The organism is Pseudoalteromonas ardens (assembly GCF_030125445.1).
In the GTDB taxonomy this organism is placed as follows: domain Bacteria; phylum Pseudomonadota; class Gammaproteobacteria; order Enterobacterales; family Alteromonadaceae; genus Pseudoalteromonas; species Pseudoalteromonas ardens.
The window spans coordinates 281802-339472 of record NZ_JASJUV010000003.1 but is presented as its reverse complement, the minus strand read 5'-3'; the positions used below and the strand labels follow the sequence as shown (position 1 = coordinate 339472).

44 protein-coding genes (2 of these 44 cut by a window edge) are annotated in these 57671 nt (G+C 49.2%); 15 read left to right on the top strand and 29 right to left on the bottom strand.

All coding sequences use genetic code 11. The features are described from left to right. The 5 genes from QNM19_RS12180 to QNM19_RS12160 form a co-directional block, all read right to left on the bottom strand. On the bottom strand, positions 1–1533 hold the 5' portion of the coding sequence (locus QNM19_RS12180; protein WP_284026747.1) for an efflux RND transporter permease subunit. 1575 nt of this gene lie to the left of the window's left edge; 1533 of the gene's 3108 nt are visible here — the first part of the coding sequence; it begins with the start codon at positions 1531–1533; its stop codon lies off the left edge, out of view. A gap of 8 nt (positions 1534–1541) precedes the next feature. After that, positions 1542–2657, bottom strand: a complete 1116-nt coding sequence (locus QNM19_RS12175; protein WP_284026746.1) for an efflux RND transporter periplasmic adaptor subunit — start codon at positions 2655–2657, stop codon at positions 1542–1544. Next, positions 2657–3265, bottom strand: coding sequence for a hypothetical protein (locus QNM19_RS12170; RefSeq protein WP_049865371.1), 609 nt, complete (start codon positions 3263–3265; stop codon positions 2657–2659). The genes QNM19_RS12175 and QNM19_RS12170 overlap by 1 nt, the downstream gene beginning before the upstream one ends. 69 nt (positions 3266–3334) lie before the next feature. After that, positions 3335–3685, bottom strand: a complete 351-nt coding sequence (locus QNM19_RS12165) for a hypothetical protein (RefSeq protein ID WP_049865370.1) — start codon at positions 3683–3685, stop codon at positions 3335–3337. A gap of 389 nt (positions 3686–4074) precedes the next feature. Beyond that, the gene (locus QNM19_RS12160; protein ID WP_197094341.1) at positions 4075–5310 is read right to left on the bottom strand and encodes a helix-turn-helix domain-containing protein; all 1236 of its coding nucleotides are present in this window, start codon (positions 5308–5310) and stop codon (positions 4075–4077) included. 98 nt (positions 5311–5408) lie between these two features. On the opposite strand from QNM19_RS12160, the gene QNM19_RS12155 reads away from it, so the two are divergent. After that, positions 5409–5795: a hypothetical protein gene (locus QNM19_RS12155; RefSeq protein ID WP_284026745.1), complete on the top strand. Its 387-nt coding sequence runs from the start codon at positions 5409–5411 to the stop codon at positions 5793–5795. Positions 5796–5924: 129 nt separating this feature from the next. Next, a complete protein-coding gene (locus QNM19_RS12150; protein WP_049865367.1) occupies positions 5925–6224 on the top strand; it encodes a hypothetical protein in 300 nt (99 codons plus the stop codon). A gap of 187 nt (positions 6225–6411) precedes the next feature. Here QNM19_RS12150 and QNM19_RS12145 read toward each other — a convergent pair whose 3' ends face one another. Continuing rightward, positions 6412–7704, bottom strand: a complete 1293-nt coding sequence (locus tag QNM19_RS12145) for an FG-GAP repeat protein (protein ID WP_049865366.1) — start codon at positions 7702–7704, stop codon at positions 6412–6414. Positions 7705–8132: 428 nt separating this feature from the next. On the opposite strand from QNM19_RS12145, the gene phnW reads away from it, so the two are divergent. Beyond that, on the top strand, positions 8133–9227 hold the full coding sequence (gene phnW / locus QNM19_RS12140; protein WP_284026808.1) for a 2-aminoethylphosphonate--pyruvate transaminase: 1095 nt from the start codon (positions 8133–8135) through the stop codon (positions 9225–9227). A 66-nt stretch (positions 9228–9293) separates the two neighbouring features. On the opposite strand, the gene QNM19_RS12135 is transcribed toward phnW, so the two are convergent. Genes QNM19_RS12135 through QNM19_RS12110 form a run of 6 tightly spaced genes read right to left on the bottom strand, consistent with a single transcriptional unit; the run spans position 9294 to position 16973 of the window. Then, positions 9294–9986 (bottom strand): UTRA domain-containing protein, encoded by a 693-nt coding sequence (locus tag QNM19_RS12135; RefSeq protein WP_049865365.1) that lies wholly within the window; start codon positions 9984–9986, stop codon positions 9294–9296. Positions 9987–9992: 6 nt separating this feature from the next. Beyond that, on the bottom strand, positions 9993–10541 hold the full coding sequence (locus QNM19_RS12130) for an HD domain-containing protein (protein WP_049865364.1): 549 nt from the start codon (positions 10539–10541) through the stop codon (positions 9993–9995). Beyond that, positions 10538–11932: an FAD-dependent oxidoreductase gene (locus tag QNM19_RS12125; protein WP_284026744.1), complete on the bottom strand. Its 1395-nt coding sequence runs from the start codon at positions 11930–11932 to the stop codon at positions 10538–10540. Before QNM19_RS12125 ends, QNM19_RS12130 begins: the two co-directional genes overlap by 4 nt. Then, complete coding sequence (gene phnX / locus QNM19_RS12120; RefSeq protein WP_284026743.1) at positions 11929–12735, bottom strand: phosphonoacetaldehyde hydrolase; 807 nt, start codon at positions 12733–12735, stop codon at positions 11929–11931. Before phnX ends, QNM19_RS12125 begins: the two co-directional genes overlap by 4 nt. Positions 12736–12763: 28 nt before the next feature. Further along, positions 12764–14077, bottom strand: coding sequence for a DUF5690 family protein (locus QNM19_RS12115; RefSeq protein ID WP_284026742.1), 1314 nt, complete (start codon positions 14075–14077; stop codon positions 12764–12766). Positions 14078–14135: 58 nt separating this feature from the next. After that, positions 14136–16973 (bottom strand): TonB-dependent receptor, encoded by a 2838-nt coding sequence (locus tag QNM19_RS12110; RefSeq protein ID WP_049865896.1) that lies wholly within the window; start codon positions 16971–16973, stop codon positions 14136–14138. Positions 16974–17283: 310 nt separating this feature from the next. On the opposite strand from QNM19_RS12110, the gene QNM19_RS12105 reads away from it, so the two are divergent. The 3 genes from QNM19_RS12105 to QNM19_RS12095 all read left to right on the top strand — a co-directional run bounded on the left by QNM19_RS12105 (position 17284) and on the right by QNM19_RS12095 (position 19838). Next, positions 17284–18783: a calcium-binding protein gene (locus QNM19_RS12105; RefSeq protein ID WP_049865895.1), complete on the top strand. Its 1500-nt coding sequence runs from the start codon at positions 17284–17286 to the stop codon at positions 18781–18783. A gap of 139 nt (positions 18784–18922) precedes the next feature. After that, the gene (locus QNM19_RS12100) at positions 18923–19294 is read left to right on the top strand and encodes a hypothetical protein (protein ID WP_049865894.1); all 372 of its coding nucleotides are present in this window, start codon (positions 18923–18925) and stop codon (positions 19292–19294) included. A 154-nt stretch (positions 19295–19448) separates the two neighbouring features. Then, entirely contained in the window at positions 19449–19838 is a 390-nt protein-coding gene (locus QNM19_RS12095) for a MerC domain-containing protein (protein ID WP_049865893.1), read from the top strand. Between the two features lie 25 nt (positions 19839–19863). On the opposite strand, the gene QNM19_RS12090 is transcribed toward QNM19_RS12095, so the two are convergent. The 3 genes from QNM19_RS12090 to QNM19_RS12080 all read right to left on the bottom strand — a co-directional run bounded on the left by QNM19_RS12090 (position 19864) and on the right by QNM19_RS12080 (position 23816). Then, positions 19864–20766 (bottom strand): GTP-binding protein, encoded by a 903-nt coding sequence (locus QNM19_RS12090; RefSeq protein ID WP_049865892.1) that lies wholly within the window; start codon positions 20764–20766, stop codon positions 19864–19866. 101 nt (positions 20767–20867) lie between these two features. Further along, positions 20868–21542, bottom strand: coding sequence for a DUF1826 domain-containing protein (locus tag QNM19_RS12085; RefSeq protein ID WP_049865891.1), 675 nt, complete (start codon positions 21540–21542; stop codon positions 20868–20870). A gap of 120 nt (positions 21543–21662) precedes the next feature. Beyond that, complete coding sequence (locus tag QNM19_RS12080) at positions 21663–23816, bottom strand: M3 family metallopeptidase (protein WP_284026741.1); 2154 nt, start codon at positions 23814–23816, stop codon at positions 21663–21665. A gap of 198 nt (positions 23817–24014) precedes the next feature. On the opposite strand from QNM19_RS12080, the gene QNM19_RS12075 reads away from it, so the two are divergent. Both QNM19_RS12075 and folE2 read left to right on the top strand, forming a co-directional pair. Continuing rightward, the gene (locus QNM19_RS12075) at positions 24015–25346 is read left to right on the top strand and encodes a dihydroorotase (protein ID WP_049863680.1); all 1332 of its coding nucleotides are present in this window, start codon (positions 24015–24017) and stop codon (positions 25344–25346) included. A 16-nt stretch (positions 25347–25362) separates the two neighbouring features. Then, positions 25363–26256, top strand: a complete 894-nt coding sequence (gene folE2 / locus QNM19_RS12070; protein WP_049863679.1) for a GTP cyclohydrolase FolE2 — start codon at positions 25363–25365, stop codon at positions 26254–26256. A gap of 43 nt (positions 26257–26299) precedes the next feature. Here the strand turns inward: folE2 and QNM19_RS12065 are convergent, their stop codons facing one another. The 4 genes from QNM19_RS12065 to QNM19_RS12050 form a co-directional block, all read right to left on the bottom strand. Beyond that, complete coding sequence (locus QNM19_RS12065; RefSeq protein WP_082225368.1) at positions 26300–26788, bottom strand: DUF1579 domain-containing protein; 489 nt, start codon at positions 26786–26788, stop codon at positions 26300–26302. 71 nt (positions 26789–26859) lie between these two features. Then, the gene (locus QNM19_RS12060) at positions 26860–30390 is read right to left on the bottom strand and encodes an amino acid adenylation domain-containing protein (RefSeq protein WP_284026740.1); all 3531 of its coding nucleotides are present in this window, start codon (positions 30388–30390) and stop codon (positions 26860–26862) included. Between the two features lie 284 nt (positions 30391–30674). Further along, on the bottom strand, positions 30675–31208 hold the full coding sequence (locus QNM19_RS12055; RefSeq protein ID WP_049863677.1) for an Lcl C-terminal domain-containing protein: 534 nt from the start codon (positions 31206–31208) through the stop codon (positions 30675–30677). A 3-nt stretch (positions 31209–31211) separates the two neighbouring features. Further along, positions 31212–40649 (bottom strand): Lcl C-terminal domain-containing protein, encoded by a 9438-nt coding sequence (locus QNM19_RS12050; RefSeq protein ID WP_284026739.1) that lies wholly within the window; start codon positions 40647–40649, stop codon positions 31212–31214. A gap of 310 nt (positions 40650–40959) precedes the next feature. Here QNM19_RS12050 and purU point away from each other — a divergent pair, with 310 nt between their 5' ends. After that, positions 40960–41790, top strand: coding sequence for a formyltetrahydrofolate deformylase (gene purU, locus QNM19_RS12045; RefSeq protein ID WP_049866063.1), 831 nt, complete (start codon positions 40960–40962; stop codon positions 41788–41790). 56 nt (positions 41791–41846) lie between these two features. Here the strand turns inward: purU and QNM19_RS12040 are convergent, their stop codons facing one another. Together QNM19_RS12040 and acs are read right to left on the bottom strand one after the other, a co-directional pair. Further along, the gene (locus QNM19_RS12040; RefSeq protein ID WP_049866062.1) at positions 41847–42500 is read right to left on the bottom strand and encodes a response regulator transcription factor; all 654 of its coding nucleotides are present in this window, start codon (positions 42498–42500) and stop codon (positions 41847–41849) included. An 86-nt stretch (positions 42501–42586) separates the two neighbouring features. Next, positions 42587–44524: an acetate--CoA ligase gene (acs, locus tag QNM19_RS12035; RefSeq protein ID WP_058797189.1), complete on the bottom strand. Its 1938-nt coding sequence runs from the start codon at positions 44522–44524 to the stop codon at positions 42587–42589. Positions 44525–44847: 323 nt separating this feature from the next. On the opposite strand from acs, the gene QNM19_RS12030 reads away from it, so the two are divergent. Further along, complete coding sequence (locus QNM19_RS12030; protein WP_284026738.1) at positions 44848–46026, top strand: DcaP family trimeric outer membrane transporter; 1179 nt, start codon at positions 44848–44850, stop codon at positions 46024–46026. Between the two features lie 63 nt (positions 46027–46089). Here the strand turns inward: QNM19_RS12030 and QNM19_RS12025 are convergent, their stop codons facing one another. The 3 genes from QNM19_RS12025 to QNM19_RS12015 all read right to left on the bottom strand — a co-directional run bounded on the left by QNM19_RS12025 (position 46090) and on the right by QNM19_RS12015 (position 48846). After that, a complete protein-coding gene (locus QNM19_RS12025) occupies positions 46090–46782 on the bottom strand; it encodes a DUF3581 family protein (RefSeq protein WP_010383189.1) in 693 nt (230 codons plus the stop codon). A 135-nt stretch (positions 46783–46917) separates the two neighbouring features. Next, positions 46918–47562 (bottom strand): cytochrome b/b6 domain-containing protein, encoded by a 645-nt coding sequence (locus QNM19_RS12020; RefSeq protein WP_010383190.1) that lies wholly within the window; start codon positions 47560–47562, stop codon positions 46918–46920. Positions 47563–47691: 129 nt separating this feature from the next. Then, on the bottom strand, positions 47692–48846 hold the full coding sequence (locus tag QNM19_RS12015; protein ID WP_010383191.1) for an iron-containing alcohol dehydrogenase: 1155 nt from the start codon (positions 48844–48846) through the stop codon (positions 47692–47694). 152 nt (positions 48847–48998) lie between these two features. Here QNM19_RS12015 and QNM19_RS12010 point away from each other — a divergent pair, with 152 nt between their 5' ends. The 3 genes from QNM19_RS12010 to QNM19_RS12000 all read left to right on the top strand — a co-directional run bounded on the left by QNM19_RS12010 (position 48999) and on the right by QNM19_RS12000 (position 50881). Beyond that, positions 48999–49868: a LysR family transcriptional regulator gene (locus QNM19_RS12010; protein ID WP_049864506.1), complete on the top strand. Its 870-nt coding sequence runs from the start codon at positions 48999–49001 to the stop codon at positions 49866–49868. Between the two features lie 85 nt (positions 49869–49953). Next, the gene (locus QNM19_RS12005) at positions 49954–50436 is read left to right on the top strand and encodes a glutathione peroxidase (RefSeq protein ID WP_049864505.1); all 483 of its coding nucleotides are present in this window, start codon (positions 49954–49956) and stop codon (positions 50434–50436) included. 1 nt (position 50437) lies between these two features. Beyond that, positions 50438–50881 carry a MarR family winged helix-turn-helix transcriptional regulator gene (locus tag QNM19_RS12000; protein ID WP_049864504.1) on the top strand — a complete coding sequence of 148 codons (444 nt, stop codon included), beginning with the start codon at positions 50438–50440 and terminating at the stop codon, positions 50879–50881. Positions 50882–50973: 92 nt separating this feature from the next. Here the strand turns inward: QNM19_RS12000 and gltX are convergent, their stop codons facing one another. From gltX to proB, 4 genes are all read right to left on the bottom strand, one after another. Continuing rightward, a complete protein-coding gene (gene gltX / locus QNM19_RS11995) occupies positions 50974–52461 on the bottom strand; it encodes a glutamate--tRNA ligase (protein ID WP_049864503.1) in 1488 nt (495 codons plus the stop codon). Positions 52462–52562: 101 nt separating this feature from the next. Then, complete coding sequence (locus QNM19_RS11990) at positions 52563–52928, bottom strand: glutaredoxin family protein (RefSeq protein ID WP_010383201.1); 366 nt, start codon at positions 52926–52928, stop codon at positions 52563–52565. Positions 52929–52997: 69 nt separating this feature from the next. Continuing rightward, the gene (locus QNM19_RS11985; protein ID WP_156202275.1) at positions 52998–53951 is read right to left on the bottom strand and encodes a GGDEF domain-containing protein; all 954 of its coding nucleotides are present in this window, start codon (positions 53949–53951) and stop codon (positions 52998–53000) included. Positions 53952–54079: 128 nt separating this feature from the next. Further along, the gene (gene proB, locus QNM19_RS11980; RefSeq protein ID WP_049864501.1) at positions 54080–55204 is read right to left on the bottom strand and encodes a glutamate 5-kinase; all 1125 of its coding nucleotides are present in this window, start codon (positions 55202–55204) and stop codon (positions 54080–54082) included. A gap of 152 nt (positions 55205–55356) precedes the next feature. On the opposite strand from proB, the gene QNM19_RS11975 reads away from it, so the two are divergent. After that, positions 55357–55587 (top strand): hypothetical protein, encoded by a 231-nt coding sequence (locus QNM19_RS11975; RefSeq protein WP_049864507.1) that lies wholly within the window; start codon positions 55357–55359, stop codon positions 55585–55587. A gap of 18 nt (positions 55588–55605) precedes the next feature. Here the strand turns inward: QNM19_RS11975 and QNM19_RS11970 are convergent, their stop codons facing one another. Next, the gene (locus QNM19_RS11970; RefSeq protein WP_049864500.1) at positions 55606–56106 is read right to left on the bottom strand and encodes a DUF1543 domain-containing protein; all 501 of its coding nucleotides are present in this window, start codon (positions 56104–56106) and stop codon (positions 55606–55608) included. Between the two features lie 134 nt (positions 56107–56240). Between QNM19_RS11970 and QNM19_RS11965 the strand changes: the two genes are divergently transcribed. Beyond that, positions 56241–57671, top strand: the 5' portion of a protein-coding gene (locus tag QNM19_RS11965; RefSeq protein ID WP_049864499.1) for an amidohydrolase. 213 nt of this gene lie beyond the right edge of the window; only the first 1431 of its 1644 coding nucleotides appear in the window; its start codon is at positions 56241–56243; its stop codon lies beyond the right edge, outside the window.

Here is a 57671-nt window from a genome sequence, read left to right as displayed (position 1 = left end):
GCTATCACCCTGATGGATCACTTTGGCATTAGGCAGCAAGTAATAACATAGCACTGGTGTGACGGTCATCGACACTAATAACGAGCCGAGGATCGCCACGATATAAGCAAGGCCAAGCGGTGAAAACAGCCGCCCCTCAATACCTGGTAACGCAAACAAAGGTAAAAACACCAGAATAACAATGGCGGTTGCGTAGACAATACCCGAACGCACCTCAACACTGGCTTGCCAGACCACCTCAAACACTGACTTTGGCGAGCGCAGTTGTGCATTTTGTTTTAAACGGCGCAGAATGTTCTCTACATCCACCACTGAGTCATCCACGAGTTCACCAATCGCAATAGCAAGCCCCCCCAACGTCATCACGTTAATACTCTGACCGAGCCACTGGAAAATCAACACAGTGACAGCTAAGGAAAGCGGAATGGCAAACAGTGAAATAATGGTTGTTTTAACTGATAGCAGGAACAAAAACAGCACAATTGTAACCATGATTGCGCCATCTCGCAGGGCTTCAGTGACATTATCAATTGACGATTTGATAAAGTCGGCCTGACGGAACAGGACCTGCGGCTGCGCAATACCTCTTGGTAACCCTGTATTTAACTCAGTCAGCGCCGCTTCAATTTGCGTTGTTAACTGAACCGTATCGGCATTAGGTTGTTTTTGCACATTGATCACCACCGCGGGCTTGCCATTAAAGCCACCATCACCGCGCTTTTCAGCAGCCGCATAACTCACCGATGCAACTTCGGATAGCAACACCGGACGACCCTCGTGCCAGCCTACCGCCAGGTTTTTAAGATGGTTAACGTCTAAGGTACGCCCCTGATGGCGGATCAGGTACTCTTGATTGTTCAAATCAACAAAGCCACCACCAAAGTTAGCGGCAAAATCACTGACAGAGGCCTGAAGCGATTCCAAATTCACTTTATGTTGACGCATACGCACCGTGTCGGGCGAAACGCGCAGCTGGCGTACTTCGCCGCCAATCGGGATCACCTGCGAAACACCGGGAATGGCCAGTAAACGTGGTCGTAAAACAAAATCGGCATATTCTCTGGCAGCCATTGCATCGGTGTCGCCCTGCTCATCAACGGGTAAGGCAATTAACATGACTTCACCCATAATGGACGATACCGGCCCCATCACCGAAGTAATGCCCGCAGGCAATTGCTCTGAGGCTAAATCCAGCCGCTCTGAGACCAGCTGGCGATTGCGGTAAATATCCGTATCCCACTCAAATTCAATGTAAACAATGGATAAACCAATGCCTGATGTTGAGCGGATCCGCGTGACACCGGTCACACCATTGAGCAAATTCTCAAGTGGAAACGTCACCAGTTGTTCGACTTCTTCAGGGGCCATGCCCCCAGCTTCAGTCAGTACGGTGACCACTGGCTTATTCAGGTTTGGAAACACATCAACCGGCAGTTTTTGCCCTTGCAAAACACCGTAAGCCATCATGACAAAGGCCAGCAAGAGCACAACCAAACGGTTTTTAAGGCTGCTTTTAACTAATAAATTAAACATCTTACTGCCTATCTCACCTGGTTGAGGAGTGATGCACCATCAACCACAACGCGGTTATCTGCGCCCAGCCCCTGGGTCACCAACACCAACCCGGGCTCAAGGTTCTGATAACGAATAAGCTGTGGCAAAAAGCGCTCAGCCGAGAGCTTAATCCAGACTTGTGGCAAATTATTTGGACTGAGAACAACTGCGCTGGCCGGGATGACAATGCCTTTGAGCTTTTCATCAATCGGCGAATGTATGCTAATACTCTGATTAATAAACAAGTTAGTATTATCCTGGCCCTGTGATAGCTCAAAGTTGAGGTGCACTAAGCCGTTGACAAGCTCCGGTGAAAAACCAAGGTAATTGAGAGAGATGCCCGGCTGCTCGACAACTTTCGCGGATGTTAGCTGCTGAGTTAGCGCAAAATCACGGGTACTGGCTTCAATTAAAAACTGCTCAGGTGCAATGATCTCAAATAATGCTTCGCCTGCTTCAACCCACTGCCCTCTGGATACCGTGTGATTAATGAGCACACCAGAGATAGGTGCAATCAGTACCTCCGGTTTTTCTAGGCCTTTTTGCAGTGCTTGCGCTTGCTGTTGCAAGCTTAACAGCTCCGTTTCCAGCTGCTCTAACGCTTGTTTCGAGGCTAAATCTCCCAGCTTTTTTAAGCGCTCCACATCGCGATTGGTTTGATCAATGCGATTGCGAATGGCGATTAATTCGCTGGTCTGGCTTGCCAATTCGTATGCCGTGTCCTGGTAACGGATAAGCCCCAGCACATCCCCGGCTTGCACCTTTACACCGGTTGGGTGGATACCCGTTTCAGGCGCATCTAACCGACCGTCACTGCTGGATTGGATCTTGGCATACCCGTCAGGGTGAGGTTTAACAATGGCATCCAAACGAACATGCTGTTTCACTTCAGACTCACGCACAAACTGAGTGCGTACATTGAGTAATGCCTGGTGCTTCATCGGCATAATGACGGAGCCGTCAGCTTGTTTGCCTAATGCGCCTTCCACCCTAGTTGGTTTTTGATCAAGATGCTCGCCATTGGGTCCATGGGCCCCTGGAGAGGCCAACAAACTGAACGAATATAAGCTTAATGAAAACAATACTGCATTCTTAAACGTCATTATTTACGCTCCTTTGAGATACGACCCAAAAACAATCCGGCAATGAACACACCAATACACAATCCAATCATCAGCCACGGAAAATCATGATGATGCTCATCGTGCTCAGAATTTGCGTGAGCGCCGGCATCTTCAGCTACCTGATGGTTTTCTAAATTCGCCACCAGCAAATCACCACTGTGTTCTGTCAAAATGGTCAAAACAATTTCATGTAACCCAGGTTGTTTTAACTGAAAAAGCATCGCAGGCTGTGTAAGTACATAAGCTTGTAATTGCTCAGAAAATTCGGCACTTGCACTTAAGTTGCCAAGCTCCAGGTCCAATGATGCATGCGCAACAGGGGTATTGGTTTTAAAGTCATGGAGGTAAATAACGAGTTCATTTTCAAGCAGCTCACCAGCTAACTCAAACGTTTCGGTAAAACTCTCAAATTTAGGGTTTGTGGAGCTCGCAACTTTCGCTCGCGTATCCAGGTGTTCACCATTCGGGCCGTGCGCCCCGGGTGATGCCATCGCATTGGAAAGGACAAATAACGATGCGATCAGCGCAACGCAAATAACGCTCGCATTCAGCTGCACTGTACGCAGCATATTCAATGTAAAAGACATAGTTAATCCAAAAAAAACAAAACACTTGCCAGCTAAAGCAAGTCGCTGACAACGAAAAGTTAAGTTGGATTAAGCTCTGGGGGGAGGTGTGGTATGTTTTATAAAAGGCGGCGACCAATCAGCACTAATTGATGCAATCGGGCCTGTTGGTTTTACTTCAGATTTTGAGTAGGGAGACACCTCAACGATACCTGTGGTACAACAATCAAGGTCTTGATTGATGTGCTTCACGGCTTCTTTTGAAAACGAGAGGTTGAACTCACCCTCATCATCATGATCGTGGCTGTGTGGCTGACCAATTTCGTGCAGTAAAGCATGCACATCGCCCTGAGACTTATGCTCTCCTTCATACGCTACGCTTCCGAATACCTGGGTACTCAGAATGCAAAGCATGATCAGAATAAGCGTCAATTTATGCATCAGGCGACTAAAGATTAACAGTTTGACGAAATCCTACCACCGAAATAAATCGAGCTCAATTTTTAATTTTTTAAAAAATGCAAGCGCCTACTATTCAAAACTTTCTTTTACATTGCAGTTAGCGCAGCTATTTTTTGAGTGAACTAACCTTTTTGACAATTTTCACTTTTGAGCAGCTAGTAGCAGGACCGTACAGTTCTGGAAAACCATTTTCCAGACTAGATGGCGTATAGGATTCCAGATTTGGATGTACAGAGTAGATTATTACTGGGGCTAATACTCATCGTTATCAGTAAAGTAAAAGCGCTTTGAAACGATGGGAAAGAATTAGCCCCACACGACAACCATGTCTGAATAGCGCGCAATGGTGCTTTATGCACATTTTCCTCTTAGCGAGATTCAGCCTTACTTGTTTTAACCATATCACGGTACTGACTCGGCGTTTTTCCGGTATACTTTTTAAACACCTGATTAAAGCTAGATTTTGAATTAAATCCGCAATCGTAGGCAATATTAATTAACCTGTCACTTTTAGGTCTTTTTCCCAGTTCCTCAATAACCGCATCCACCCTTAATTGGTTTACCAGCTCATAGAACCCACCTGAAGAATGTAGAGCCAACACATCAGAAAGCTGATGCCTGCTTATATTCAGTTTTTCTGCCAGTTGAATTTGGCTGAAATCAGGTTGTAAATGAAGTTTGCTCGTTCGGAGCTCTTGCTCGACCAACACCAAGAGTCCTTTTTGTTGCGTTGTTACTTCAGGTTTAATTTGCTCTGCAAAGTCTTTATCAGTATTGCCCCCCTTTACGAGAACACGAGTAAAGCCAGCAGGCCTCCCATAGCAAATCAACAAATAACTGATAGAAAATATGCCCACCACAGTAGACAGATAACTCAACGCAATCAGCTTATCTGATTTATCAAGTTCCATAATGACTGCTGTCACTGAGACAATAAAAACACTCGCCATCATCAGGTAGCAAATCACAGTGACGGTAAGCAACCAACATAGCTGGCGAAAAATACTGCTACCGCGTTGTTGCCACCAAAACATAAAAATTTGCCAGCTACCGTAGGCCAGATAAAGACAAAAATGCCCTGCGGTTAACATAGATATCATGGAAAACCGCTCAGAAAAGGGTCTGGTTGATACCGTTTGTAAGTTGACAGCTTGCTCAGCCAGAAAATCACTTTGCTCATACAATGAGATTAAACTGAAATACCCGACCCACATAAGAAAGGGTAACAGGTGAATCACATCTTTTTTATCAAACTGATGCGCTGAATTTGTCATTGTCATAACAAACGCCATAAAAATGGGGCCCAACAACAAATAACTGTTTAAGCGCTCCCACATCGTTATGAGCAGCATATCAGGTTCAAAAAGACCACTGTCTACATAGAAGCCAACACACATGTTGGTTGAAATTAGCAGTATAAAAGCAGCAAGCAATCTGCCCGGGCCAGAAAACCTCAAGAGATACAAGGATTGAATACAGGCTTGAATACAGCCCAAGGCAACGATATTACTAAAACTGAACATCAAGACTCCCTTGTATTCAACAACACGTCCAATCTGGCCTCTTTGCACCTTGCAAAGAAAAATAAAAAACAGATAAATCAAAAAGATAAAAATAAACGGTCCATACTGGCCAGTATCACCGAAAAGCGCCTGGCTCGAGCTTAACATACTAAACCACACCAACAAATCAGAGGTTAAGTATGCAGTCAAAGATAGAGTTATTATTAAATTACATTGTCATTGTAATCGCAGTGGCTTATGGCGCTATGGTATTTATAAGCCTTAATTTTAAACTTACTCCAGAGCAGATGAGTAACCCGGGAATGGTTATCGCATTTCTAATCTCCTGCACGTTCAACATTGCAAAGTTAAAAGAAAAAACAACAAGCTTTAGAATTCACCTTACAGCTCTGTTCGCGAACATACTCACGTTTAGTTACGCAGCAGCGTTTGCGGTGCAAGACCCATGGATAGCAAAAGTCGTCACGACTATTTTAATGGGGTTAATACTGGCGTTTTCGTTATCTGGCACAATTCAGTTGAAAAAAGGCGCGGCCAGTCAAAAGACATATAGTACCCCGCATTGAAGGGACGCAAACACAGACAAGCAGAGGCGGATATTCACCTCTGCTTGTTAAAATCCACATAGCTTTTAAATAGCTCACTTATCAAAACCACCCGTAATAGAAACCCACTTATTCATTAAAAGGAAAGTCATGAATAAAACTTCAACAAGCGTTTCCATTGCAACAATACAAAACGGCGTCGCCCGCTCTGATGGTAAACTCTCAGCAACAAAAGACGCCTTGATTTTCGAACCGTTGAATAAAAAGTTCGGTTTAGGGCCTTACCATATTGAGCGAAGTGCCATATCAAAAATAGAGAGGTGTTATGGTACAGGCGCAGGAATATTGCCTGTAACGACTGAGGCAATCAGAGTTACGCTGATAAACGATCATAGCTATGAGTTTATCATTGCCAATGCGAAAGAGTGGTTGGCCCATTTAAACCCATAATTCACTCTCTGGAAGCACATGGGTACCATAAATCAATCACACAGCCAAAAACACCAGTGTTAGTTTTAACTTTGGACCCATTGCCTTATCGAGGCATCATTGTTGAACCCAGCACTTGGCCAGACGTCAGATGACGGCTTACGTTCAGAACATAACCCACTCTAACGTCTGTTTGTATTGAGTTTAATTACCGCGAAGACTTCACCTGCCTTTTCTCCGCAACCGTAACCTGATTTTTAATATGAAACGCATTGTACTGGTTCAGATCCTGAACGTAGACGGCACCGGACTCTTTACCATTGGCGTCATGATGTGGGGTGGCTATCACCGCTTTACCGTCGGAGAGGCCGACGTTCCAGCCAAGTTGATCGCCTGGCTGCGCATTGTTAGCAACCACTTTGGATGAATAGTGCCAGCCATCGGCGCGCTTTTTGTAGACATATAATGCGCCGGTGTCTTTGCCTTGTGCGTCATGGTTCATCGCGCTGATAATCGCCGTATCACCACTGAGTGCCACGCCGCGGCCAAAGCGATCATCGGCTGCGCCATCAGGAGAAGTGAGTTTTTGCGCCTCGGTCCAGCGTGTGCCTTTGCGCTCAAAAATATAGGCAGAGCCGGCATCCACGCCCAGACCCTCTACGTCATCGCGTCGTGCCGAGATGAGTGCCGTATCTCCTGAAATTGCGACCCTGACGCCAAAGATATCGGTATCACCGCCATCGGACGCCATCAACTTAGCCTGCTGATGCCATTGCTCCCCGTCTTGCACGTAAATGTATACGGCTCCGGCGTTTTCTGCCGTTTTGTCATGCAAATCAGCGCCAACGACTATGGTATTGCCATCAACCGCGACGTCGATGCCAAACAGATCGCCCGCCGCGCCATCACTGGCCATGATTTTGCTCTGATAGCGCCAGGTATCACCAGAACGAATATAAATATACGCAGCACCGGCATCATTCGCCTTTGCATCATTACGTGGGGCACCAATCACCAGCACTTTGTCGGTAAATGCCACACTCTGGCCAAAGGCATCACCCGGTTTGGCATCTGGCGCGGTAAAAATCTCAGTTTGTGTCCATGTGTCTGCTTTTCGCGCAAAGGCCACCACCGCACCGGCGTCTTTGCCTTTGTCATCTCGTCTCATACCGCCGAGCATGGCGATGTCATTCTTTAAGACCACCTTACCACCCAGGGTGTCATCAGCAGACAGAGGCTTTGCAACCAGCTTAGCTTGTTGCTGCCAGCCCTTCTCCCCTAATACGTAGACATAGCCCACGCCGCCGTCATTAATCCCATTGATATCCGCTTTGTGCGCGCCCACCACAACCGTGTTACCGTCAATCGCTGCACCATAGCCAAAATAGTCTTCCGCCTTGCCATCATTGGCAAGTAATCTGTCTGGCGCCGCAAAGCTATGACCAGCCAGTGCTGTTAGCATGGCACACAGGGTATATTTCATAGTTGATTGTATTTTCACCCGTTCCTTCCTTTTTCTTCCAATACATCAGGCCCAAACTTGTCGCATTTTTGATGATATTTCAACAATCTATTTTACTGATCAAGATATTCTCAATGAGTCTGAGCTGACAAAAGCGCATACCTGCTTCTGACTGGAGTGACACCGTTAACGGTCTGGTAAGCCCTAAGTGACTAACAGCACGTTACTTTTACCTTTTTTAGGGATTTAGTAATAAAGCAACATAGCTGCTTAATTTGGTTTATACCTGTGCGCTGAAATAAATGTAACCAATTATAAATACAGATAATTATCCTGCTTTAAGCGACCTCGCACACAGCGTGTGCTTGCGCCTTTTAAAATGACATTTCTGTGAAAGGTGACGATGCCATATTGTTTAACTACCTCAGGCTCCATACAATCTGGTCTAGACCAAAAGAGGTATACCCATTATGACTCACTACTTACTCTTAACACCAGGCCCGTTAACCACCTCAGATACCGTGAAACAAGCAATGCTGAAAGACTGGTGCACCTGGGACGATGACTATAACCTGGACGTAGTCCAAACAATCCGCCGTACATTAATTAAGCTGGCAACCCCCTCAACCGGTTACACCAGCGTACTGATGCAAGGCAGCGGCACCGCCTCTGTTGAATCTGTGCTTGGCAGCGCCCTGTTGCCCGAAGACAAAATACTGGTGATCAACAATGGCGCATATGGCAAACGCATGGCAGAGATCTGTCAGATACTTGGCCTGGCGCATGAAGTGCTGAGCTTTAAAGAAACCCAGCTGCCAGATTTAGAACAGATTGCTGTAAAGCTGGCTACTGGCGGGTTTAGTCACCTGGCAATGGTGCACTGCGAAACCACCACAGGTATGCTCAACCCCCTGGCGCCCGTAGCACAACTATGTAGCGATTATGAGGTGCGTTTTATCCTTGACGCGATGTCGAGTTTTGGCGGCATCACTATGGATGTGGCAAAGCTGAATATTGAGTTTTTAATCAGCTCCGCCAATAAGTGTATTCAGGGTGTTCCAGGCTTTGGCTTTGTGATCGGCAAGCAAGCAGCCATTGAGCGCTGTAAAGGCAATGCAAAGTCGCTCAGCCTGGATCTGTATGATCAGTGGCATACCATGGAAGTATCGAATGGCAAGTGGCGCTTTACGTCACCAACCCATGTGGTCAGGGCCTTTGCTCAGGCACTCACTGAGCTGGCCGATGAAGGCGGCGTAGCAGCCAGACAGGCGCGCTATATGCAAAATCAGCAGCTGTTATGTCAGGGCATGCAGGAATTAGGATTTGAGCCTTTGTTACCGGTTAATTTGCACTCGCCCATCATCACTTCTTTCTACTCCCCCACGGCACCTAACTATGACTTTAAACGCTTTTATGAAGCACTGAAGGCCAAGGGCTTTGTGATTTACCCCGGCAAAGTATCCGACGCAAACTGCTTTCGAATTGGCAATATCGGCGCCGTGTACCCCGAAGACATAGCACGACTTATCAGCGCGATTGCTGAGGTCAAATACTGGGAATAAACTCCACCAGAGAACACCAACAAGGCCACAATGCGCGGCCTTTTATGGGTCAAACAGCGAGTCAACTTACTGACTGTCCACTTCGATTTCTATCGCACTGTGTACCCAGTATTCTATGTTGTAATCGACCAACTTGTCGGCCTGATTAAAGCGCTGGCGAATTATCTTCAGGCATAACGCGCCACTGTTCACGTTAAGCAGGTCAGCTTTGTCATCGGGAATAGCTGTGACAACCAGGCTGCTGCGTTCATGAGTCACGTTAATCCCGTAATCTCGTTCAAAAATGGTGGTCACCGAGCCTTCTAAGGACTTAGACGCCAGATCATCAAACTGGGCGGCCAGACAGTAAATCTCTTCGACCATCACAGGACGTTCATCCAAAGAGCGCACCCGGCAAATGGCATGGAACGTTGCCGGGCTTTGTACTGCAAATGCCTGATTGACGACATTCGAAGCCAGGGTTGTCTCAAAGGACACCACCTGGGTTAATGGCGTAAACTGCTGCTCCTGTGCAAGCTGGTAAAAGTTCACCTTTTTAACCGGATCCCACTTCAGCCTGGGTGGAGAGATAAACCAGCCTTTGCGGTTCTGACGATAAATCACACCTTCGGCTTCCAGCCTGATAAGCGCTTCTCTTACGGTGATCCGGGTGGAGCGGAACGTATATTGTAGCTCGCGCTCGGAAGGCAGCTTTTTCAGCTCGGGATGATCGGCGATCAACGCAAATAAATATTGCCTGATTTCTTTATAAAGCAGCATAAGTCCCTATTGTCCTGTTAACACCTGAGTGGTCAGCGCCAGCCAGGGTGCAATGTCTGTGTCGATGATGTGGCTGGGTTTGCCTGAGTCGTCATATCGGCGCAGTTCCATCGCCTGAGCAAAACAGCCGAGCGCTTCAAACGCACGCGCTTCGCTGTCAGTCATTGCTCCGCCCTGCTGTTGCAAGGTCTTCCAGCTTGCGTCAGATAAGCACCGGGCTCCAGCTATTCTGGCAGCGTAGCGTTTTGCCTGGACATGATAGCGAATTGGCAAATAAACGCTAGCGGGAAACCCCTTTTGTGCGAGCCAGTGACTGGCAATGTCAGCATGCTCACTGTGCCCCCATTGGTCCAGCCCGTCTAACTGAGCTTTGTCCGCGATAAAGTGGCCAATGTCATGCAAAAATGCTGCGCACACCATGTCAGGCGCTGCCTGATGCTGTTGTGCATGCCAGGCGCTGCTGACTGCATGGCTGATCTGTGTGCATACTTCGCCGTAAGTATTGTCACCAAACTGTCTAAACAAACAGGCAATTTCATCTATGGTGTCTGTCATTTATCAGCCTTACCGGCGGCGGCCGCCAGCTTTGATAACTGCTTATCAAGCCACCAGGGGGAGTGGCCGGCATCTTCACACCGCTCTTTACGCTGCACCGACTGTTTTACCAGTTGCGCCCCTAAATAACGTATTGGCTCAGGCGGGAATGCGCCCAACGGTCCTCGTGCCAGACCACTGCGTGCCCAGGCATTGTCTAACCCCAATACCAGCGACGACAAGATCTCGCCACCCAGATAGCTTTGCACAACACCATTGCCCGAATAACCCAGCCCATAAAATACATTGGGGTTACCGTTCAGTCGGCCAAAAAATGGCAGGCCGGTAGCAGACCTGTCTGACGCCCCTGTCCAGCTCGTTTCAAACGCGCCATCCAGTGCAGGAAACAGATGCCGAAAGCTGGCTTTGAGCATGGCTTCAAAACCACTGGGTTTGTCGAATGCGCTGAGCATTTTATTGCCATAAGCAAACAGATTACCGCCCTTACCCAGCATCAGGCGGCCATCCGCACTGGTTCTGTAATAGTGTACAAAAACACGTGAATCAGCCACCGCTTTACCGTGGGACAGGCCTATGTCGGCCAGGGCTTGCTCCATCGGCCGGGTGATCATCATATCGGAAGACACCAGTACATAGTGGCGATTAAAGCGCGGAAAACATTGCCCCATCCAGCCATTAATGGCGATAACCACTTTCTTTGCTTTCACGCTACCGAGGCGTGTTTCAACCGTCGGATTAGTACTGCCCTGCAACCCCGTCATGGGTGACTGCTCATAAATCTTCACGCCCAGCGACTGGGCCAATTTTTTGAGGCCCAGCACCAGCTTGCCCGGATGCACACTGCCTGCGGCATCAGTGGCAATCGCTGCACGGGTTTGTGTGCTGCCTGAAAGCCTGATGGCATCAGCCTGCGCTAACGCCTGCCAGCGATTGATACCATGCTGTTCAAGCAAAGACACTGGATGTGACAAAGATTGCGCCTGTGCCGCATTGGTGGCAGTGTAAAGCGCGCCTTCAGCGCGCACCTCAGCGTCAATATTGTAGCGATGACAAAATCGCTGAATATCAAACACCGCCTGCTCGGATGCCTGTACCAGACGAATGGCTTCTTCAACACCAAACAGCCTGAGCAAGGTATTCAGCTTAGTCGCAAAGGTCAGCATACAACCGCCGTTGCGCCCGGATGCCCCTTCGCCACAGCGGCCTTTCTCAACCAGGGTGACATCGGTGTTGGGCGACTGTTGCTTTATTTTAATGGCACTCCAGAGCCCGGTATAACCGCCACCGACAATACACACATCACTGTGAATATGGGCAGTTAATGGCTTGGTTGTTTTGTCGTCCGTCAACGCCTGCGCCTGCCTGAACCAAAATGGCTGACAGTGACTCATGGGCGCTGGTGTCTGGCTCGTTTCGCCATGATCTGCTGGATCACGGGAATGGCATCCGCCAAAGAGTCGACCACAAAATGGGCGCCAGCCTGATACAGCTCAGAATAAGCTTTTTCTTTCAGCACACTTTGCTGCTCAGCCGTCAGGTCCCGCCACTCAGCTTCGGTTAAACCGATGGCATTGCCAGTGACCGCCAGACCCACAGTCCACATACCTGCACGTAGCCCTTCTGTAATACCCGGCGCTGAGTCGTCAAATTTGATGCAGTTGGCCACGTCATTGATCCCCAACTTCTGTACATTTTCTAATGCCATCCAGGGACCCGGTCTTGACCCTATGGTGTCGTCACTGGCGACCCAGCAGTCCGGGCTATACCCTTGCTTTGCCGCTTCGGGTACCAGGATCTCCATCACTTCGCGTGGATAGCCTGAGCAGGAACCTATTTTGATCTGCTGCGCCTGTAACCAGTCGATGGTATCAAGTGCACCAGCAATCGGCATTGCATGTTGCGCCACCTTGGCTTTTTGCAACGGCATAAACGTGTTGTAAATAGTATCGACCGTGTCATCGCTCATGGCCTGGCCAAACTGTGCCTGCCAGCGCGCATCAACCGAAGGCAGCTGACCAAGTGTTTTTATGTGATCCCACTTGCCCATGCCCATTGGTACACGGGCTTCTGCCAGAGAAATATCAAAGTCATAAGCCTGCTTGAAGGCCTCAACAAAAATGGTAGTGGGGGCAACAGAGCCATAATCCACGACAGTTCCAGCCCAGTCTAAAATGACAGCTTCAATATGATTCATGTGGTTTCCTTATGATAATGTGCGGCGATTATGCCGGCCGTGAAGGCGAGTTGGTCAGTGGCATGTGGCCCCGGCGTAACAGGCGGATACTGAAATACACCATAGAGCCAACCACCAGCGCGCCACCAAGGATTGCTACCAGGTAACAAAGTTGAATAAAAAACGCGAGCCAGCTGATCTCGGGGGAGGCAAATGTGCGATACAACAAGATGCTGACACTCCCCAGGTAACCCGCTGAATCGGCGAGGTAAATTAAAAAACCCGCATTCGCCGTTGAGCCTACGGCTGAAATCATGCGGTCAAACAAAAAGCAGTTATACGGGATGTAAGCGATATACAGTCCGGCACCCAGCCACACCATCCAGCTTTTGCCGTCAATCCAGTGCTGCTCAAACGCATAGGTGGTGCCTCCCAGCAGCACACAACCCAACAAAATAAAGCCATGATTACTTAAAAACGCACTGGTGTTGTTCTTAATCATCACCATGGCAGCGAGCACAAACAACACGACACCGGCGATGCGAATGCCCGCATAGGCAAAAATCGCAGGCTCTTCGCCGTGGCCGAGTGCCTGCCAGATCTCCGCCGAGAAGTTATCGCGAAAATCTCGCAAACCGGTAAACAGCAAAAAGCTGGTGATAAGCAGTAAAATGCCCGGCGCATAACGGAGGAAAAACGCCAAGCGCTGTTGAGCATTCATAGGCGCACGAGCTTGCCTTGCACTTTGGTCGTCCGGCGAAGGCGGCGGGGTTTGCGCCAGCAAATACACCGATACAAATAAAGGTACAGTGAAAATGGCCCCGGTTGTGGCTGGCATCCAGTATTCTGTTACGTTCAGATCGACTATCAGCCATTGCCCCACTGTGCGCACCAAACCCGATGCCACAATAAAGGTCACGCTTAAAAACGCCCCGAGGATCTCAGAAGTTTTTCGCCCTTCTAAAAAGCTAAAAACAATCCCCCAGATCATGCCAAGCGGCACGCCATTTAAGAACATCATCAGCGGTTTGAGTTGCTCCGGTACCAGTGCGAATAACACCAGCGCTAACTGCGCGGCCATCACCAGTGTCAGTATGGCCAGTGCTCTGCGATTTGCAGTTAACTCGGATACCACCTTGATACCTATGAATTTAGACAACAAATAGCCAAACACCTGAGCCAGCACCAGCGCTATCTTAAAATCAAGCACGCCCATAAACGCCTCAACCTGCTCGAACTTGCCAACAGAAAAGGGTTTACGAAACGCATACATGCAGAAGTAAGTCATAAATGCCGCCGAAGAAGCATACATAACAAACACCCAGGTGTGGCTGCGCTGAATAACGCGATTGATTAATGACATGACACTATTACCTGAAAAAGAAAACTGGGAAGGCTAACCTTCCCAGTTGACAGTGCGATTAAAAGAAATCGTATTTAAAGCCAATCTGCCCACGGATACCGTAGTATTCGATTTGGTTCGGACGCTGTTCCGATCCAGTGAAATACTGTAGCGGCTCATCGGTCAGGTTGTTGAGTTCCAGATAAATCATGGCATTGTCGTTGAGGTAGTAAGACGCGGTGGCATCGACGCTTGTATAATCTCCATAATACGTGTCCAGCGTCGTGTTATCGCCGTGATCTTCGATGTATTCCCCCTTATGGTTCACTGCAATACGCGCCGCGAAGTCACCATTGTCATAGTAAAAAGCAACGTTATACAGCGCATCGGCCTGACGAGAGATCTTCACTTTATCGTCACGACCCGGGATGTCCATTTCTGAATCCATCAGCGTAAAGTTCACGCTCATACCAAAATTGTCGAGTGACTCATTGACAAATGCCAGACTGGAATTGGCATTAAACTCAATCCCATGCAACCAGGCATCATCGCCATTCAGCGGGCTTTTCACCGTCACGGAATTGCCCCGATAAGTGCCCTGATAGCTCTGAGAGAAAACCGGATCGATGATCTGTTTATAAAAGTACCCTGCGGAGATAACGCCAGCATTATCAAAGTAGTGCTCATACATTAAATCAAGGTTATTTGAGTAAGTCGGGTCCAGCTCCGGGTTGCCTGAGCGCAACTGGTTTTCGATTTCCAGGTACGTACTGCCCGGTGATAGCTGGCCAAAACCAGGACGGGCGAACGTACGAGTCAACGCCAGTCGTACATTGGTCATTTCGTCCTGATGATAGGTAACATGTACTGAAGGCAACACGGACCAATAGTCCTTACCGCCATGCTCTGGTTCAACGCGGGTTCCGTCATCATTCTTCACCGCCACATAACCAAATACATCCGTTTTGGTCTGCGTTGCACGCAAGCCACCTAAGATTGTCCAGCGCTCTGATGGCGTGTAAGTCGACATACCGTAGACAGATAAATGGCTTTCTTCCAGGTCAAAGTTACGACTTAAACCACCGCCGTTTTCTACCACCTCAGAATCGTCAAGGTCGTAATTTAACTTGTGATTATTTTCGTTCCACCAGCGCTTCAGATCATTCACCGGGATCACTTTTGAGAAGTGCTTTTGATAGTCAATCTCATAGTTATCGAGGTAGTCACGTCGACCAGGTTGATCCACTAAGCTGACGCCTAACTCATCTGCTACCTGCGCCAGTGTCGGCGTTGGTCCAAACTCGTCTTCGTTCCAGCTGTAAAACTTATCGAAGAAGCTGGCATTACGTTCTTTGTCTCGGTATTTAAAGCCAGCTTTAAACTCAAGCTGGTCTGAATATGTGTGGATGAGGTCAAGCTGGGCGACGATTTTGTCTTTTTCTTTAATATCTACCCCATAGAGCTCAACATCTGCCAGCACGGCTTTATTGGGATCCATCACCCAGTCATCCGGCAAGTGCATGCCAATCTGGTGCGCCGGATCGGTGCCGCCATCTATGGTGTTATAGATCAGGCCGGTTTCTTTGTTCTCGCCATCGCGCATGCCCACATCAGTATCAAACTCGACACCTTGTTTAAACTTCACCACATAATAGGCATTGTCTTTACCATTAGGAATGTCACCATACTCAAACTGATTCTCATAGGTACTCAGCTTCCATTCCAGACGCGTATTGAAATCGATGTCGAACTCACCACCAAACTCAAACCCCGTCATCTCAGTGATCAGTTCATCATGAATATGCTGAAGCTCAACGCGATTTTTGTTGTAGCGCACTCGATGCTTGTAATGGGTTTCCACGTCAGACAAGGTGCCATACATGGCTTTAGCATAGACAACTCCCTTATCCAGCAGGTATTCACCCGACATATTCAGACCGTAGGTTTTGCGCGTTCCTGTGTAGTCACGTAGTTCTAATCTGTGTACACCTGCGATGCCCTCTTCATCTACTTCGCGGCGTGGTTCATAGTTGTCAGTCGCCCAGTCACGTTCCCAGGCGGTGGCATTAATTAAAAAGCCAAACTTATCATTGGCTAAGCGGTCACCGTAGAGCAGGTTAAAGGAATGACTGCCACCCTCAGCTTTCTCAGAATCTCCTACACCCACATTCACAGACAGTAGGCGCTCATCCGGTGCCCGGCGTGTCACAAAATTGATGTTACCGCCAATCGCATCTCCTTCCATATCCGGCGTAATGGCTTTGGACACTTCTACCAGCTCAATCATATCGGTCGGGAAAAAATCAAAGGCCACCGCACGGCTGGTCGTTTCTTCTTCCGCGGTCGGTAAGCGATCACCGTTTATCGAAGTAGAGTTCCATTGAGCCGGCAAGCCACGAACAGCCACAAAGCGGCCTTCCCCCTGATCTCGCTCAATGGATACGCCCGGCATACGCTGCACGGCTTCCGCCGCATTACGATCCGGCAATTTGCCGATACCATCCGCCGACAGTACATTTTTAATATTGTCGGACTCTTTTTGAATGTTGATGGCCTTCATGGCGCCACGGCGCATATGACCCACGGCGACCACTTCTTCCAGTGTATTATCGTTACGATTAAGGCTTAAACTGCCCAAATCCACAATCTCCCCATCCACGACCGTGATATCAAAGTCAGCAGACGGATAGCCCAGATACTCCACACGCAGCGTGTGTGTGCCCGCAGGCAGGCGCGATAAATTGAATTGCCCCTGATAATCGGTCGATGTGGTTGATTTAGTACCCACCACTGAAATTTTAGCGCCTGATAGCGTGCCTGATGCATCCGTAATTAAGCCTGTGATTGAGCCATCTGCCAGCGCAGAAAAACTTGTCATGGCCAATATGCCCGCGGCTATCGGTGTCAGTTTGTTCATGTCATCCCCAAGAAGAGTTATTTAATAATTAGCAATTATTTGGTCTAGACCAGACTTTGAGGAACAGTTTATGGGGCATGTATGACAAAGGTGTGTCGCATTTTTGAAACTGATATTAATGGGGAGGTGGCATTTCGGCGTGGCACAAACGACTGTACGGGTACTTGGTATTGTTCACTGGCTGCATAGTGCTTTTTCATTAAAAAGAAGTAAAAACAAAACAGTACAGACCAGTCACTCCATATTCCATGCAGATTTGTCCGCTACCCTCAGCATAAAAGTACCTAAAATAAGAAATTAAGGAACGTTAATGAACACCAAGTTACATGCGCTCTGCCTGGCGATTGCGCTGGGCGTCTCGGGCCAAGCAATGGCAGCCTGTAACGGGCTTGCGGGCGGCGCTTCGGCATACCTGGACGGCGAGACACTGAAAGTGAAAGGGTCGCGCCATAGCGAACAGTTCACCCTCAGTAAATCAGGCGATACTCTGACCGTGACCCGTAAAGTGGGTAGCAACAGTAGCTGTGAGACCTTCTTTATGAGCCAGATCAGTGCGCTTGAAGCGCGCCTGGGCAATGGAGCAGACTCGTTCAATGCCAGCAGCATTGCAGTATCACAAACCCTGTACGGACAATATGGTAACGACACCCTGATCTCAGGTAACCAGAACGATCGCCTCTACGGTGGCCGGGGCAACGATACCCTAAAGGGCAACAGTGGTAATGACCAGCTGTTCGGTGAAGATGGCAGTGACACGCTGCACGGCGGCTGGGGAAATGATCAGCTCAAAGGCGGCAACCACCATGACAAGTTGTTTGGTGACTACAATGACGACACCTTATGGGGTGATGATGGCGGCGACTTGCTGATGGGTGGTCAGGGTACCGATGTACTTTACGGAGGCAATGACAACGACTATCTGGGCGGTGGCTGTCGTCTGGCCAATGCCAACAACGGCTATATTTATGAGCAGAGTAACTGTAACAGCAATCGCGATGGCAACGATAAACTCTACGGCGGCGCGGGTCATGATGTACTCAGCGGTGACAACGGTCATGACACCCTGTATGGCGAAGATGGCAATGACTACCTGACCGGCAATGGCGGCCGCGAAGATCGCTTACATGGCGGCAATGGCAATGATGCCTTGTTCGAAAATGGCGATGGCAATCCAAACAGCCTGCGCTGGCACAAAGCCTGGGGTAACAATGGTGACGATATCCTCTTTACCAATGGCGAAAACTCCAACCAGGAAGGCGGTAAAGACAATGATGTGATCATCACCTCTTCGAGTGGCTATGAGGCAAAAATTCATGGCGGAAAAAGCGCCGACTTCATCTGGACTGCCGACGCAGCGCCTCAGGGCACCTGCGGTAAAGGTGATGACAAGGGCATGGTATTTCTGAACAGCTGTGAAGGCACCACCTGGGTAAAAGACTATCAGGGGCTGCTGTCTAAGGTGGATAACAGAAGTAACTTCAATAACCCGTATTACGAGGCGGCCAACGCTGTGGTTGAAATGTCCGGTGAATACTCTGGCTATAACAATGGCTGGCGCAGCCTGGGTGTCCGCCCGACTCCGTTATACGACATTGTATCCGGTGCTGTCTTTGCGCGCTGGTTAAGCGACCAATCGACTCTGCCGTATTCTTACTATGAATGGCGAGTTGATTATAATGTCGGGAATTCTGGCATTTACGGCACTTACTTTAACTGCATGGAAAACAACGTCGCCTATATGTGCCGACATATAATTCAGCAAACTGAGACCTGTTATAACAGCAGTGGTGACTCTATTAGCTGTAGTTAACTCAAATTACAGCCTGACAAGGAAGTTGGGAACATACTGCCTATCAAACGCCTTTTCTGGTTACAGCCCTCTGGTCACATTAGAACAATTAAGGTACAAATAATACCACTTCACGACCTGACAACACCTGGATGTTATTATGGCTTTACTGCTTTACCTCGCCGCCACATTGCTCGTTTTAGTTTCGCTGGCGCATTCTTATCTCGGTGAGCGCTTTATTCTGATGCGGCTATTTAAGCGAGATAATCTGCCCCAGCTGTTTGGCAGTAGCGATTTTACCATTCGCACGCTGCGTTTTGCCTGGCACCTGACTTCCATCGCCTGGCTGGGATTTGCCGCACTTCTGATTGCTCTGGCATCACCCGGGTTCACCCCTGCTACGCTGCTTCACATCACCGCGCTGACATTTGCGCTACACAGTTTACTGGCTTTGGGTCTATCAAAAGGAAGGCACTGGTCATGGATATTATTTGCTGTGGTGAGTGTGCTGCTTGTAGTGGCCGCGATATAACTGCCCTCACGCCCGACTCCTGTGTTGCTTTCATCACGGTCAAGCTATTCAACGCCCCACAAATGATATAGTATAACATTTTATTCAAGGCGCTCAGCAGCTCGTACGATAAGCCTGCACTAGCGCTTACGTTAATCATCAAGGTGAGGAAACCATGAGAAACCTGTCTGAGAGGTTAGACAAATACGCCATCGGCTTGTCTGCGATGTGCGTCGTTCATTGCTTGTTTGTGCCCCTGCTGGTTGCCTTGCTGCCAGCGTTCGGTGCAACCTTCTTTTCAGATGAGGCATTTCATCGCTGGTTACTTGTTGGCGTGCTGGTGACCAGCAGCAGCGCGTTATTTCTAGGGTGTAAAAAGCACAACCAGTGGCGTATTTTAGGCTACGGCACCGCAGGTATCGGCGTATTATTCTTCGCCGCATTTTTTGCCCATGACTTGATGGCTGAGGAAGGGGAAAAGCTGCTGACGATTTTAGGCAGCGTATTGCTGGTGATCAGCCACTATAGAAACTTCAACCTGTGTCAGACCGGGCGCTGCCACTAACCCCCCTGCATGGCCGCCTTTACAATCAATGTGCGGCCAAGACCTGCGAGACAAGCTCATTCAATTTGCCAGGATCACTACCCGGTCCAACGACCAGTAATTTACTCCCCGTAACCGGCTCGCCTTTAAATGGGCGGATCGACACAGCACCATCCGGACATCGCTCAAAGTAAGTATAATCAGCACTTGTACCAATGCGTGTACAGCCTTTCACGCGCAAAATGGTCTCGGGTATACGCGCGCACAAAGCCCCAATACAGGTTTCATCAGGTAAAGCAGGTAACGCCACAGAGCAGGACGCCCAGTGTGATTTTTGATGCTCAAATGCATCGACATTACCCGACACGGGTGACAGCTCCGGCAGCTGCCAAAGTGCAAGCTCACTGACATCCTGAATTGTCGCGTTTGGGTTCACCTGGTGAAGTTCATCCTTAACAGTCTGTATGCGCGCGTCGGATAAACCAGTGGTATGTGTGAGTACAATGAGCGAAGAGACCTGCACCTGGTTTGCTTCCAGCGCGTTGTGCTCACCACGGCGTTGCCAGTTTTTGGCATCGACCACCGCGATCTGTACCGGGGGTTTGAAGCGTTCGTCCAGCCCCACACCAAGAAACCCCATTAAACGACAGGCATCGGATGTACCATTCGCTTCAATCAAGGTGATCCCTCGCTTGCGCTGTGGAATACGATTAATACTGTCGCGCAGTGCGGTGATGCCACTGCAACAAATACAACTGCCATCGAGCGGCTTTAATGCCCCTTCACTGAGCTGTTCGGCCAGTTGTCTGGCATCCAGCTCGGCGTGCTCATAATCATTCAGGATCACATAGGGGTCCCAGTCGGCTTGCTGAGCCTCAAGCAGCAGACGTTTTAACAGCGTGGTTTTACCCGCGCCCAAAAATCCAACCAGTACAAGGATAGGTTCCATACTTACAGTGCTCTCCAGCCAACTTAAAAACACTCATGACCAGATAGTCATCTGACGATAATCCAGTGTAATCACATAGTAACACACTGTGACTTTACCACTCAGTCAATAAAATCCAGCGTCAGCAACAGACGAGTTTCACCGCTGACGGGCGCTGGCGAACGATGCACCAGGGCTCCATCTTCATTGCCAAGCCAGCCTGACCCTTTCAATAAAGCAACATCACCCGCATTGAGCTGCTGAATGTCGGATTCAGATGTGTAGATTCCGGATTCATGGTCCTTTTTACCTTTGCTACCGGCACCGAGCTTGCTGCGATCAACTGTGTCGTGAGGCAACCACTGAGAGGCCACACCACCCAGCGTACTCACCAGCCGGCAAGGTATGTGATCGACATGGAACTTAGGACACATGGCTTTATTGAGTATCGTGAGCCTGAGTCCGGCGCGCTTTAACTCAAACAAAGTACAAAACATATCCACCAGCATCGCCAGGTGCTCAGTCAGCGCAGGCTTATCAACAAGCAACGCCGAGGCGGCGTGTAATTCGCCTATCGTTTGCTCGGGAGTCGCCGCAATCGACAGCTGCAACTCGCTGGTATTGCTGAGTAAATTTGTTACTTCTGAATTAAGCGTCTGAGTCAGCGTGCATTGCCAGACACTCAGATTAATTTCTTCGCGATAGATATCCGTCAGAACGTTCGGCTCAGGGGATATGGCTGCATACCGATTGGCAGGGATCATTGAATTGTCATTAGTGGCTAAAGCACGGGTCATGGTCTTCTCCTACATCTGCACCGAGTTGTGCGGCATTCACAACAAAAGATACAGTATAACATATCAGAGAATTTCAAACAGAGTAAGGACTGCCCGCAGGCAGCCCTTCAATTGCTGGTTTTATGGTGCAACATTGAGTCCGCGACGCTTAAGCAGCGCTTCGGTGGTTGGTTCTGCACCACGGAACGCTTTATACGACTCCATCAGGTCACGAGAGTTGCCCACTTCGAGAATGTTCTTGCGATAGTGCGTACCAATTTTTCGGTTAAGCCCGCCCTGAGACTGTACATAAGCAAAGGCATCGGCCGCCAGGATCTCACTCCACATGTAGGCATAGTAACCCGCTGAATAGCCGCCACCCATTGAGTGCGCAAAGTAAGCCGATTTGTATCTGGGTGGTACATAGTCGATGTTCACGCCATGCTTGCTCAATGCAGCTTGTTCGAACTCAACCAGATCCTGCAACGGCGTATCCGCTGCCAGTGCATGCCACTCCATATCCAGCAGCGCAGCCGCCACATATTCCAGTGTGTCAAAGCCCATATTGAAACTGCGGCTGGCAACAACCTTTTCTAGCAGTGCCTTTGGAATGGCTGCTCCGGTTTGATAATGCTTAGCGTAGTTCTTAATGACTTCCGGGTGGATAGCCCAGTCTTCTTCGAACGTTGACGGGAATTCAACAAAGTCACGAGACACAGACGTCCCCGACAGCGTCGGATATTTAACCTGAGACAACATACCGTGCAGGCCGTGACCCAGTTCGTGGAACATAGTAGTGGTTTCAGAATAGCTCAGCAGGGTCGGCTGACCTTCAGGGGCTTTTTCAATGTTCATCACATTCACCACCACCGGACGCTCCTGGTCAAGGCCTGATTGCTTCACAAACGAACTCATCCAGGCGCCACCACGCTTGCCTTCACGGGCAAAGTAATCAGCCATAAAAATAGCCAGGCTGGTGCCGTCCGCGTCAAACACTTCATAGGCTTTCACATCCGGGTGATAAACCGGAATATCAGTGCGTGGTTTAAAGGTGACGCCATACAGGCGCTCCATAGTGAAGAACAAGCCGTCTTCCAGCACTCGATCAAACTCAAAATAAGCTTTCACCTCAGACTCGTCCAGATCGAACTTATCCTGACGTACCTGATCGGCATAATACAACCAGTCCCAGGCAGCCAGTTCAAAGTCGCCACCCGTAGCACGAATTTTGTCTTTGATGGCCTGTGCTTCCGCTTCCACGTTTTTCAGCAAAGCAGGCACCATGCTGGCAAACATGTCGTAAACCGCAGTTGGCGTTTTAGCCATTTGTGCATCCAGGCCATAGTGAGCCCAGCTCTGATAACCCAGTAACGCAGCCTTTTTCGCTCTCAGCTGCGCCAGTTGTGCAACAATCTCCCGATTGTTATTCTCACCAGCTAAGCCACGTTCCGCGGAGGCGCGCCATACTTGCTCACGCAACTGACGGTCTTCCAGCTTAGCCAAAATAGGCTGGCGCGTGGTGTTGGTAATTTTGATCAAATACTGACCCGGATGCCCGGCTTGCTCAGCCGCTTGTGCCAGCTGCGCAATATGTGCGTCTGTCAGGCCAGCCAGTTTAGCTTTGTCCTTAACCAGCACCACATTACTCTTAGACATGGCCAGTAAATGCTGCGAGAACTGCGTCGTCAGTGACGACAAAGCCGCGTTAATTTCACGGATCTCTTTTTGTTGCGACTCAGTCAGCTTGGCGCCCGCTCTGACAAATTGTTTGTAATAGACTTCAGTCAGACGCTTTTCTTCTGCACCCAGGTTAAGCACATTAAGCTGACCGTAAACCTCTGCTACCCGCTTATAAAGCGCTTTGTTCAGATAAATATTATCGTAGTGGCCAGCCAGCTTAGGGGCCATTTCAGACTGGATCTCACGACGCTTTGCATTTGAATCGGTATTAGACAGGTTGAAGAATACCCCCTGCGTGCGCTTTAGTAACTCACCACTTCGCTCCAATGCAACAATGGTATTACTAAAACTGGCAGACTCAGTTTGGCTAATGATGGCATTCACTTCAGCCATTTGCTCAGCCATGCCTTGCTCAAAGGCAGGCATAAAGTGCGCATCATCAATGCGGTTAAAGTCGGGTGATTGATATTGCAAGGTGCTTGCTACCAGTAAAGGATTACCCTCAGTTACCGTCGCAGACGCTGCCGTTTTTTGCAAGCCTGACGTACGATCCCCGCCCGTGCAGGCCGTCACAAGTAAGGCAGAGCTCACTGCCAGTGCAAGTAACTTTTTCATCGTCGATTCTCTCATCTGTAAAATAGAGCGGATATGTTATAATATAACAAAACAATCAACAATCTTTGTTGCGCTAAACAGTCCCATATGTGAGTTGGGTACGCAAAGAAAAGCACGCGCACTGTTGATTGGGCCTGCGTCGTGGCCCAAAAGAACAGCCTTAAGTTTTGTTTATCTCTACAATTAATCAGGATACCAATGGCACGCTTAATTAAACACGCCACCTTAGTGAATGAAGGTAAGCTTTACGTTTCTGATCTCAGAATTGAAAACCAGTACATTGCTGAAATTGGCCCGGATTTATCGGCCAGACCCAATGAAACAGTCATCGATGCCCAGGGCATGTGGCTGATGCCCGGCATGATAGATGATCAAGTGCACTTCAGAGAACCCGGCCTGACCCATAAAGGTTCCATTGCCAGTGAATCGGCCGCGGCCGCAGCCGGCGGGATCACCAGCTTTATGGAAATGCCCAATGTCTCACCTTCAACCACGACCCGACAAGCACTCGCAGACAAACAAGCCATTGCACAAAGAGATTCTGTCGCAAACTACGCGTTTTACCTCGGTGCTACGCCAGATAATTTAGATGAGATCAAAGCCGTTGATCCACGTCAGGTGTGTGGCGTGAAAGTCTTTATGGGTGCATCAACCGGCGATTTGCTGGTAGAGCACCCCGCAGCCCTGGAGGCGATTTTCAGAGAATGTCCCACCCTTATCGCCACGCACTGTGAACAAGGTTCAGTGATCCAGCAAAATAATGCGCGCATTGAGCAGCAATATGGAACACCGCAAATCATCCATCACCCGATGATCCGTGATGATGAAGCCTGCTATCAATCCTCTTCTTATGCCGTTGCCCTTGCTAAAAAATATCGTACGCAACTGCATGTCCTGCACTTAACCACGGCAAAAGAATTGAGCTTATTCAGCACTGCGCCTTTGGCCGAAAAGCACATCACAGCCGAAGCCTGCGTTCATCATTTGTGGTTTAACGAACAAGATTATCCGGCCCTGGGCAACCTCATCAAATGTAACCCGGCCATTAAAGCCGAATCGGACCGGCTCGCATTGCTAAAAGCCCTGCATGACGGGCGCATTGATATCATTGCCACCGACCATGCCCCGCACACCTGGCAAGAGAAAAACGTGCCCTATCCGCAAGCACCGGCAGGTCTGCCACTGGTTGAACATGCCTTACTGACCCTCATGGAACAGGTTAAACGTGGTGCAATGACGCTTGAACAGGTGGTTGAGAAAACAGCACATAACGTTGCAACCCGCTTTGCCATCGACAAACGGGGTTTCCTCAGAGAAGGGTATTTTGCCGATTTGGTGCTGGTTGATCCAAATCACGCAACTCACGTACAACACGAGCAAACCCGTTACCTGTGTAAGTGGAGCCCATTTCATGGCACCACTTTCTCTCATCAGATCCGTGCGACCTTCGTTAATGGTGCCATGGTATTTGATGGTGACAAGGTCAATACAGAGCACAATGCCGCGCAGGCGTTACGTTTTAACCGTTAAGTGAGACTCATAAATCATGATGCAACTCCCCGATATTGCGACCCATTTTGAGCCAGACAGCCAGAGCCCGTTGAAGTGGGTTGGGATGGAAAAAATCGCCCTGCCCATGCAGGTTCGCTGCGATCAGACCAGCGTCAACATCAATACTCTGATGGACGTTTTTGTCAGCCTGGACACTGGCGCAAAAGGCATTCATATGTCACGCCTTTACCTGCTTGCCAACGAGGCATTGGTAGGGACTGAACTCACTTTCGCACAGCTCGATAAGGTGCTCAAAGAGATAGTCGCGTCTCAACAGGGTCTCAGCCAGTCTGCCAAGTTGGTGTTGAAGTTTGAGCTGCCACTAAACAGACCGGCTCTGAAAAGCAGCTACAGCGGCTACAATGCCTATCCGATAGAATTGCATTGTGAGCACCTTGCAGGTAAAACCCACTGCAAACTTATCAGTACAATTACCTACAGTAGTACCTGCCCTTGTTCAGCAGCTTTGTCTCGCCAGTTACTGAGCGACACGGTCGAGCAGCAGTTTGCCGAGCAGGACAATATAGACAAAGCGCAGTTACTGGCATGGCTCAAAGGACCACAGGGGTCAGTCGCAACGCCACACAGTCAGCGCTCTTTTGCCTACATTGAAGCCGATCTGGCTGGCGGTCACTTACCCGATCTGGCGCACTGGCTTGCATTGTTTGAGGAAACGCTGGCAACGCCAGTTCAAACGGCGGTTAAGCGGGAAGATGAGCAGGCATTTGCGGCACTGAATGCAAAAAACCTGATGTTTTGTGAAGACGCTGCAAGGCGTATTAAAGCAACACTGGAATCAATCTCAGAAATCACAGACTACCAGTTCAAAGTTGAGCATCAGGAAAGCCTGCATGCGCACAATGCTGTGGTGTACGACCGTAAATCTTAAGGCCATAGCACACCCACGTAACAGGTTACGTGGGTGTTTATCGCTACTGGATGCGGGTAAACGTCATTTCCCAGTTGGTCTCCCAGTGTTCACCACCGTCTTTAGAAAATGCCTGTGCCCAGGTAGGTTGTTCCGGGTTCGTAGCATCCCAAATAAAGCGTACCTTGATAGCCTGACCATGATACTCCTCGTCGGCATAAAAACGCCCGATGCCATCGGTGAACATGCCCACCACCGGCGTATCCAGCATGCCAGGATTACGCCCATCCAGCCACCAGATAGACCACTGACCGGTACTTGCATTGAATGAGCGGATTGCCTTGGCTCTGACAGATCCCTCAGGAAAATGCAGGTGGTTATCTTCTACATTGCCAAATCCGCCGAGTGTGTTGAGTGTTGATGACTCCCCTTTAAACTCGATCCACTCGTCTCCCCCATTCAGTATGTCTTTTAAACGGCGGTGCTGGACTGACCACTGGCCAACCATAAAATCGAAGTCGCCGGGTGCACCAGGTGCATTGCTTTCAAGCATAATAATCCCTTGTTTTATTATCATAATCGAGCGTTACTCTAGCACTCACCCTGTATAAGTAAACAGTACTTTCATGACAAAATTTCGACATTTTCAGACATGGCACAAGTCGGTTTTAGTCCGCTGGATAAGGTCAATAAACGCCCCATAAGCCAAATAAACACTTCGCTTTGACCACTTAGCTCGCATTCCCCTTCACACACGCTCTGTAACAGCATCTGCACATCCATACGCGTTAACGCAGTAAGCGCATTGGCATGAAGGCAATGAATGCGGCAAACAGGTAGCTCAGCCTTTGCCGGTTCATTGGTCGTCACTGCATCTTGCGACAAAGTCAGAATATACCTGCTGTCTGGCGTGCTCAATTCCAGCTGTAACTCAGGGACTTTACCGGACTGCGCTTCTCGCCACCCTTCCAGGTAAGCCGCAAATGAGCACCACCAGTCATTCAGCCGCGTTGTTTCGAGCCACAGTTTTGGTGTTGCCGTCACAGGCCTGGCAAACACCGCTTCCACCTCCTGGACAGCTTCCTGTAATGCCCCCAGCGTCACATCTACATCTTGTTTTGTGTGTGCCGCAGAGCAGATAAACCGCAACCGGCCACGCCCAGTTTCAACAATTGGATAAGTCACCGCTGATGCCTGAATACCTTTTTCATACAGGCGCTGTACAATCGCATACAGTTTGTCTTTGTCAGCAAAATGCGGTGTGACAATCGGGCCGTCTCCACTGCCTAAATCAAAGCCCGCAGCGCTGAATTGGGCTCGCATGTAACGGGCGGTCTCCCATAACTGTTCACGCAACGCATCATCCTGATTAATGCGCTGCAATGCCGTGAGTGCCGCTGCAATGTCAGCCGGACTCACAGATGCCTGAAAAATATAGGCTCTGGCAGACGCCTTGAGTAAATCAACATATTCAGCACGGGCAGCGACCACACCACCCAGACTACCCAGTGACTTACTCAGCGTGGTCATGATGAAGTCAACCTCTTCGCTGACCCCCTGTGCCGCACAGATCCCTGCACCATGCTTTCCATAAAAACCAAAAGAATGGGCTTCATCTACCAGTATCAAAGCCTGATAACGCTTGGCGGTGCGCACAATCTCAGCCACAGGCGCTGCGCCTTCCCCCATGCTGTACACGCCCTCTATAATCACTAACACAGTGCGATAGGGAGAGATTTCGCTCTCCAGAACACAAGCCAGATCATCGACATCGTTGTGCTTAAAGGTGCGCACTTTGGCGCCGCACAAGCGTGCGCCATCGACAATAGAGGCATGACAAAGTTGATCAATCACCACCACATCGTTTTCGCCCAGTAAGCCCGCGACGGCCCCAACATTGGCGGTATACCCGGTGGGAAATAAACAAGCGGCGGGTTTACCCACCAGCGCAGCAAATTGTTGTTCAAATGCCAGATGCAGATCGGTTAACCCGGACGCAGCCGCCGAAGTGCCCATGCCGGTGCCAAATTTGGTAACGGCCTGACGTGCAGCATCGACTACCTCTGCATCCCGGTTCAGGCCAAGGTATAAATTTGTGGTCCAGATAATCGCCTCGCGTGCGTCGCTATGATGCGCATCTGCAACCGTACCACGAGTACCACTTCCTGAGCGCAACACTTTGCTGTAAGGGTTGGCTCGACGCTTGTTGACCAGTTGCGTGGCCGCCTGCACCACATTACTTTTATCGCCAGCCGACCAGGACGGAGCCTTGGCCGCTGCAAATGTCGGATGGCTGGCGCGTAATTGAAATTGCAGTTCAGCCAAAGTGTCACGCAATGATTGCGGAGTCTGTAATACCTCACAGCCATTTAACGCCTTGAGGTGTTGAGCCAGGCGCTGAGGCGTATTAAATTGATAAATTGCCTGCACCGGACAGCGCAATTCAAGCAGGTTGCTCAGACGGTTGCTCAGCTCCAGTGTGGTTAATGAATCCAGACCCGCCTGCTCAAAAGTCTGTGATTGCACAGCATGAGCGCTGTGGCCCAACAGGGAACTCAACTCGTCACAGATCACAGCAATCAGCGCCTGCTCCGAATCGGCAACCGGGCCGGCTCGGAGCGGCTCTGGCTCTGTCGAAAGCTCAGGTAAGCTGTTGCGATCTAACTTGCCATTGGGCAGATACGGCAAAGCCGCCAGAAAACATACGCTGTGGGGCACCATGTGTTTTGGCAAATGCCGCGCCACGAAAGATAAAATCACATCTGGACTTAAAGTTTCTCCCTCCTGGCGCACAATACAAGCCTGTAACCTGGCCTGCACATGTCCCTGCTGCAACACATTCACAGCGGCGTCAGCGATGCCCGGCATGGTGTTCAGAACCGCTTCGATTTCCTCCAGCTCAATGCGAAATCCGCGAATTTTGACCTGCTGATCAACACGGGAGATAAAGCGCAATTCTTTGCTCTCAGTCCACTGACACACATCGCCGGTTTTGTATAAACGCGGCTCCGCTATGCCACTATCCGTGGCTGGTGTGATAAAACGTGTGGCTGTGCGCGAGTCATCAAACAGATACCCGGCAGCCAGCTTGTCCCCCGCCAGATACAACTCACCCGCTTCTCCTTTGGAAACAGGCTGCAACGCCTCATCAAGCACATAAGCACGGGTGTTTGAGACAGGCTGGCCAATGGTGATTTCTGCCATGTCAGGGTGAAGTTGCACGGCCGTCGAAAATACCGTGTCTTCTGTTGGGCCATAGACATTGATAACACGCAGGCTCGGCTGCTGCTCATAGACTTGCTTAACCAATGCGGGTTTGAGTACTTCACCACCAAAAATTAAGCAGCGCAGTGTGTCAGGTAAGGTATAGCCACTGAGCAAGGCCCGCAGGGCTGAGGGCACACCGATGCAGGTTCGAACCCGGCCAGCCCCCGGTAAGTCTGGCAGTGCCAAAATATTTTTCGCCAGGATCACGGTCCCCCCCAACAATAAGGTGCCAATAATCTCCATCACTGAGGGGTCGAAGCACACCGACGTCGCCGCCAGTACACCACTCAGCTCCTCTTCGTTTAACAGCGTGCCCATGGCTTGGGTCATGGCAAGCACGTTACTCTGTGTGACTGCCACACCTTTTGGCTCACCGGTCGTCCCTGAGGTATAAATCACATAAGCGAGGGCCTGCGGCTCCAGTTCAGGAAGTGGTAGAAAGGGCAACTCATCGCCGATGTCAGCAAGCGAAATTTGTCCAGGCATGCTCAGGCATAATTCAGCCGAGGTACTGCTATCAACAATGACTGTGGCCGCTTTACTGTGCGTCAGCATATAGTCAATCCGGGCACGTGGATAACTCGGATCCAACGGCACATAAGCACATCCTGCTCTAAGCACCCCGAGCAAAGTCGCTACCAGCTCCCAACTGCGTTCCATACACACACCAACCAATGAACCGGGCACAATGCCGTTGTTTGTCAGTTGAGCGGCAATCGCCTCTGCACGACGCCACAAAAGCTGATAGCTTATTTCCTGCGTACCATCAATCAGGGCGGTTTGGTTAGGGTGGATTCGTACCCGTTCGGTAAACCTTGCCGCAACATTTTCATTGTTCAAATGCGTGTCTTGCAAGCATGTCGCAACCGCTGGTATTCGCTTGTTCATATCAATTTCCTTTGTTGTTATTGTTAAATACGTTGATGCCATTTAAGACTGCTGGATTGACGCACAAGATCCATGCAGATAGCACCATTCACCATGAAGACTGACATCAGGTTAGCCATCTTTGTTTAAATATTGTCAACACAAAGGTTACATTGATGGGTAGAAAGAAACTAGCGGGCTCTGAAAAGTGGACACTATTTCTAACGGAGATCAAAAAAGGCCTGACTCGATAATGAGCCAGGCCTTGATTACTCAACAGTTAACTATTTTAAGAGCGTATTCGCTTATTCCGCCTCCCGAACCAACAATACATGCGAGTGACGGGTTCTTTTCATGGTGTTCCAATCACCTTCGTGAAAGTATATTCCGAGCACATAGCCATATTTATCCTCTTTTTGACGCGCTCCGGTTGAGCTAAAGACTAAAGTGCTAAAGTCAAAGATTGTCTGGTCCAACGCAGGACCATAACAAGCATATTCGACTATCGAATTCAGCTCTTTGATATTAGGCAATCGCCAGTCCGTATACCCACCCCGCTGCGAGGCTGCCGCATACTCCAGCGCTTCTTTCCAGGTATACTCCCCATGGTCTGGGTCATCACTGGTAGATAAGCATCGATCGCCCCGCCATGTTTCACCAGAAACACATCGCGTCCAGATTAAGCCCGTCCGGTTATCTTTAACCAGGTCGTCATGCATAATCGTAAAATTATAAGATGCCGCGGTTCTTTGCACATCAGGGTCGCACACTTGTGCGAACACCGGCACATGAAGTGCGAGCAGTGCCAGAGATAAATATGGTTGAAGCTTTGTTCGCATAAATTACTCCTTATCTGAGTCAGATACTAATCTGACTCGCCTTTTATCCGATTTCCTAGCATCATACATCAGCGTCCAAGAGTGACAGTATGTAAACATCCAGGCTTTCTTCCCTCGGCTATCGTTATCCCGATATTGTACTTTTGTGTTGGATGACCAGTATCCCTCGTAACCGAAAGTACAGCGTGCCTCAACCACCTTCGTATTCGGGAAATATTTGAAGTCCACGATGTTATCTTCATCGCCAAAATCAACGATAGACTTTAATTCAACTATGGTTGGTAAACGCCAAGTTTTGACGCCACATATGCCAAGCTCATTGATTTTATTGACATAGGAGTGCGTGTCACATACTGATCCAACACACTTGCCACCGTCTATCGTCCCATTTTCTCCACCATTAAGGGTGTCATCGGGTTCAAACCAGGTGTAAGTATTGTCGGTATCCTGCAGCCCCTCGTCCTGAGTTTTCACCTCCCAGACCAGGCCGGTATGATTATCCCTGACACAATGCCACTGATTTGCTGAATCAGGCAGCGCGATGCCTGATGCATCTAACTTGGTAAAGTCGAATCCGCCATTACCCGCCCCCACTTTGCTCAGCTCACCTTTTAGTGCCAGCGCATCCCGACCATAATCGGCATCCTGTCCGTCTGGGATATAATCTCCTTCATCATCAATCGTGAGCGCGCAATCCGCAGAATTGTTGACCGTGTTTTTGACATACTCATCATTGAGCGGATAGTCCGCACAGTTTAATCTGCCAGTGTCATTGAGCGCAATTTTGCTCAGCAGATCCATATTGACCTCCACACTGATTTTTACCTCTTGTGTGGAGAGTCGAGTGGACGTCACGATGATGTAATGGGTTTCGTTCGGAGCGAGGGCATTTAACTGAACCCCTGAGGTGATACCTGATAGCTTTTTACCATTTCGCTTTTGCGCATAGTTATCAGGTGTAATTCCCGGCTCAGTCGCTATATACAGATCAAACACGATCCCGCTGTCAAATATATCAGCCCAGGTCACAGTGAATCCTGTATCTGAACTCTCAACACTTATGCCAGGCGCGACCAATTGTTTTCTGAATATAATAGCGGCCGTACAGCTCTCCTTAACTTCGCCCAGGTTATATTGCTGTGTACCATAGCTTGTATCTTCCAGAGTACCATTACACCCCTCAACGGATCCGACTTCATAGCCACTATCAGGATATAAGTTCAGATTCACATGGGTGTTATGCCATACCTCTGTTGACTTAGGGTAAACTTGACCAAATCCATTGGTGGTGGTCTGGATAAGGTGCATTTTTGCCTTAAACCTTGCTGTAACAGTACAGGACTGGGTAACGGCACCCGTTTCATATTGCCCATCAATATACTGACCGTCACAACCATATACATGATCGACCTCATACCGCTCATCCGGTGTTAAAGTAAACACCGCTTTTTCACCGTGTTCAACCTGCATAGTCGTAGGAGAAATTGCTCCCCCTTCTTGTGCAAAGGCTGTGATGGTGTAGTGCTTACGCTTAAACTGAGCCTGTATCGTACAGTGCGTATTTATGACCCCTGTCGTATAAATGTTGCCATTCAAACTTCCGTTACACCCGGTGACGGTATCAATGTCAAAGCCTGCTTCCGTGCGGAGCGTAAAGCTTGCTGTGTCGCCATGCTGTACGGTTTGCTGTGCAGGTGTGAAGGCACCACCTTCACCGGCATTGGCCACCACAGTGTATTGCTTTAACTCAAAGTTTGCCCTGACCTGACAGTTTTGTTCAATTGCCATTGTTTGGTATTGCTTACCAGTTAAAACGCCACCACAACCTGTAACTGATGACACCTGGTAGCCTTCATCTTCCACAACAGCGAATGCAGCCTGTGCGCCAAACTCAACCTGCTGGCTTGCCGGCGTCAAGTGCCCACCGTCACTATTTGCTGTGGTCACCAAGAAGGTATTCACATCGAAACTTACATTGATCTGACAAGCAGCCGTAATTGCCGCCGTGGTATAGGTATCCCCTACCAGCTGACCGCCACAGCCAGACACCGAGGCCAAACTATGCCCAGTCTCTGCGCTTATCTGGAACTGAGCAACCTGCCCATGTTCAACAACCTGCGAAGCAGGGGTGATAACCCCTCCAGACGTAATTACCGTTGTCACCTCATAGCTTTTGCGACTAAATGTCGCCGAGATTGCACACCCAGCAGTCACTGGTGCTGTAAGATAAAAGTTGCCATTCAGTGTTCCTCCACAGCCAGTGATTTCATCAAGCTGAAACCCTGTCTCAATAGACACGACAACCTGTGCCGACTGACCATGTCTGACCAACTGGCTAGGCGGAGACAATTGACCGCCCTCATTGGAAGTCGTCGTTACGGCATACTGGTTGAGGCTGAAATTCGCAACCACACCACATGCCGCAGTGATAGGCCCCGTTACATAAGTATTCCCCGTCAGCGTTCCCTGACAACCAGTTACAGATCTAACACTGTGCCCTGATTCTGGTTGTAACTCGAAAGTTGCTATTTCACCATGCTTAATCACTTGCTGAGAAGGCGTAATAGCACCACCATCGCTGGCAACACCTGTCACTGAATATGTCTTGTGATTGAAATCAACACTGACCTGACAAGCCGAGGTGATCGGTTGCGTCACGTATTGATTACCCACCAGCTGTCCACCACACCCTGTAATAGTGGCAACCTTAAAACCGACATCGGCTGCCACATCAAACCGGGCAACCTGTCCATGGGTAATACGTTGAGATGCTGGTGTAATCGACCCACCCGCTGACGCAACGGCAGTCACATCATATTGAACCAGGCTAAAGCGTGCTGAAATAGCACATGCTTCTGTGATTGCTGCGGTTTCATATCGGTTCTCATTCAAAGTACCACCGCATCCAGATATCTGATCGAGCTGATAGCCAGTGTCTGTACTCACCGTTACCGATGCACTCTGACCATATTCAACTAGTTGGCTTGCCGGTGACAGTTGGCCACCTTCATTGGATGTAGCCGTCACAGAGTATTGATTGGTATCGAAGCTTGCTATCACTTCACATGCAGCCGTAATGGGCCCAGTGACGTAGGTGCTCCCCTGTAACGTTCCCTGACATCCAGCTACAGAAGCGATACTTTTACCCTCGTCGGGTTGTAATTCAAATTCAGCAATCTCACCATGGGCAACCTCTCGTCGAGGCGGTGTGACGGTACCACCTGTACCAGCAATGGCTGTCACAGAGTAGGTCATTACTTCAAATTCAGCATGTATCGCACACGCTGAGGTCACAGGTCCGGTTACATATAACGTGTCAGTTAATACGCCACCGCACCCGGTCACAGAAGCAATTTTAAACCCTTCATTTGCAGACACAGTTAACTGTGCTGCCTGACCATGTTCAATGCTTTGCCTATTAGGTGAAATTTCCCCACCAGATGATGCAGTCGCCGTTACATCATGCGTTTGCAGACTGAATGTTGCGGCAATGACACAATCATCACTGATAGGTCCCGACTGATATTGATTACCGTTTATCGCCCCGCTACAGCCCGCTATCTCCTCCAATTGATAACCGGTATTCGTCGATACCGTTACTGATGCTGTTTGACCAAACTCAACCAATTGGCTGGCAGGTGACAACTCACCACCTTCATTGAAGGTCGTTGTCACTGAGTATTGATTCACATTAAAGTTAGCGATTACCTCACAGGCAGCTGTCACTGGTCCCGTTACATAGGTGTTGCCGCTCAGTACTCCATGACAGCCAGCAACGGAAACAATACTGTGGCCTTCGGCTGGCAGCAGTTCAAATGTGGCGCTCTGTCCATGCACAACATTTTGCTGTGAGGGTGAAATTGTGCCACCTTGGCTGGCAACGGCCGTCACCGGATACGTCTTGAGCGCAAACTCCGCCTGGACCTGACATGCAGAGGTGATCGGTTGCGTCACGTATTGATTACCCACCAGCTGTCCATCACACCCTGTAATATTTGCAACCTTAAAACCGTCATCGGCTGCCACGTCAAACCGGGCAATCTGTCCGTGTGTAATGCGCTGAGATGCAGGTGTAATCGATCCCCCCGCCGATGCAACGGCAGTCACATCATATTGAACCAGGCTAAAGCGTGCTGAAATTGCACACGATTTTGTGATTGCAGCGGTTTCATACAGGTTTTCATTCAAAGTGCCATCGCACCCAGATATCTGTTCAAGCTGATAGCCAGTGTCTATACTCACCGTTACCGATGCACTCTGACCATATTCAACCAATTGACTGGCCGGTGACAGTTGGCCACCTTCATTAGATGTTGCTGTCACAGAGTATTGATTGGTATCGAAGCTTGCTATCACCTCACATGCAGAAGTAATAGGGCCTGTGACATAGGTGTTCCCCTGTAACGTTCCCTGACACCCAGCTACAGAAGCGATACTTTTACCCTCGTCGGGTTGTAATTCAAATTCAGCAATCTCACCATGGGCAACCTCTCGTCGAGGCGGTGTAACGGTACCACCTGTACCAGCAATGGCTGTCACAGAGTAGGTCATTACTTCAAATTCAGCATGTATCGCACACGCTGAGGTCACAGGTCCGGTTACATATAACGTGTCAGTTAATACGCCACCGCACCCGGTCACAGAAGCAATTTTAAACCCTTCATTTGCAGACACAGTTAACTGTGCTGCCTGACCATGTTCAATGCTTTGCCTATTAGGTGAAATTTCCCCACCAGATGACGCTGTCGCCGTTACATCATGCGTTTGCAGACTGAATGTTGCGGCAATGACACAATCATCACTGATAGGTCCCGACTGATATTGATTACCGTTCAGTGTACCACTACACCCCTCAATGCTATCCAGTTGATAGCCGGTATCCACCGAGACGCTCACGGACGCCGTTTGGCCATAACCGACAAATTGGCTGGCAGGTGACAATTGTCCACCTTCATTGGTTGTCGTGGTTACTGAATACTGGTTTACATCAAAATTGGCTGTTACTTCACAGGCAGCTGTCACTGGTCCCGTTACATAGGTGTTGCCGCTCAGTACTCCCTGACAGCCGGCAACGGAAACAATACTGTGGCCTTCGGCTGGCAGCAGTTCAAATGTGGCGCTCTGTCCATGCACAACATTTTGCTGTGAGGGTGAAATTGTGCCACCTTGGCTGGCCACGGCCGTCACCGGATACGTCTTGAGCGCAAACTCCGCCTGGACCTGACATGCAGAGGCGATCGGTTGCGTCACGTATTGATTACCCACCAGCTGTCCACCACACCCTGTAATAGTGGCAACCTTAAAACCGTCATCGGCTGCCACGTCAAACCGGGCAATCTGTCCGTGTGTAATACGTTGTGATGGTGGTGTAATCGATCCACCCGCTGATGCAACGGCAGTCACATCATATTGAACCAGGCTAAAGCGCGCTGAAATTGCACACGATTTTGTGATTGCTGCGATTTCATACAGGTTTTCATTCAAAGTGCCATCGCACCCAGATATCTGTTCAAGCTGATAGCCAGTGTCTGTACTCACCGTTACCGATGCACTCTGACCATATTCAACTAGTTGGCTTGCCGGTGACAGTTGACCACCTTCATTAGATGTTGCTGTCACCGAGTATTGATTGGTATTGAAGCTTGCTATCACCTCACATTCAGAAGTAATAGGGCCTGTGACATAGATGTTCCCCTGTAATGTACCCTGACACCCGGATACGGAAACGATGTTTTTCCCCTCATCGGGCTGTAATTCAAACTCAGCAGTCTCGCCATGGGTAATCTCTTGCTGAGCTGGCGTTATTACGCCGCCATCACCGGCAACTGCCGTCACCGAATAAGTCATGACTTCAAAATCGGCATGTATCGCACACGACGTTGTCACAGGTTGAGTGGTGTACACGTTGCCCTGTAATACACCACCACATCCGGCCACAGTGGCAATCTTATATCCTTCATTTGCGGTCACTTCAAGCTGAGCTATCTGGCCATACTCAACCTGCTGTACGTGAGGTGCGATCTCTCCACCTGATGCAGCCGTCGCCGTCACCTCAAAAACCTGACGGCGGAATGTGGCGGTGATGGCACAGTCATCACTGATGGATCCTGTCTGATACTGATTACCGTTCAGTGTACCACTGCACCCCTCAATGCTATCCAGTTGATAGCCAGCATCCACCGAGACACTCACGGACGCCGTTTGGCCATACCCAACAAATTGGCTGGCAGGTGACAAGTGACCACCTTCATTCGTTGTCGTGGTTACTGAGTACTGGTTTACATCAAAATTAGCTGTTACTTCACAGGCTGCTGTAATGGGTCCAGTGACGTAAATATTGCCGTTTAACGATCCCTGACAGCCGGTGACAGAGACTATGCTATGCCCAGTTTCTGGCTGTAATTCAAAAGTCGCACTTTGACCATGCTCAATGTTTTGCTGAGCAGGTGTCACAATCCCCCCTTTACTCGCCAGTGCCGTAACGGGATAAACAGCTCGTACAAACTTTGCGCTGACCTGACACGCCTCCGTGATTGGTTTGGTTGTATACAGGTTGCCCTTTAATGAACCTTCACACCCTTCAACAGCATCAATCGAAAAGCCTTCATCTGGTGTTAAAGTAAAGGTTACGCTACCCGCGTATGACACGGTTTGCTGTGCCGGGGTAATTTGCCCCCCTTCAGAAGCCAGTGCTTCGACCGTAAACTGCTGAGCACGAAAGGCGACAGCCACTTCACAATTGGCCTCAATGAGTGCGGTGGTATAAATATTATCTTCAAGTACGCCGTCACATCCTGATACTGAAGCAACCTCCTGCCCAACCCCTGGGGTAAGCGTCATACTTGCAGACTCGCCATATAAGACAAACTGAGAAGCCGGGGAGACCGAGCCACTGCCACTTACTTTGGTCGTTACTGCATAACTATTCAGATCAAAGTTGGCAATGACCTGACATGATTGTGTGATAGGCGCTGTTACAAACTGTCCATCTATTAGCTGACCGCCACACCCCTGGATATCGACCGTGTTGTAACCCGGCGCAATCGCAACCGCAAAAGTTGCTTGCTGACCATGCGCAATACGCTGGCTGGACGGCGATAATACCCCCCCCTCTGACGATACCGCAGTGACCTCATAATGATTCAAGCTAAAGCTTGCATGCACATTACAAGCACTCGTGACTTGACTGACGGTATAGACATCGCCAGACAACACGCCATTACACCCGGTCACCTCAGCGAGACTGTAACCCGTATCTGTGTTGATCTGGAAACTTACCGCTTCTCCATGCGCAACTTGTTGTTGTGCAGGCGAAATACTGCCCCCTTCGCTGGCTGTCGCGGAGATTTCGTATTGCTTAGCTACAAACGAAGCACTCACGTGGCAGCTTTGTGTGATTTCAGCTGTAACGAATCCACTATCCGTTAACACGCCACCACAACCCGACACCGACTCCAGTGCAAAGCCTTCGTTTACGGCTATGTTGAAAGAGACCTGCTGACCATGTGTCGCAACCTGTTCACGGGGTGAAATGCTGCCCCCATCTGTGGCACTGGCCGTTACCTGGTATTGCGCTGCTTTAAAGCTTGCCTGAACATCACACGCCTCAGTGATCGATCCGGTCGTGTATGTATTACCAGACAATGTGCCGCTACATCCGGTAACATTGTCTACTAGGTAGCCCGCTTGTGGCATCAGACTGAAAGAAGCGACATTGCCATGCATTACTTGCTGAGTGACCGGGTCTATTTGACCACCCGCACCGGCAACTGCATTGACCGTGTATTCACGTTGTGAAAATTGTGCACTAACGGTACAGTTTGCTGTCACAGCGCCTGTAGTGTACTGATTGCCAGACAACTGGCCATCACAACCTTCAATGTTAGCAAGGTCGTAACCCGCTTGTGGCGCTACCGTCAGTATCGTTGTGCCATCATAAGCCACCTGCACTGCTTCCGGGCTGATAGAACCGCCACCCGATACTTGTGTAGATACACTGAAATATTGCTGTGAGAACGAGGCTGCCACCTCACAACCAGCAGTCGCACCCGCAGTGGTAAAAATTTGTCCCTGTAAAGTTCCATTACAGCCTGCGATGTTTTCCAGTTTATAGCCGTTTTGTGCTGTTACCGTAAACTGAGCGGATTCACCATGCTGCACAGTCTGCTCGGCAGGTGCGATCGTTCCGCCGTCACCACTACGAGTCGTCATCCGGTATTGCTTCAGCGCAAACTCCACATCTACCTGGCAATCCGCATTAATAACACCTGTGTTGTATGTGTTCCCACTAAGTGTGCCGTCGCACCCAGCGGCTGATGTGATGTGATAACCGGTGCTTGGCGTCAGCACAATGGCGGCCACATCCCCATTGTTCACTTGCGATGAAGTAAAGCTACTGGTGCCCCCTTCTGTAGTGTTAACGGTTACGGTGTGCTGCTTTGGCAATGCAGGACCACCTGGGTCTTGGATAAAACCATTATTCTCCCAGTCGGCATCACCGAGTTGCCCATCAGTTAAGATCAACGTGACGACTTTTCTGTCTTCTGAAATCTGATACAGTTCCTGAGGCAGCTCATACCAAGTGTCTGCAGCTCCGGGCTGTGCCGGACCAAACTTATAGTACTTGATCCCTTCAGGTAGTGGCTTTTCATAGGCAATGTCCAACTCTACGGTTGCGCCCAGCTCTGTGGTTAAGTCGATATCATTTACCAGAAAGGGTAAATCAATATCATTGGGGACTGGCGGTGCCCCATCTTCGCCAGGTTGGATAATCCCTTTACTGGTAGGTGAAATACCCGCATTGCCCTTAACATTCAGCTCAACTTGCTGATCTAATTTATCGTTCTTAAGTGCAAGACTTAGCGGGTGGAACTCCACTTGGATTTCACAGTCTGTTGTGACAGCAGGAATACTATATTTATCGCCCGACAGCGTTCCCCCACAACCATATGCTTTACCGACTTTATAGCCTGTTGCAGCAGATAGTGTTAATGTCTGCTCAGTGCCCCAATCCAGCACTGGAGATTCAGGGTAGATATTTCCTTCACCTGATTTCGAAGTGGTTATTTGAAAAGACTTCAATGCGAAGACAGCTTCTATTTGGCAATCTTTTGCTACCTTGTCTGTCGTGTAGGTATTCTTGTTTAACGTACCACCACATCCAGTCACAGACTCAATCAAGTGACCTTCATTGGCTTTGACTGTAAAAGTTGAACTGTTGCCTGCCGCGATGCTTTTGCTCATCGGCGTAACCTGACCTGAACCAGTTACGTTTACTGAGAGTGATACATTCGTTTGAGTCGTTTTTCCACCTGACGTAGTGGGAGAAGATCCGCCGTTGCCACCACCTTCACCGCCACCACCACATGCACTGAGTAGCAATGTGGAAGACAACACGGCAGGAAGGAGAAACACGGAGGCTGAGCATTTTTCATTCAGCATTTAGCTTCCTTATTATTTCTTTCCGTAGAATATCCAATCGGCGCTAATTTACCTGAATCTAGTGCAAATGTTAATTGAACAACTAAAATTTAATACTGTAAACCATTGTTTAGAAAAAAATTACCCACAATAAAAACAAGGGTTTCGCACTAATATGAATTTTTGCTCTAAACTAGAAAGCGCATCAGTTTCACCGTGTATTACTCATTAAAGGCTATTTATCAAATCGCAGCGGACTTTTGTCTGGTTGTTTTTCGTCACCAGAGGGGTATGGTGGAATGTCAGCTTTAACAGTGAATGGAATGAGGATATGAGTATAGTATTAACCACCCAGTGTCGTGATGATGTGGGATTGATCGCCAAAATAACCGGGCTATGTTTTGAGCATAATCTGAATATCGTCCGGAACAACGAATTTGTAGATAAAGCAGGTGAGCGCTTTTTTATGCGCACAGAACTGACAGGTGATGTCAGTGAGCGATTTTTACCGCAACTACGCAGTGTTCTCCCAGACGGCGCCCAAGTGCATTTACACGGTAGTGAAAAAACCAAAGTGGTCCTACTTGCCACCAAAGAAGCGCACTGCCTGGGCGGTATGCTGCTAAAACAATACGAAAATGCCTTTAACGTTGAGATCCAGGCGGTGATCGCCAACTATGATACGCTTAAGCCACTGGTAGAAGGTTTTGGCGTGCCCTTTCACCTGGTCTCTCATCAGGGACTAACGCGGGAACAACATGACGATGCCATGGCCAAAGTCATTGAGCACTATCAACCCGACTTTATCGGCCTGGCTAAATATATGCGCGTCCTTAGCCCTGAATTCGTTGCACGCTTTAGCAATCAAATCATTAATATTCACCACTCTTTTTTACCTGCGTTTATTGGCGCAAAACCGTATCATCAGGCCTTTGAGCGAGGGGTAAAAATCATTGGTGCAACGGCACATTTCGTCAATGATGAGTTGGACGAAGGTCCAATCATTATGCAGGATATCACCCAGGTGAGTCATGCCGACAGCGCAGAGGCCATGGCGAAAATGGGCCGGGATATTGAGAAAGTGGTATTCTGCAAAGCCATTGGGCTGGCTGCGGAACATAAGCTGTTTATCAACGGCAATAAAACCGTTGTATTTGCCTGACACACAACACAACGCCAGCATCCTGGGCTGGCGTTTGGTACGCTCCAGGCTAGCCGCTAGCTCGAACTTTCAACCGGTTCCAGTTGCAACTTAGCCGCAATTAACACCGCCTGTGTCCGATTGTAGACACCCAGTTTACGGAATATCGCGGTAATATGCGCCTTGACCGTCGCTTCTGAAATATTCAGTTCATAGGCGATTTGCTTGTTGAGTAAGCCTTCGTGCAGATATTGCAGGACCTTGTACTGCTGCGGTGTCAAAGAGGCAATTTGCTGTGCCAGCTGTTTGTCTTCTCCGTCAAGTTCGGCAATCTGATCTTTCAGACTGGCAGGCAACCAGACATCTCCTTCGAGCACCTGATTCAGTGCCTCAACAATCTCTTGTGATGACGACGCCTTGGGAATAAAGCCCATGGCACCATAGCCCATCACTTTGGAGATCACGGTCAGATCTTCACTGCCCGACACCACCACAATAGGCAAACTCGGGTAATCTTCACGGATCCTGATCAGGCCATACAAATCGCCATTGCCTGGCATATGTAAATCCAACAACAGCAGATCCAGCTCGTCCTGTTCGGATAATTGTTGCAAGGTTTGCTCGAAGTTTTCAGATTCGAAAATCTCTAACCCGTCAAACTGATTCTGCAGTGCCCCCTTTAATGCTTCGCGAAACAGAGGGTGATCGTCCGCAATTAAAAACTGGTTCATGCTTGGCTCCTAAAAAATCGGCTGTCATTTCGACAGCCGATATAGTAGGTCAATATTTTGTCATAATTCAAGCGATTAACGCTCAATTAACGGTTTAGTCTGTTTTCGATCAATTCATCGACCACACTCGGGTCGGCCAAAGTCGAAGTATCACCCAATTGTTGATATTCATTGGCAGCAATCTTACGCAGAATACGACGCATGATCTTACCAGAACGCGTTTTAGGCAAACCCGGTGACCATTGGATCATATCTGGTGATGCAATCGGGCTGAGCTCTTTACGCACCCAGTTACGTACTTCCTTGGTCAACTCGTCTGTGACAGCAACCCCTTCGTTTGGCGTCACGTACACATAAATCCCCTGGCCCTTAATGTCATGGGGATAACCCACAACTGCCGCTTCTGCGACTGCTTCGTGTGCAACCAGGGCACTTTCAATCTCAGCGGTGCCCAGACGGTGACCCGACACATTGAGTACATCATCCACACGACCGGTGATCCAGTAATAGCCATCTTCATCGCGACGACAGCCATCGCCTGTGAAATACACACCCGGGTAGGCCGAGAAGTAAGTTTGTTCGAAACGTTCATGATCACCATACACAGTACGTGCCTGCGAAGGCCAGCTGTCCAGGATCACCAGGTTCCCTTCCGTCGCACCTTGCAGTGTGTTGCCTTCTGCATCGAACAAAGCTGGCGCAATACCAAAGAATGGACGGGTCGCCGAACCCGGTTTCATATCCGTGGCGCCTGGCAGCGGCGTGATCATGATGCCACCGGTTTCAGTCTGCCACCAGGTATCCACGATAGGACACTGGCTGTTACCAATCTTCTCGTAGTACCAACTCCAGGCTTCCGGGTTAATTGGCTCACCCACAGATCCCATAATACGCAAACTGGTGCGTTTTGAGCTGGCAATTGGCTCATCGCCTTTCGCCATTAAGGCACGGATAGCAGTCGGTGCCGTATACAGGATGGTGACATTGTGCTTATCCACAACTTCACCAATACGTCCTGAACTTGGATAAGTCGGGACACCTTCAAAAATCACCTGAGTGCAGCCATTTACTAGCGGGCCATAAGCCATATAGCTGTGGCCGGTGATCCAACCTACATCGGCAGTACACCAGTAAACATCGTCGGCTTTAACATCAAACACATACTCGTGTGTCATGGATGAATAAACCAGATAACCACCCGTCGTATGCACTACCCCTTTTGGCTGGCCGGTTGAACCAGAGGTATAAAGGATAAACAAAGGATCTTCCGCGTTCATTGGCTCTGGCTCACACTCACTGGCGACATCAGCCACCAACTCATGCCACCAGACATCGTGCGCTTGCCATTCCACTTCACCACCGGTGAGCTGATGCACAACCACATGTTCAATACTAACACCGTCCTGACTGACCGCTTCGTCTACATTCGCCTTAAGCGGCACACAATTGCCACCACGACGGCCTTCATCTGACGTGATCACCACTTTTGCACCCGAATCTTTGATCCGATCTGCAATCGCCGAAGGTGAGAAGCCACCGAACACAACCGAATGAATAGCACCGATACGGGCACATGCCTGCATGGCGTAAATTGCCTGTGGCGTCATGGGCATATAGATGGCAACACGGTCGCCTTTTTGTACACCCAACTTCTTCAGGCCATTGGCCAGTTTTGCCACTTCGTCGTGCAGTTGCTGGAAGGTGATGTGCTCACTTTGCGTTGGGTCATCGCCTTCCCAGATCAGTGCGACTTTGTCGGCATTGTCTTTCAAATGACGGTCAATACAGTTGTAGGAAGCATTCAGCACGCCATCCTCATACCATTTGATACTGATATGGCCTTTGTCGAACGACGTATTCTTTACTTTGCTGTAAGGGGTAAACCAGTCAAGGCGCTTACCATGCTCCGCCCAAAACGCCTGAGGATCGTCAATGGATTCTTGGTATAGCTTTGTATATTGATCGTTATCTACCAGCGCTGCGTTCCTGATGGCTTCAGGAACCGGATAAATGCTCTGTGACATAGTCATCTCCATGTTGATTTTTGGCCAGACGGCGATGCACCAAGGATCGCCCACTCTTTTTATATTAAGTATTAGACCTTAGTTGTACTTGCACCTGTATTGCAAACATAGTAGACAAACCGGGCACTTCTGCAGATGTACGACAGGCGCAAGATATACAATGCAGAGTCGTTTTCCGCTGGCATCCCACCTTAGTCGTATAGACCAAAGGTTAATTGAGTAAAAAGCCGTCATCAACAACATTGAAGAACACGAAGCACATTCGCTGACCTCACCCCGGATTTGTCTGCGCAATCCGGAGCAATGTATACAGGAATTCAACTATGACAACAGCAAAGAAAAATAACTTAACGCTTAGTGCCCTGGCCGTGCAAACCGCGTTACTTGGCGGCCTGCTCACAGCCAGTGCCAATGCGGCTGAGCTGGGCAGTACTGAAGTAAAATATGGTGGATACATTAAGCTGGATGCTATCTGGAGTGACTTTTCCGATGGCAGTTTAGGCTCACAGCATATTGGCCGGGATTTCTATGTGCCTGGTACCACCCCTGTTAGTGGCGGCGAACCGAAAGATGCGGTATTTGATATGCATGCCCGTCAGTCGCGCTTCAACCTGTCTACAGATACAAAACTAGATGATGGCAGCAGTATTAAAACTAAAATTGAGCTGGATTTTATCGCCTCAACCGGCGGCAACGAACGAGTGACTAACTCTTACTCACCGCGGATCCGCCAGGCTTATGTAACCTATAAAGGCTGGTTGTTTGGCCAGGCCTGGTCTAACTTCCAAAATGTTAGCGCCCTGCCGGAAACCCTGGACTTTGTCGGCCCGGCTGATGGCACCGTGTTCGTTCGCCAGGCCATGGCCAAGTACACTATTGGCAACTGGTCTTTTTCTGCGGAAAACCCGGAAAGTACCATTACCTCTGAAGGTGGCGCCCGGGTGGTGACCGACGACGCCAGTATGCCTGATTTTACCGCGCGATATACCTATAAAGCAGACTGGGGACATCTGGTGGTTGCCGCCTTAGGTCGCGAGCTGACCTACAAAGTCGCCACGGCTGATGAAAGTGAGACCTCGTTCGGGATCAGCGCGTCTGGTCGTGTCAACTTTGGTAAGAACAACCTTAAATTTATGCTGACACAAGGCCAGGGCCTGGGTCGTTATGTGGGCCTCAATGCAGCGCATGGTGCAGTCTATGATGGCAAAGACCTGCATGCGATTGATTCGACCTCCGGATTTATCGCCTACCAGCATTACTGGAACCCACAGTGGCGTTCAACCTTCCTGTATTCTTTCTTGTCTGCGGATAATGACAAAGATCTGCTTGGTATCACCATAGAACCCACAGAGTCGACCACCAGCTATAGTGCGAATATTCTCTACTCACCAGTTAAAAAGCTGACCTTTGGCGCAGAATATAAAGTCGCGACACGTGAAACTGAAAGTGGCGCAGAAGGCGATCTGGACCGCCTCCAGTTCTCCGTAAAGTATGTTTTTTAGAACTCCCGCAACAAAAAGCCCGCATGATGCGGGCTTTTTATTTTTAAACTGTGTGTGCAGTACTTACAAGGTTGCTTTTCGCTCGTTGTAATACTCAATCAGCTTATCGACTGCTTCCTGACAATACTCTCGTACGCCCGCAACCACCATGTGCTTTTCACCCTGACCGACCTGCTCATCACCGTGGAACAGATTAAATCGCAGAACGATTTTGCCGCGTTTCCCTTCAAAAGAGAACTCAGGCTCCGCCGGTTCAAGAGTCACCGACTCAATGTCCAGTTTATCCAGGTGAATCGACATTGATTCGTAGATCACCATAGGGCGCGCCGGGTTGATCATCACGTCTTGCTTGCCCATCAATGGAATAATCACATGCGGGAAAGTCGTCCCAGAGAACTCGACGTAGTTACGGATCAGGCTGCTAGTCAGGCTGTCACATTGTTTGATTTCACCACTGCGTTTCACCGACAGCATGACCTTGTCTTCTGAGGTGATATCAAAAGCATCACTCAGCGGTGGAAACTGCAGACGACTGGTTTCATCCACCATGCCGACAAAATCAAAATGCATATTCTCACTCACACCGTAGCGTTCCAGGACTAGTGAGAAGAGCAGATCACCCGGTACACAGAATTTTTTAGCATCCACATCGTGCAAAGGGTTAAAGTCATCCGCCACTTGTTTAGCGAACTGACTGGCCTGCTCGCGGCTAATTGCCACGCTATCCATTTCTTGCTGGTAATAAGGAGTTAGCATAATTCACTTCTGTATTGCGTTAAAACCGCACTATGTTAGCAGAATTATGACCCACAGAGGTCATATCTGTTTAAGTTTCCTTAAAAAGACGTTTTTATCTGTTAAAAGTTTAGTAATTGCAACAAGTTAACAAAATCAAAATAAAGCCATAAGGGGTTCATACCCCCACGTCAGCAACAACACCACACTGAGTACAACAAAAATGCCATATGCCAGCAAACCACTACGCATCGCCGGCGCTGATGCGACTGGCTCAGTTGTCTTACCGGTGAGCAGCGGCTTAACGAGATTTTTGCCTCTCAGACGATAGAGCACAATCGCACTAATATGTACGGCAATGGCAATCAGCAAAATGTCGATATTGGTATGATGAATATCACCCGCCAACTCTGCCCAACTATAAGGCACATATGAAACCAGTGGCCCTTCAACCAAAATATCGTCGGTAGTGAACAACCCCGAGATCAACTGCACTATGATCAACACAAAAAATGCCAGTACCATGAGGCTGCCTGCCGGATTATGACCAACAAACGGGGCTGAAGATTTTAACGAAGCAAGAACGGCTTTTGGAGAGTGGAATAAGCTGCTGAGTTTTGCCGTCTGGCTTCCGATCAGGCCCCAAATCAAACGCGTCGCCATCAGAGCCAGTAACAAATAGCCCGTTACAAAGTGGATTTCCAGCCAGCCTTCTTCGCCACTGAAATACAGCACCGCAATGCCAATGACCAGTAGCCAGTGAAAGCCACGTATGAATCCGTCCCAAACTTTAGTTGCCATGCTATTTACCCCGCGTGATATTGGTTACAACCTCCGAAGGGTATCACAGCCGGGAAAAATACGTGAATTCAGGGCGAAGATTTGCGCTCATCGCCCCGAACAGTGAGATTAATATGGGAGATTTTGAGGTTACAGACACGCAGCCACAATGGCGCGTGATTTGCTCAGGTCAACCTGCTGATGCTCTCCCAGTGCAACCATGCCATGACGCTCCAGCTGAGCGACGATTTTATCCACCGCCTCTTCACCGACACCATAATCACTGAGACGCGTTTTCATGCCCAACGACTGGAAGAAGGCTTCGGTTTTCTCAATCGCCTGATCAATCGCCTGTGTTTCGTCACTGATATCCAGCCCTAACACACGCTCTGCGTATTGCAGCAATTTGCCTTGTTTACTGTCACGTTGTTCATGCATTACACGTGGTAAAACAATGGCCAGAGTCTGAGCATGGTCCAATCCATAAACGGCTGTTAATTCATGGCCAATCATGTGAGTTGCCCAGTCATGCGGTACCCCTGAGCCAATCAGCCCATTCAAAGCCATGGTCGCTGACCACATCACATTGGCGCGGACTTTATAGTCCACCTCATCAGAGAAGAGTTTCGGGCCGTCTTCCATTAAAGTCAGCAACAGGCCTTCTGCAAAACGGTCTTGTACTTTCGCATCAATGGGGTAAGTCAGATACTGTTCCATCACATGTACAAACGGGTCGACCACACCATTGATCAACTGACGCTCAGGCAGGGAGCTCATAACTGTAGGGTCCAGCACCGCGAACTTGGGCTGTACTTGCGGTGAGGCAAACGGCAGTTTGTCGTTGGTTTCCTTGTTTGAGACCACACTGAAGCTGTTCGACTCAGAGCCGGTTGCAGGTAAGGTCAGCACGACGCCCAGATCCAGTGCCGATTCGATTTGCGCCCCTTTGGCCAGAATGTCCCAGGGCTCACCATTAAACTCAGCCGCCGCCGCAATAAACTTACTGCCATCAATGACCGAGCCACCGCCAACGGCGAGCAAATAGGTATATCCTTGTTGACGAATGACCTCAACCGCCTGCATACAGGTCTGATAGCTGGGGTTTGGCTCAATACCACTGAACTCGCCCCAGTGATGATTGGCCAGCGCATCACTTACTTGCTGGTATATGCCATTGCTTTTAATGCTGCCACCACCATAGATGACCAACACTTTCGCGTCAGCAGGAATACTGTCCGACATAGCGGCAATCTGACCTTCTCCAAAGAGGATCTGCGTTGGGTTATGAAAACTGAAATTCAGCATGCTTTGTTCCTGTTAGTTTGTGACTCGATATAAAACGACTCTCAGTCTAGCCTGACAGACTGCCATGATCATTAGTTCACTGGCAAATTAATTTTGCCATACTGCAACAATACCAATATCATATTATTCTTACTTGCACTGGAGAAATAAAAATGTGGCAAGGGCTGGATATCTTTCTCGCGGTTGTTGAGCATGGCAGCTTCAGTAAAGCCGCACAGGCACTGGATGTATCAACTTCACATGTGAGCCGCCAGATCCAACAACTGGAGCAGCGGCTGGGCACTTTGCTGCTGCAACGTACCACACGCAGCATTAACTTGACCGACGCAGGTAAGCATTACGCAGCCAAACTCAAACTGATCCAGCAAGAGCTCAGCGAAGCCAATGATCAGCTGCTGGGTGGTCAGCAAATACCGAAAGGACACATTCGCATTACCGGTGCCGGGGATTTTGTCGCCAATACGGTTGCGCCAGTGATTGCCGAGTTTTGCCTTCAGTATCCGGAAGTGACGGTTGAGATTGATTTCAACAACCGCAACGTTGATCTGGTTGAAGATGGCTTTGATCTGGCGATCCGCTTTGGCCGCATGCGTGACTCCAGTCTCATCGCCCGCAAGCTGACACCCCGACCAATGACCCTGGCTGCCAGCCCTCGTTACCTTGATGCTCACCCAGCCCCCACACACCCCCATGCGCTGGCTCAGCATAATTGCCTGCTGGCTGCAAATAATCGATGGCGCTTTATCATTGATGGCGAGATTGAAGAAGTCAAAATCAACGGCAACTGGCGGACGAATCACCCACATGCCCTGTTACAGGCCTGCCTGCAAGGACTGGGGATCTCTCATCTGGCACGCGACATTGTCGAGCCGCATCTCGCCTCAGGCGCACTGATCAGCCTGCTGGATGAGTTTCAGGTCACCGACAACGCCTCCTGGCTGGTTTATCCGCGTAAAGATCTCATGCCCTATCGCGTGCGCCTGCTCATCGACTTTCTCTTAGAGCGGTTTCAGTCCACATAGACACGCTTTGACTGAATAAAACTTGATCTATGTGGTCTGTTACTCTAAATTATATCGCACACGATATAATCTTGAGAGATTTAAAATGACAAAACTATATGAGTTCAGTGCAAATACGCTGCAAGGGCAACCGTTTGAGTTTAGCAGCCTGCAAGGCCGAGTCGTGCTGGTTGTTAATACTGCCAGCCAGTGCGGATTGACCCCACAATATGAGGGACTTCAGGCGCTGCATGAGCAATACGGCTCGCAGGGCCTGAGCATCATTGGCTTTCCCTGTAACCAGTTTGGCCAGCAGGAGCCCGGCAGTGCCACCGAGATACAGCAAGGCTGCCTGATTAACTATGGCGTGGATTTTCAGATGATGGAAAAAATCGACGTGAATGGTGCGCAGGCACACCCGCTTTATGCTTATCTCAAGGACGCTCTGCCCGGCCTGTTTGGTAATAAAATTAAGTGGAACTTTACTAAATTCCTGCTGGGTAAAGATGGCCAGCCATTAGCACGCTATGCGCCAACAACAAAACCTGAGAAAATAAGCAAAGACATTGAAAAAGCATTAAGCGCATAAAATGAAAGAGCAGCCCTCGGAACTACGTCTGGACAATCAACTGTGTTTTAGCCTGTATGCCGCATCGCGGCAGGTCACCCGGCTTTATCAACCGCTGTTGAAGGCGCGCGGCCTGACGTATCCGCAATATATTGTACTGATGATCCTCTGGCAGCAGGATGGGTTACTGGTGGGAGAAATTGGCAAGCGCGCGCAACTCAATAGCAACACACTTACGCCACTGCTTAAACGGCTGGCTCAGCAAGCATTAGTCACGCGGGAGCGCTCAGAACGTGATGAGCGCCAGTGCCATATTTACCTCACAGAAAAAGGCAAAGCACTGGAGGCTGACTGTAGCTGCATTCCCCAACAAATGCTGGCACAAACCAAAATGCCACTGGCAGATCTGCAACAACTCAAGATACTCCTGGATGGCTTTTTAACGAGTCAGTTAGATGCTGATTAGCCATGAAAAAGGCTGAACCTCAGTTCAGCCTTCTATTCCAACCCGTTTCATTATACCGTCAATCTTGAGGGCATAATGTAAGTTGCTCGCCGTTACCCTATGCTTGGGTATTCACGGTATGCTTTTTCCAGCTTCTTCGCTTGCTTCTTAGACACACCCAGATGATTCAATGCCACCCGTAAGCGCGCACGAGACAGGTCAGATCCCAGGATCTCCATAGCATCCACCACAGAGGTCGACGAGGTTTTACCGGTAATGGCAACAAAGATTGGCTCAAGGAAATCTTTGATCTTCAACTCGTGGAAGGTCGCAACAGACTTAGCCACGGCGAAAACTTCACTCTTGTTCCACTGACGCAGCTTGTCCAGTTCCCAGATAAAGAACTGCAGTGCCTGACGCACGGTCTCTTCTTCTGCTTTACCCGCAGTTAACAATGCCGGATCATACTCAGGGATCCCACCAACAAAGTGACCTGCCAGACCAACCAAATCAGACAAAGTATTAATACGGGTTTTCGCTTCTGGCAGCACACGTGCCAGCATCTGACCATTGAGCTTCCAGTCAACAAAGCGTTCAATCAGCTGTTCATCGCTAAGATCTTCACGGATCCACAGGCCATTTAGCCAGCTCAGCTTGTCGATATCAAACACCGGACCACCCAAAGACACGCGCTTCATGTCGAAGTGTTCAATCATCTCAGCCAGTGTAAACTTCTCACGCTCATCAGGCATAGACCAGCCCATACGGCCCAGATAGTTCAGGACCGCTTCTGGCAGGTAACCCATTTCTTTATAGTAGTTAATAGAAGTCGGGTTCTTACGCTTCGACAACTTCGACTTATCCGGGTTACGTAGTAATGGCAGGTGGCCAAGAACCGGCGCTTGCCAGCCAAAGTCTTCATACAGCTTTAGCAGTTTAGGCGCTGAGTTGATCCACTCTTCACCACGGAAGATATGGCTGATCTGCATATGGTGGTCATCAACCACGTTGGCCAGGAAGTAGGTTGGAAAGCCATCCGCTTTCAGTAGTACCTGCATGTCGACATTTTCCCACGGGATCTCAATTTCACCACGCAGGTAGTCGTTAAATTTAAAGCTGCCCTCTTCTGGGATCATCATACGGATCACATAAGGTTTGCCCGCATCCAGGTTTGCCTGAATTTCTTCCTGAGTTAGTTTCAGACCACGGCCATCATACTTAGGACGCAAACCCTCAGCCATTTGCTGTTCGCGCATTTCGTCAAGTTCTTCAGCCGTCGCAAAACAATAAAAGGCCTTGCCTTCTTCCACCAGCTGATGGGCATATTTTTTATATAAGTCACTGCGCTCAGACTGACGGTAAGGACCAAAGTCACCGCCGACATCCGGTCCGTGATCCCACTCCAGGCCAAGCCAGCGTAGGCTGTCCATAATTGCTTGCTCTGACTCCGGGGTGCTTCTTTGCTGATCGGTATCTTCGATACGCAGAACAAATTCACCACCTTGCTGCTTGGCAAAACAGTAGTTGAATAACGCAATATAGGCTGTGCCTAAGTGGGGGTCGCCCGTCGGTGACGGTGCAACACGCGTGCGGATAGTCATGTTTTTTCTCTTAAATTGTGTCTAATGAGGTCATGGGACTAATGCTAGCATAGCCCCTTGTACGGGCAAACCGCTGACAGCCAGTTTGCCGAATGTCGTGATTAAGCGGCTTGCTCAAGCTTTTGTAAATAATCAACAATGTCGTTCGATTCATACAGCCAGGTTACCTGGTTCTGCTCTTCAATCCTCAAACAAGGCACTTTGATTCTGCCACCCTGCTCTTGCAGCTCCTGACGATATGCCTGATTGTTCTTAGCATCACGGGTTTCCAGTTTCAGGCCTTCCCGCTTGGCGGCACGACGTACCTTAACGCAGAACGGACACCCTTTGAATTGGTACAGTTTCAGTTTGGCGGTTTGCGCATCCAACTTGGCTTGCGCCTCTGCCGGGCGCTTTTTACTGCGCGGGGTAAAGATAAAATCAAACAGTAAAATCAGGCTGCCAAGCAGCATACGGATTAATTTCATTGTCATACTCCAGATTTCTAGTGGCGCGTAGAATACCACAGAATTGCTGGAAAATTGGCACCGAATGACTTAAAAAAGTTCAATATCTGAGGTCGTAACCTGCAAAGAGACGCCCTCCAGCGTGCCATAAAAAACGACCCGATCCCGGCCATGTTGTTTGGCGTGATACAACGCCATATCGGCCTGATTAACCAGCTCGGACACTTGCATCACGTCCGTCACATCCGTAAAGCCAACACTCAGGGTCACCTGCCCCACCTGAGGAAACGTCACAGAACGAATCACACCGCGTACGCGATCTAACAAAGACTGGGCTTCGCTATCATTGTGCGCCTGAAACAAGATTGCGAATTCTTCTCCTCCGTAGCGAAACACATAGTCCTCGGCCCGGAAATTCTCTTTCAGGTGCTGAGCGGTCAATAAAATCACTTCATCTCCTATCACATGCCCAAAGGAGTCATTGACGCGCTTGAAATGGTCTATGTCGAACAAGGCCAGGTACCAGCGACGCGGATCCGGTTCATCACGGGGTTGCAAAAAGCCCTGGCCTGACGCGATTTCGAGAACTTTCTCATCAAAGGTCTGGCGGTTGAGTAATTGAGATAAAGGGTCAATACGAGCCAGCGCCAGAGTATGCAACTGATGAAAAAACACATTCATCAGATGTGCAGTCAGATTGCAATTAGCCGGAGTTAACACCGCATAAATCCACAGCAAGCCAATCACCTGATCGTCAAGCCGCAACGGCATACAGGTGTAGGATTTACTGATGAGCACAGGTTTGCTCATACACAGTTGGGCTTTCTCGAGCATCTCGTGCAGTGCCAAGGGCTCGCTGACATGTTGCTGGTAAATTAGCTTTAACGCTTCTTTGTTAGACAAACTAGGGCGTATAAAAAAACTCAAGGGTTGTTCTGGCAGTAGCGACTGCAGAATGTCGCAAAACTGCTGATACAATGCCCGCTCTTCTTTCAGCTCTAACAAGCTAATGGTGTATTCGTGTCCGCAAGTGGAGGTAGTCACGTAATTGCCCGGTATTCAGACCCACCCTAAAGATTAGCGCTTATTTACCAGCTTTCAATCCTACCTGCAAAACAGGCCTGACCTGAGCCCGCGAATTACTGACTCAGCCAGGCAGCAAAGGCTAAAACTTAGAGTGAGCCGGCGTAGATATCCAGCAACACCAGATCGTCACGATGCACCACCACATTAGACGCCGGATAACCCAAAACCAGGGGGATTTCACTGCTATGCAGACGTTTGATTTGGTCCATTTCCTGATGATCAAAAGCGACTAGTCCCTTGGCAAGCAATTGATTGTCAAGGTCACGTACTTCAATCACATCGCCCCGTGCAAACTCGCCACCGATAGCCACAATACCCTTCGCCAACAAACTTGCCCCCTGATGCGCGATGGCAGCCACCGCACCGGGGTCACATTGCACATACCCCGTTGATTTAGGGCCTGACATGAGCCATTTTTTACGTCCCTCAAGCGGTGCACCAAAGCGCACAAATGTGGTGCTTTGTGCAGTACCCGCCATCACCTGTTCAATCACCTGAGGTTCTGCCCCTTTGGCAATGATGGTCTCGATCCCGGCCCGCTGTGCTGTGCGTGCGGCCTCGAGTTTTGTATACATGCCGCCTGTGCCTAGCTTACTGCCCGCCCCACCCGCCAGCGCCATCAATGACTGATCAATAAACTCGACCTCAGAGATGAGCGTGGCCTTGGGATTGCTGCGGGGATCCGCCGTGAACAGGCCAGGTTGATCGGTCAGCAACATAAGCTTATCGGCGTTGGCCAGAATCGCCACCAGCGCAGATAAGTTGTCATTATCACCTACTTTTATTTCGGATGTGGCAACAGCATCGTTCTCATTGACAATGGGGATCACCTGATGTTTCAGCAACTGCGTAATGGTATCGCGGGCATTAAGGTAGCGCTCCCGATCTTCTACATCTGCGCGTGTGAGCAGTAGCTGTGCCACAGGCTGATCAAATAGCGCAAATAGAGACTGCCATAAATGGATCAATTGACCCTGTCCAATGGCCGCCAGCATTTGTTTTTCTGCTATCGAAACGCCAACACTGTGCGCGACTGCATCTCTGCCTGCAGCCACAGCGCCACTGGACACCAATACGGGTAAATACCCCTGTTGTTTGAGTGCCATACACTGAGTGACAATATCGATCATACGTGGCTTATTGAGCTTATCTGTACCGGCAGTAAGCACACTGGTCCCCAACTTAATCACGATAACCTTACTTTTCTTCATTCCTCATTCCTTCACTGTATAAATGACAGGCATTGAGCTTTGTTATATCACGAAGAGGAGTGCAAAAAAATGGCACTGCAAAAAAGGAGTTGGATCAAAGAAACCCCCGCATTAACTTGCGTTGTCGAGCCAACTCGTTTAAAAAGCCTGTGATGAAAAGTAATGAACAGGCTGGGATCATGAGCAAACCAAATAAAGAACTGAAAATGTTACCTTTACTCTTTGTAAGTATCGCTTTGTGTATTGGTGGCCACTTTATTTTGCAGCCCAACTATCAGGACAGTCATATTGCAGAATATGCCTTAGCAGCGCTGCCTTTTTTAATGTTTGCGATTGTCATTATTGCAATCAGGATCGCCATTAAAGCAGATAAAGAAGAATAAACCGGGGCAGCGGCACCATCACAACTTATGGTAACCAAACCACTGCGGGACTATGGGCTGGGACTGACCGCTGGGCGTCAGCTGAACATAGTGCTTGCCATCGATAAGATCCAACACCATACAGTCATCCACAGCATACAGATCATCTTTATGGCGCAATTCGGTATCAGGTAGTAATGTGTTGAGCGCACGGGCTTTGGCTGCTTGTGCTGTTGGGGCGACAAACAAGCCAAATGCATGCTGCTCAGCCAGACTATCATGGCGATAACCACCCAGATTCACAAAATATAAATTGGGCTGTTGAAGGGGTGGCTCACTGACCAGGTCTATCTGATATCCGTCGACATGCCTGAGCGCAACATAGCTGTCCATGTGTACTTTGTCTCTGTCACCAACCCATTGCTGCTTTAGCGCACCAAATGTGTCTTCAATACGTGTACCAACCACAAAACGAATGTCATGCATTTCAATGTGACAACCACTCAAACGGCCGCCCAAATAAACCATAAATAACTGCATCATTGACCCTATAAAAAGAACAAATATCAGTTTATGTTACCACAGTCGTTTTTCCGTCTCAGTTCGATGTCTTTTTAAGACAAAATGCGGTATTGGTTGCTAAACAAATAAAATAACACAAGGAAACACCCGCCATGATCCGGTTTATTTGTCTGGCCCTGACTTTGTACAGTGGGATCAGCATGGCTCAGTTTACACTGATACACAATGTCAACGGTTATACACCCACCCGCAGCGGCGACATAAAGACCTTTGCGACCTTAGTGATCAAGGATGGCAAAGTCGTCCGGATAGGTAACAAACAACTTGCAGCCCAATATCCAAAAGCCAGTAAATTTGATGGGCAGGGAATGACCTTACTACCAGGACTAGTTGACGCACATGGCCATATCATTGGCCTGGGCAATAACCTATCCCGACTCGATATTCGTGAAGCCAACTCAGTAGAGCAGGTAGGTCAGCAACTTAAGGTATTTAGCGCCCAAAATCCCAAAGGCTGGATCCTCGGCCGTGGCTGGGATCAAACACGCTGGACGCCTAATCGCTTTCCGACTGCTGCGGATCTGGACAAATTTGTCAAAGACCGTCCAGTGGTACTGACGCGAGTTGATGGCCATGCCATCTGGGTTAATAGTATGGCAATGTCATTGGCAGGCATTGATGCACAAACGGCCTCTCCTGCTGGCGGCGAGATCCTTCGTCACACATCCGGGAATCCAACTGGTATTTTTATCGACAAAGCAGAGAACCTTGTAAAAAAGCACATCCCCCCCACATCCACAGCGCACCTTAATCAGGCTTTAAACAAAGCCGGTGAGCATTTACTCAGCCTGGGTATAACCAGCGCGCATGATGCAGGTATCGATAAACAAACCTGGAAACTTTACCAAAGCCGCTCACAAAGCCAGACCTTACCGCTGCGTATATATGCCATGCTCAGCGCCGCAGACCCTCAGCTGGACAGTATGTTAAAAGCGGGAGTGTACAAAGATAAGCGCGATATGCTGTCTATTCGTAGTGTTAAAATATACGCGGACGGTGCATTGGGTAGCCGCGGAGCTGCATTGCTGAAAGATTACAAAGACCGCCAGGGCTACCGAGGCCTGATGCTTGAACAGCCGCAGCACCTTGAACAATTGATAGCGCTGGCTGTAAAACATGGCTTTAGTGCGCATACGCATGCCATTGGCGACCGTGCTAACCGGCTGGTGCTGGACAGCTATGAAAGCGTCTTTAAAACCATCGGTGGTAAATTGTTAAGAAACCGAATAGAGCATGCACAAATTGTTGAACCGGATGACATCCCGAGATTTAAGACCCTGGATATCATTCCCTCAATGCAACCCGTACATGCTACCTCGGATATGCACATGGCTGAACAAAGACTAACCGATGAGCAGCTCAAAGGGGCCTATGCCTGGCAAACCTTTTTGCAGCAGGGCAGTAAAGTGGCAGCAGGATCAGATTTCCCGGTAGAGTTGGCCAACCCGTTTCATGGCTTACACGCGGCAATCACGCGCATGAACGCACAGCATCACCCACAGCAGGGATGGCGCAACCATGAA

What these genes read in the sequence shown, in the direction of transcription:
- gltX (WP_049864503.1), bottom strand. Translation starts at nt 52,461, where the DNA reads ATGACTATCCGCACGCGTGTTGCACCGTCACCGACGGGCGACCCCCAC.
- QNM19_RS12100 (WP_049865894.1), top strand. Translation starts at nt 18,923, where the DNA reads ATGGCTTTACTGCTTTACCTCGCCGCCACATTGCTCGTTTTAGTTTCG.
- QNM19_RS12065 (WP_082225368.1), bottom strand. Translation starts at nt 26,788, where the DNA reads ATGCTTGAAAGCAATGCACCTGGTGCACCCGGCGACTTCGATTTTATG.
- QNM19_RS12165 (WP_049865370.1), bottom strand. Translation starts at nt 3,685, where the DNA reads ATGCATAAATTGACGCTTATTCTGATCATGCTTTGCATTCTGAGTACC.
- QNM19_RS12115 (WP_284026742.1), bottom strand. Translation starts at nt 14,077, where the DNA reads ATGTCATTAATCAATCGCGTTATTCAGCGCAGCCACACCTGGGTGTTT.
- acs (WP_058797189.1), bottom strand. Translation starts at nt 44,524, where the DNA reads ATGTCACAGAGCATTTATCCGGTTCCTGAAGCCATCAGGAACGCAGCG.
- QNM19_RS12030 (WP_284026738.1), top strand. Translation starts at nt 44,848, where the DNA reads ATGACAACAGCAAAGAAAAATAACTTAACGCTTAGTGCCCTGGCCGTG.
- QNM19_RS12135 (WP_049865365.1), bottom strand. Translation starts at nt 9,986, where the DNA reads ATGCTGCTTTATAAAGAAATCAGGCAATATTTATTTGCGTTGATCGCC.
- QNM19_RS12020 (WP_010383190.1), bottom strand. Translation starts at nt 47,562, where the DNA reads ATGGCAACTAAAGTTTGGGACGGATTCATACGTGGCTTTCACTGGCTA.
- QNM19_RS12075 (WP_049863680.1), top strand. Translation starts at nt 24,015, where the DNA reads ATGGCACGCTTAATTAAACACGCCACCTTAGTGAATGAAGGTAAGCTT.
- phnX (WP_284026743.1), bottom strand. Translation starts at nt 12,735, where the DNA reads ATGAATCATATTGAAGCTGTCATTTTAGACTGGGCTGGAACTGTCGTG.
- QNM19_RS12015 (WP_010383191.1), bottom strand. Translation starts at nt 48,846, where the DNA reads ATGCTGAATTTCAGTTTTCATAACCCAACGCAGATCCTCTTTGGAGAA.
- folE2 (WP_049863679.1), top strand. Translation starts at nt 25,363, where the DNA reads ATGATGCAACTCCCCGATATTGCGACCCATTTTGAGCCAGACAGCCAG.
- QNM19_RS12170 (WP_049865371.1), bottom strand. Translation starts at nt 3,265, where the DNA reads ATGTCTTTTACATTGAATATGCTGCGTACAGTGCAGCTGAATGCGAGC.
- QNM19_RS12150 (WP_049865367.1), top strand. Translation starts at nt 5,925, where the DNA reads ATGAATAAAACTTCAACAAGCGTTTCCATTGCAACAATACAAAACGGC.
- proB (WP_049864501.1), bottom strand. Translation starts at nt 55,204, where the DNA reads ATGAAGAAAAGTAAGGTTATCGTGATTAAGTTGGGGACCAGTGTGCTT.
- QNM19_RS12060 (WP_284026740.1), bottom strand. Translation starts at nt 30,390, where the DNA reads ATGAACAAGCGAATACCAGCGGTTGCGACATGCTTGCAAGACACGCAT.
- QNM19_RS12095 (WP_049865893.1), top strand. Translation starts at nt 19,449, where the DNA reads ATGAGAAACCTGTCTGAGAGGTTAGACAAATACGCCATCGGCTTGTCT.
- QNM19_RS11990 (WP_010383201.1), bottom strand. Translation starts at nt 52,928, where the DNA reads ATGAAATTAATCCGTATGCTGCTTGGCAGCCTGATTTTACTGTTTGAT.
- QNM19_RS12080 (WP_284026741.1), bottom strand. Translation starts at nt 23,816, where the DNA reads ATGAAAAAGTTACTTGCACTGGCAGTGAGCTCTGCCTTACTTGTGACG.
- QNM19_RS12055 (WP_049863677.1), bottom strand. Translation starts at nt 31,208, where the DNA reads ATGCGAACAAAGCTTCAACCATATTTATCTCTGGCACTGCTCGCACTT.
- QNM19_RS12000 (WP_049864504.1), top strand. Translation starts at nt 50,438, where the DNA reads ATGAAAGAGCAGCCCTCGGAACTACGTCTGGACAATCAACTGTGTTTT.
- QNM19_RS11970 (WP_049864500.1), bottom strand. Translation starts at nt 56,106, where the DNA reads ATGCAGTTATTTATGGTTTATTTGGGCGGCCGTTTGAGTGGTTGTCAC.
- QNM19_RS12175 (WP_284026746.1), bottom strand. Translation starts at nt 2,657, where the DNA reads ATGACGTTTAAGAATGCAGTATTGTTTTCATTAAGCTTATATTCGTTC.
- QNM19_RS11975 (WP_049864507.1), top strand. Translation starts at nt 55,357, where the DNA reads ATGAAAAGTAATGAACAGGCTGGGATCATGAGCAAACCAAATAAAGAA.
- QNM19_RS12125 (WP_284026744.1), bottom strand. Translation starts at nt 11,932, where the DNA reads ATGAGTCACTGTCAGCCATTTTGGTTCAGGCAGGCGCAGGCGTTGACG.
- QNM19_RS12090 (WP_049865892.1), bottom strand. Translation starts at nt 20,766, where the DNA reads ATGGAACCTATCCTTGTACTGGTTGGATTTTTGGGCGCGGGTAAAACC.
- QNM19_RS12025 (WP_010383189.1), bottom strand. Translation starts at nt 46,782, where the DNA reads ATGCTAACTCCTTATTACCAGCAAGAAATGGATAGCGTGGCAATTAGC.
- QNM19_RS12110 (WP_049865896.1), bottom strand. Translation starts at nt 16,973, where the DNA reads ATGAACAAACTGACACCGATAGCCGCGGGCATATTGGCCATGACAAGT.
- QNM19_RS12130 (WP_049865364.1), bottom strand. Translation starts at nt 10,541, where the DNA reads ATGACAGACACCATAGATGAAATTGCCTGTTTGTTTAGACAGTTTGGT.
- QNM19_RS12040 (WP_049866062.1), bottom strand. Translation starts at nt 42,500, where the DNA reads ATGAACCAGTTTTTAATTGCGGACGATCACCCTCTGTTTCGCGAAGCA.
- purU (WP_049866063.1), top strand. Translation starts at nt 40,960, where the DNA reads ATGAGTATAGTATTAACCACCCAGTGTCGTGATGATGTGGGATTGATC.
- QNM19_RS12085 (WP_049865891.1), bottom strand. Translation starts at nt 21,542, where the DNA reads ATGACCCGTGCTTTAGCCACTAATGACAATTCAATGATCCCTGCCAAT.
- QNM19_RS12005 (WP_049864505.1), top strand. Translation starts at nt 49,954, where the DNA reads ATGACAAAACTATATGAGTTCAGTGCAAATACGCTGCAAGGGCAACCG.
- QNM19_RS12105 (WP_049865895.1), top strand. Translation starts at nt 17,284, where the DNA reads ATGAACACCAAGTTACATGCGCTCTGCCTGGCGATTGCGCTGGGCGTC.
- QNM19_RS12155 (WP_284026745.1), top strand. Translation starts at nt 5,409, where the DNA reads ATGCAGTCAAAGATAGAGTTATTATTAAATTACATTGTCATTGTAATC.
- QNM19_RS12010 (WP_049864506.1), top strand. Translation starts at nt 48,999, where the DNA reads ATGTGGCAAGGGCTGGATATCTTTCTCGCGGTTGTTGAGCATGGCAGC.
- QNM19_RS12050 (WP_284026739.1), bottom strand. Translation starts at nt 40,649, where the DNA reads ATGCTGAATGAAAAATGCTCAGCCTCCGTGTTTCTCCTTCCTGCCGTG.